Raw genomic sequence first — 45,451 nt, 5'->3', positions numbered from 1 at the left:
CACCTCGGTGGTCCCGCCGCCGATGCTCATCGCGCGGGACGCGAGCAGGTAGCGGGTCCAGCGGGCGCGCAGCTCGTCCTTCCAGCCGCCGGTCAGGGCGCCCTCCTCGCCGAGGAGCGTGAACCCGAACTCGGTGACCTGCTGCCCGTGCTCCATCGCCACAAGCTTCCGGACGTTCGCCGTCGCGCCCGGGTCGGTGCCCGACAGCTGCTTCAGCGTGGCCCGCAGCCCGAGGAGGTTGAACGAATGCTCGTCGCAGGCGAGCCGGCCGAGGCCGTCGCGGACCACCGGGTCGTCGGCCAGGCCGAGCCCGGCGGCGAGTTCGAGCAGCTTGGGCAGGTCCCCGCCGAGCTGGAAGCTGCTGGTCAGGCCGACGCGCTCGTTCGCCAGGGTGGTGCGGGCGACGCGCCAGCCGGCGTTGACGGGCCCGACGACGAGGTCGTCGGGGACGAACACGCCGTCCAGGAACACCTCGTTGAAGACGGCGTCGCCCGTGCACTCGCGCAGCGGCCGGATCTCGATGCCCGGCGACGCCATGTCCACCAGGAAGTACGTGATCCCGTCGTGCTTGGGCCGGTCGGGGTCGGTGCGGGCGATGCAGATGCCCCACTGCGAGTCGCGGGCCAGCGACGTCCAGATCTTCTGGCCGCTGATGCTCCAGCCGCCCTCGACGCGCTCGGCGCGGGTGCGCAGCCCGGCCAGGTCGGAGCCCGCGCCCGGCTCGGAGAACAGCTGGCACCAGATGATCTCGCCGCGCAGCGTCGGCGGCAGGAACCGCTCCTGCTGCTCCCGCGTCCCGTACTGGACCAGCGACGGGACGACCCAGCCCGCGATCATCAGCGGCACCGGGCGCACCTTGGCGGCCTTCAGCTCCTGCTGGATGACGATCTGCTCCAGCGGCGAGGCGTCCCGGCCCCACGGCTTCGGCAGGTGCGGGGTCACCCAGCCGCCCTCCGCCATGGCCGCGCGCTGCGCGAACGGGTCCATCGCGGCCAGCTCGGCGACGCGGGCGCGGATCTCCTCGCGCACCGGCTCCGCGTCCGCCGGCAGGTCGACGCTCATCGGCCGGCGCACGCCCGCGACGGCCAGCGCCGCCACGTCCGCGCGGTGCCCGCTCGCCCGGCCGAGGAGCGCGCGCAGGGTCAGCGCCCGCCGGTAGAGCAGGTGGGCGTCGTGCTCGTAGGTGTAGCCGATGCCGCCGTGCACCTGGATGTCGCCTTCCGCGCAGGTGACGGCCGCGTCCGCGGCCAGCGCCGCGGCGACGCCGACGGCGTAGGCGCGCTGCTCCTGGGGCTCGTCCAGCGCGCGCGCCGCGTCCCACACGGCCGCCCTCGCCCGCTCCAGCGCGATGAGCATGCGGGCGCACTTGTGCTTGATGCCCTGGAACTGCCCGATGGGACGGCCGAACTGCTCGCGGATCTTGGCGTAGGCCACCGCGTCGTCAAGGGCACGTCCGGCCACGCCGCACGCTTCGGCCCCCAGCAGGACGACGGCGAGCGCCCGCACGTCGGCGCCGTCCAGGAAACGCTCGTCCGGGACGGTCACCCCGTCGACCGTGACGGATCCGACAGGGCGGGTGACGTCCAGGGACTCCAGCGAACCGACGACGACCTCGTCCCGCTCAAGGACGACCCAACGGTCCCCGGCCGGAAGCAGGAACAGGTCGGCGAGCGGCGCGCCCAGCACGGGCTGGACCGTCCCGGAAACGCTGGAGCCGTCCACGTCAAGGCTTCCGGACAGGCCCACCGCGGCCTTGCGGGACCCGTCCGCCAAACCCGGCAGCAGCTTCGCGTCCCCGCAGGCGTGCAGCACCGCGGACGCGAGCACGGTCGGCGCGTACGGCCCCGGGGCGAGGACGCGGCCCAGCTCCTCCAAGGCGACGGCCTGCTCAAGGAGCCCGAAGCCCTGCCCGCCCGCGTCCTCCGGCAGGTGCAGGCCCGGCAGCCCCTGCGCGGCGAGCGCCGGCCAGAAACCGGCGGCGTCCCCCGCGCGGACGGCCTCCGCCGTGATGTTCCGCTCGGCGAACCCGCGCACGGACGCCGCCAGCGCCTCGTGCTCCTCCGTCAACCCGATCGCCATGGTCCCACCTCTCCTAGAAGTGGGCACAGCCTATTAGAACGGCATTCGGTTTGTCAGGGCGCGAGCTTCAGGCGGGTGAAGAACGTGTTGACGTCCGGCCACATCTGCTTGTGCGTGTTCGGCACCGACGCGAACACCACGGCGGGCGTCTTGCGGCCGGTGTCGATCACGGCGGTGGCGACGACCTCACCGGTCGCCCGCACCCCCTCGCGCTGGTAGGTCAGGTAGGAGGCGATCAGCCAGCCCTGCCGCCCGCCCACGTTCAGGGCCTGCGACGCCAGCGGCTTCGTCTCGTGCGGGAACGCGTAGTACTGCGCCTCGTACCCCTGCGCGACCACCGCGGTGGCGTTCTTCACGCTCTCCGGCCCCTGGTAGGCGGCCGCCATGCTCGGGTGCAGCGTGCCGGTGAGCAGCTGGCCGTACCAGAGCTGCCCGCCCCGGTTCTCCGTCACCAGGACCTGCTGCCCGGACCAGCCGGCCGTGCCCAGCCCGTTCTGCTTGGTGGGCACCTTCCACGGGGCGGCCATCCGCGGGTACGACAACCCCGAATGGGCGTCGGCGACCTGCCCGCTCACCCGGCTCGGCCGGCCGCTGAACGCCGCGAGCCGCTTGTCGGGCGGCAGCTCCGCCTGCGGCGCCTCGGACTGCTCCGCCGTCCGGCCCGCGTTACCGCCCGAGTCCGCCGGCTCGTCGCCGCCGCCCTTCAGGAAGTACACGGCCCCGGCCGCGACGAGCGCGATGACCAGCAGCCCGATCCCGCCGAACAGCACCAGCCGGGAGCGGCCGCCGCCACCGTCCAGGACGTCGCGCGGCGGACGGGGCGAGCCGCCGAGCTTGGCGTCGGCGGACGCCTCGTCCGCCATCCACTCCGGCATCTGCCAGTTGCCGCTGCTCGGCTTGCCCGGCTTGGCGGGCTGGCCGGCCCCGGTGGGGACCGCGGGGGCGTACCGCTCGTCGCCCCGCTCGTCGTCGGCGCCCTCGTCGAACAGGTCGCCCTCCCACTGCGGCGACTCGGCCTCCGGCGCGGGCGCCACCCGGACGTCCTCGGCCTCCGGCTCACCGGACGACCGGTCCGGCTCCTCGATCTTGCCCCAGACGTCGTGCGACCGCCCGCCCTCACCGGAACCGGCTGCGGGCTCGGACGCCGGCATGAACCCGCCGGGCACCTTGGGCTCGGGGAAGGCCGCCTGCGGGCCGGTGTCGTCGCCGGCCTGCGGGTCCTCGCGGGATTCGTCCCGCGGCTCGCTCTCGCTCATATCGGTCCAGCGCACGCCGCGCTCCCCCTGATCGGACATGCGGCACACGTTACGCGAAGATCAGCGCTTGAATCCCGACCTGTAATCACGCTCTGGACACATCTTCCTATCGCCTCAGTGATACGCAGCAGGTCCGCCGTCACCCGGTGTGACCAGCCTCTCTTCGCCCTCCGGGCCGCCCGCCAACCGCTCCCTGACCATCAGCGTGGCACCCGCCACCGCACCCGGCATCGCGAGCACCGCGCCCAGCGGAATGAGAAACACCACAACGGTCGCGGCACCGAACCCGACCACCAGCGCACGGTTCGCCCTCATCCGCACGAACCGCTCCTTGCGCAGGATTCCGCGCCGCTCCAGCGCCACCGACGACAGTTCGCCCGCCAGGAAGTACCCCGACACCAGCCCCGCGACCACGGGCACGACCGTCTGCCCGATCACGGGCAGGAACCCGCACGCGAAGAACACCACGGCGAACCCGAGCGCGACGGCCCCGAGGATGAGCGTGTCCTTGACCGCCCGCCCGATCGAGACCATCAGCGGCACCCCGGGGTCCGGCGGCGCACCGCCCTGCGACTCCTCGACCCGCACCGCGATCGCCTCGTAGAACGGGTCCCCGACGAGCAGCGTCACCGCGGTGAACGTGATCAGCGCGACGAACAGCGCCGACCCGAAGATCGCGATCCCGGCGACCACCCGAGCCGACGTCCGCGCCGCGTCCGACCAGCCGTCCGCGAACCCGGTCACCCACCCGGCCAGCCCGTCGACCTGGAACGCCAGGAAGACCAGCGCCGCGCCGTACACGGCCAGCACGATCAGCGCGGGGATCAGCCCGAACACCCACTGCGCCGGACGCCGCGCCACCCACCCGAGCCCGCGCAGCAGATACCCGATACCGCCGAACAGGTCCTTGACCCCGGACCTCTCCGCACCGACCTCCGGCAGCGGCCCCGGCGCCCCATACGCTCCACTCACGCCGCCAAACCCTATAGGCCCCACCCCAACCCCACCCGCAACTCCCAAAACCACCAGTGCCCGCCCTGGCGGGAGCGAGGGTGTGGCGGGAAAGTGGAACAGGTTCTAGTATTCGGGGATGCGGTTCACCTACGCCGAGGCGATGACCGACCCGTCCTATTACCTGCCCCTGGCCAAGGCCGCTGAGGCGGCGGGGTACACGAGCATGGCGGTGGCCGACTCGCTCGCGTATCCGGAGGAGTCCGACTCGGTGTACCCCTACACCGAGGACGGCAGCCGCGAGTTCCTCGAGGACAAGTCGTTCATCGAGACGTTCACGCTGATCGCGGCCATGGGCGCGGTGACGAGCACGATCCGGTTCACCCCGTTCGTGCTCAAGCTGCCGGTTCGCCCGCCCGTGCTGGTGGCCAAGCAGGCGACGTCGGTCGCGTGCCTGACCGGCGGGCGGCTCGGGCTCGGCGTGGGCGTCAGCCCGTGGCCCGAGGACTTCGAGGTCATGGGCGTCCCCTGGGAGCGGCGCGGCAAGCGGATGGACGAGGCCATCGACGTCGTGCGGGGCCTCAGCCGGGGCGGGTTCTTCGAGTTCCACGGCGAGTTCTACGACATCCCCGCGATCAAGATCACGCCGGCGGAGCCGTTCCCGATCCTGGTCGGGGGGCACAGCGACGCGGCGCTTCGCCGCGCCGTGGTCCGCGGCGACGGGTGGATGCACGCCGGCGGGGACGACCTGGACGACATCCTGGCCAGGCTGAACCGCATCCGCGAGGCCGAGGGCAAGGCGGGCGACCCCTTCGAGGTCCACGTGATCTCGCTCGACGCCTACACGCCCGACGGGGTCAGGCGGCTGGAGGACAAGGGCGTCACCGACGTGATCGTCGGATTCCGGATGCCGTACGTCAAGGGCCCCGACACCGAGCCGCTGGCCAAGAAGATCGAGCACCTCGAACGCTTCGCCGAAACGGTCATCGCCAAGGTCGACCGCTGAACGAGAACGCGTTACAGTCCGAGCCATGGACGCCATCATCTGGGACGCACCGGACGCCGACCACCCGGCCCGCCGGGCCGCCCGCGCCTCCATGACGGCCGTGATCGGCGGCCGCAAGGACGAATGGCTGCGGCTGTTCGCCCCGGACGCCCTCGTCGAGGACCCCGTCGGCCCGTCCTTCCTCGACCCGTCCGGCAACGGGCACCGGGGGCACGACGCCATCGGCGCATTCTGGGACACCTTCGTCTCCACCATCGCCGGCTTCCGGTTCACCATCGCCGACTCCTTCGCCAACGGCGGCTGCTGCGCCAACGTCGCGACCATCACCACCACCATGGCCGACGGCTCCACGATGACCATCGACTGCGTCCTCATCTACACGGTCGACGAGGCCGGGCTGATCACGTCGCTGCGCGCCCACTGGGAGCCCGACCGCGCCATGGCGACGATCACCAAGCCCTGATCAGGCCCACCCGTCGTCCCCGAGGAGCAACTGGGCGATGGTCTGCTCCAGCCGCCGCACCGCCATCGACTCCCCCACGAACCCCCGGACGGCCTGCAGGAACTGCTGGAGGCCGCCCGGGTAGTCCAGGCACGTCTGCACGATGGCGAACAGATCGGCCCGCGCCTCCGCCGACCGCGCGGCGGCCCCGGCGATCTCCTTGGGCAGCGCGCCGACGAGCTGGTCCCGGCCGCGTTCGACGCGGAGCCGGGGGATGTCGAGCAGGTCGTCCACCACGCGGAACAGCTGCACCACGGGGACGTCCGCCGCCATCCGCGGCACCGCGCCGGGCACGCGCGCCGCACCCGCCTCCTCCGGCACCGCCGGGACCGGGGCCGAAGCCGGCCGGTCGAGACGCCCGCCGGGCACCATGATCCATGCCTGGTCGGAGGTCTCCTTCACCTGGACCTCGACCCGGTGGTAGTCACCCGGGTCCACGAGCCCCCGGCCGTGCGACACCACGTCGTCGTACACCCGCTTGGAGACGATCACCGCGATCGCCGTCTCGGCCCGGGCGACCGCCTCCTTCAGCGGCGCCGCGTCCAGCAGCCGGAACGCGTGCGTCAACGCCGTCCCGACGATGCCGCGCCCGTCCCACTCGGCCTCCCCGACGTTGAAGGCCACCCGCAGCCGCATCCGCGCCGCGTCGCTCGCCGCCTCGTTGTGGTGCCGCACCTCCGCGCGGAGCCGGTCGACCACCGCCGTCAGCAGCGACTCCATGCCGACGTGCGGCGGAAGGACGACCATCACCCCGTCGCCGCGGTCCTCGTCATACCAGTCGTCCGGCCGCAGTCCCGTGCTGGCGAGGCTGCGCTCAAGCCCGTCGTACATCGCCTTGCGCACCCGCACCCGCACCGGGTCGGCACGGGAGGCATCGCTGAACCCGGCGATGTCGCACACGAGGAAGGAACACATCCCCCTCGGCCGCCACCGCCCCGAAGCCGGCCGCACGGTCTCCGTCACGGGCACCTCACCGACGCTCTCCGCCAACCCCACTCTCCAAGCATCCGCCGCCCCACGCAACAGAACTGCGTCACCCGCCACGGTCGGCGCCGACCGCTCCCGCTGAAGAACCAGGGCTTGGCCCCACCAAAGCGCCACCGGGGACGGGCACCACGAAAATTGTCGTGGCTCACCCACCGAGATCACCACGTATACGGGTGTCAGCCTCTAAGATTCGTTACGTCGCGGTTAGGCTGGTGCCCCTGAGCCCACAGAGGAAACCCGACACCTTTTCCGAAAGCGGGACAAGAGGGGGAGTCGGCCGTGCCGGTTACTCATGGCAGCACATCGGAGTCCAGCGAGCACGCGGTGTCCTTCACCTGGACCCCTCCCACCCTCCGTGAACTGGACGCGGCGGAACCGCCCGAGGGATCGGTGCTGAGTGCCGCCCTCCGGCGCGCGAGCGCCGAACTCCGCGACCCGCGGCCCGTCCGAGCGGCCTTCGACAACAACCTGATTCCACCCTCCACCCGCATTTGATGCCTGTGGCCGATTCCGGCGAATGGCCGTCCCACGGTCTCGACATTCCCGCGCTGCTGGCCGGCGGATGGCGGCCCGTGCCCTTCTCGGAAGTCGTGCTCAAGATCCATGGCCGCTGCAATCTGGCCTGCGACTACTGCTACGTCTTCGAGGGCGCGGACCAAACGTGGCGGGCACGGCCCACCGCGATGCCGCCCGAGGTCGTCGCCGCCACGGCCGCCCGGCTGGCCGAGCACGCCCGCGACCACGAACTCGACAAGGTGACGGTCGTCCTGCACGGGGGTGAGCCGCTGCTGGCGGGGAAGGCCGCCCTCGCGGGCGCGGTCGCGCGGTTCCGCGCGGCCATGCCGCCCTCCTGCGGCGTTGAGGCGTGCCTCCAGACGAACGGCGTGCTCCTGACGGACGACATGCTGGCGATGCTGGACGAGCACGACGTGGGCGTATCGGTCAGCCTCGACGGCGACCGCGCCGCCCACGACCGGCACCGGGTCCGCGCCAACGGGCGCGGAAGCCACGCCGAGGTCATGCGGGGGCTGACCCGGCTCGTGGCCTCGCACCGCAGGCTCTACCGGGGACTGCTCTGCGCGGTGGACCTCGACAACGATCCGATCCGGACGTACGAGGCCCTCCTGGAGACCGGGCCGCCGCGAGTCGACTTCCTGCTTCCGCACGGCACCTGGACGGTCCCGCCGCCCCGCCGGCCCACCGAGGGCGGCGGCACGCCCTATGCCGAGTGGCTCATCGCGGTGTTCGACCGCTGGTACCACGCGCCACGCAGGGAGACCGGTGTCCGGCTGTTCGAGGAGATCATCAACCTCCTGCTCGGCGGGCAGAGCCAGAGCGAGAACATCGGGCTGTCCCCGGTGGCGATGCTCGTGATCGACACCGATGGGACGCTGCAGCAGGTCGACACGCTGAAGATCGCCTACCCCGGTGCGCCCGAGACCGGCCTCACCGTCTTCGACCACCGTTTCGACGACGCCATGTGGCACCCCGGCGTGGTCGCGCGGCAGATCGGCCCCGCGGCGCTGTCATCCGCGTGCGGGATGTGCGCGGTGCGCGACATCTGCGGCGGCGGCGCGTACGCGCATCGCTACCGGGAAGGCCACGGCTACCTCAATCCCTCGGTGTACTGCCCGGACCTGATGAAGCTGATCGGCCACATCGGCCGGACCGTCCAGCGCGATCTCGCTCTCGCCCGGCCCGCACGAATCCGCTGACCTCGCCTGACCGCCGGGCACCCCCGGGGTTCACAAAGCGGTCGGCTCGATGTCGCATTCGAGCAACTCGCCGCGTTCGGCGGCCAGGACTTCCGGATGGCTCCGGCCCAGCGCCTGTGCGAGCTGGACCAGGATCGGTTCGATGCCGTGCTCATCGCCGCCCATCGCGGCGCGGGCGCGCACGAGGTTGTGCCTGACGGCCAGCGAGTAGGGATGCCGTTCGCCCAGCGCACCGATCATCTTCTGCAGCGTTTCGGAGAGAAGCCGGACCGCGGATTCCATCTCGCCGAGAAGGTAGTAGTCGTTGGCCAGCCCCACAGAGGCGCACAATGCATAGTGGTGATTCGGCCCCAGAATGCCGGCGGTGAGGTTCGATAGCGCGATCTGGTCGGTTTCCTGCGCGGCGTAGACCTCCGCCAGACGACGCAGGATCACCGCCCGGTCGGTGGCGCAGACGTGCACGAAGGGGTGGGCCTCTCCCATCACGCGGCGATAGCAGTCCAGCGCCTCATCGATGAGCGGCAATGCCTCCCGGGGCCGTCCGGCCGCACTGGCGGTGAGGGCCAGGCAGACCTTGCTCGCCAGCGTGTTCGGATGCTCCTCACCGAATCGCCGGACGTAGGCGGCGAACGTCTCGGCGGCCACACGGTGCGCCTCCTCGTACCGCCCGAGCTTCCGCAGCGTTCCCGCGTAGCTCATCCTCGCCTGCAGCACCATCGCGTGCCCGCCGCCGAGGACCGGGCGCAGCGTGTCCAGGCTTTCGGCCTGCCTCTTGCAAGCCTGGTCGTACCGACCCAGTGCGTGCAGGTCGCGCGCGAGGTTGTGGGTCGTACGGAAGCGCAGCCGGTAGGTCTGGCCGCTCTCGGCTCCCCTCTTCCAGACCTCCTGGTCGATCTCGTACGCCTTCTGGAATTCCCCCAGGATGCGCAGGTCGAGCGCGAGATTGCTCGCGGCGAGATGTGTTCCGGGAGCATCCGGGCCCAGCAGCTGGCGCATGCGCCGCCAGGCGCGGAGGTCGATCTCGTAGGCCCTGCGGAACTCGCCGCGGAAGCGCAGGTCGGCCCCGAACCCGGTGGCGGCGAAAATGGTGTCCGGGTGGTCGACACCGAACTTCCGTTGGGTCCGGTTCAGGTTGTCCTCGCTGAGCTCCGCCGCCGCCCGGTTGTCTCCGAGACCGCGCAGGGCGTTCACCAGCACCCGCGAGATGCCCAGGACCTCTGCGTCGTCGGGGCCGTACCGGGGCAGCCACCGGTCCAGCGCGATCTCCGCGAGCCGGCGGCTGCCCTCGTACTCCCCCGACTGGTACAGGAAGTTGGCCTGGTCGATGCCGACGCGGCGGATGCCGATGTCGTCCGCCTCGAACACGCCCGACGGGACGACGTGCGGAGTGATCTCGGAGCGGCGTTCCCAGGTCGATTCGACGGCCGGTTCCTCCTCGGGGGTGGCCGCGGCCAGGATCGCGTGGACGTACCCACTCGCCTGCCGCCGGACATCCTCGGCGAGCCGGTCGTCGATGATCGCGCGGACGAGCCGGTGGACCTGGAGGGTCCCCGACTCCTCGTCGAACTTGGCAAGGGAGAACCGCGAGATGTCGCGCATGGCGTCGCGGAGCCGCGTCTCGTCCGCCAGCAGCTCCTTCAGCCCGGGCGGCAGCGCGGCGGCGCGGCCGGCGGCCAGCAGGCGGCAGGACACCGGCTCGGGATCGAACACGGCCCACAGTTCGAGCAGCTGCCCGGCCACCGGGTTCTCCTCCCGGAGCCGGTCGAGGTTCAGCCGCACGCCCGCCGCAAGCGGGCGCGGCAGGTCGTCCCCGGGCGGCTCGCCGGCGGCGTCCTCGATCAACCGCTGGTCGAACAGCCGCAGGTAGTCCTCGACGGTGCCGCCGGTGACGATCTGCCACGCCGCCGCCTGGTGCACCGCGAGCGGAAGGTCACCCACGCGCTCGGAGAGCATGTCGGCCTCGACCTCCGACAGCCCCGGCACCAGGCGCCGGAGGAGCGTGATGCTCTCGGCCCGTTCGAAGACGTCGATCTCGACCACGGAGGCGTGCCGTTCCCACCTGCGGTCGCGCGAGGTCACCAGGACGTGGCGTCCAGGCCCGAGGCCGGGCTCGACTCCGTCGACCCCCAGCGGGGTCAGCGGAAAGATCTGCTCCGGGTCCTGCGCGTTGTCGTAGATGAGCAGCCAGCGGACGTAGGGCCTGTCCGCGCACAGCGCCCGCAGAACGCCGTCCACCGTGGTCTTGATGTCGTCGCTCATCGGCATGCCGAGTTGGCGCGCCAGCAGCGCGAGCGCCGCCCGCGACGAGGTCGTCTGTTCGGCGGGGATCCACCAGACCAGGTCGTAGTCGTCGGCATGGCGGTAGGCGTACTCCAGCGCGAGGTTGGACTTGCCCTCACCGCCCGTGGCGAGCTCCGAATGCGGCAGGAGCACGGCCATCCCGTCGCGTAGTGCGTCCCGGACCCCCGCGAGGAGCCGGTCGCGTCCGACGAAGTCGGGATTGCGGCCCGGTAGTCCACTGCGCGGCAAGGGGACGGGATCGGCGGCCGCGGCCCCGTCCGCCGCGGCGGGGGGCGATACCGCGTCCCTCGCGTCCGCCGCCTCCCCGAACGAAGGCGTATCCGGTGCGTTCTCGCTCGTCAGCCGCTTCGCCATCTCGCGGTAGGGACCGCCGAGTCCGGCCAGCGCCTGGGCCGCGACCTGCGCGAACGGCAGGTCCGGCGGAAGCTGCGCCTCTCCCCGCTGCACCGCCGCGAGGAGCGCGGGAAAGTCCATGGACGAGCCGATCCGCTCCCGCACGACGCTCCACACGGCACGCAGGACCTGGTACACCTCGCGCCTGCGCAGCCCCTGCAGCAGGATCTCCCTGACCCCGTCGTGGAACTCGTAGACGATCTCCTCCTCGCCGCCGTCGGACGGGCGGCCCACCATCCGCAGCATCCCGCTGAGGAAGACCTCCGCCAGATCGGCGGACGTCGAGGCCGGGAGCATCGCCCGCTGCACCAGGCGCATCACGGGCAACCGCAACGGAGCCGCCGCGAGGTAGGTGGCGAGCTTGAACGCCGTCGGCGACGAGGAGGCCCGGAACTGCTTGACCCGCATCTCCGGCGACACGGCGGCGTCGCCGGTGTCGGCGGGTGGCGGGTGCATGACCGGACGGCCCGTGAACAGCGCGGCGCCCATGATGTCGCGGCCCCCGCGGGCGACCATGCCCGCCCAGGACCGCAGCCAGCGTTCGCTGAGCTCGACCACCGGAATCGGGATGCCCAGCGGACGGTCGTCGGGCAGTTGCGGCGGCGTCCGCGTCACGGTCAGCTGCTCGTTGACCACCGCCGGCCCGGACGCGCCGAAGCGCACCGGCTCGATGGCCGCGGCGGTCCGCCACCACAGGCGCTGGGGCAGCGGCTGAGCGATCGCGACGGTCCCGGCGCGGCCCCACCGGTCGAGCAGCGCCGCGGCCCGGCCGTCCTGCCACGCCGCGCCGATGCAGTCGCTGACGACCAGGATGAGGCGCCGGTGCGTCGGGTCGGCCAGCTCGTCGGGGTCGCGGTCCGCACCGATCCCGAAGGCGGAGCCGGTGCGCAGGGACAGCCGCCGCGCACCGGAGTCCAGGTACCAGGTCCGCACGTCCCGGAACGCGCCGAGGTGCTGCAGCAGCAGTCGCAGTTCCTCCACCGTCTGCCGCCACACCACCATCGACGGGCCGACGTCCGCGATCAGCGCCAGGTCGTACCGGCGTTCCTGCGCCGGCACCATGACGGGTTCGCACACTCCCGTCTCGGCGATGCGCTGCGCGGTCGCCGCCTCGTCCAGGTGCTCACGCGTCAGCGACGGGACGGTCGCGCGCAGCGGACGCAGCGCGCGGGAGAGGTGCAACGTCCGGGAGATGGCGGGGACCGCGGGCATGCGGACCGGGAAGGCCGTGGCCGGCACGTTCTGCCCGGCCAGGTAGAGCCCCGCCTCCACCGTCCGCGGCGGCGGAGGCTCGCGGTCCCGCGCAGCGGGCGCTCCGGGCGGCGGGTCGGGCGGCGCGGGCGAACCGGGCGGCCCGGCGGCGCTCGGTTCCCCGAAGCCGTCCGCCGCCTGATGGGCCGGGCCCTCGTGTTTCTGGAGCCAGTCGGCGAGCCACAGCGCGTCCGCCAGCTCCCCGGCCGTCGGTTGCGGGTCGAGCGCCCTCAGGGCCTCGACGAGCTGCCCGATCATCCCGCGCCGGGCTGCTCGATCGGGCGCAGCACGGTGTCGAGGATCTCCGCCAGCTTGGCCTCGGGCGGCCTGCTGCCGGAGGTCGCGAGGTAGACGGCGTTGAGGAGCTGGTCGGTGGCGAGCGCTCCGTCGGCGCGGCGGGCCAGGAACTCCTCGATGAGGTGGTCACTGGCGGCCCTGGCGTCCACGCCGAGATGCGCCTCGATGATCTCGGCGAGCCGCTCCGGGCCGGGCGGCTCGATCACCAGCCGGACGCAGCGGCGGAGGAACGCGGGCGGGAACTCGCGCTCCCCGTTGCTGGTGATGATGACGATGGGGAAGTTCCCGCACCGCACCTCGCCGTGGTCGATCGGCACCCGCTGCCCGCCGTCCGCCGTCATCACGTGGATCCGTGACTGCTCCTCGGGCAGCCGCTGCAGTTCGAGGATGGGGAACCTGCCCTCCTCGAACACGTTCAGCAGGTCGTTGGGCAGGTCGATGTTGCTCTTGTCCAGCTCGTCGATCAGCAGCACGCGGGGCTGGTCCCCCGGCAGGAGCGCGGTGCCGAGCGGACCGAGACGGATGTAGCGGCCGATGTCCGGCGGATCAAGCGTGTCCGCCCGGTCCCCCGCACCGCGCAGGCTCGTCTCGTGCAGGCGGCCGATCGCGTCGTAGTGGTAGAGCCCGGTCTGGAGCGTGGTGTTGCTGGTGATCGGCCAGTACAGGACCGAGCCGAGACCGAGCTCGTAGGCGACGTTGTGGGCGAGGGTGGACTTGCCGGACCCGGGCTTGCCGGTGACGAGGAGCGGGCGCCGCAGCAGGATCGCCGCGTTGACCCGGTCGATCACCGACTCGTCGGGCCGGTAGGAGATCGCCTGCTGCAGATCCCGCCATCGGCGGCCCTCCGCCGCGTCGTCCGTGCTGAAGCGGCGCCATGGCGGGGGCGGGGGGAGCCGCCGCACCCGGTCGTGCGGCCGGCTGTCGCCCCGGTATATGCGCCAGTCACCGGCCAGGCCGCTGATCTCTGGTTCTGTCGTCATGGACGCCTTCCGGAAATGCGGTGGACTATGCGGGCGATCGGAGCCGCACGTACGGCTCGGGGATGCGTTCGGCATCGTCGAACACGAGCGTCAGATGCAGGCCGAGGTGAGCGGTTCCGGCGCCTTCGCCGCCTCCGGACAGCGCCTGGCGGCGCAGCTCCATCGTCCGGCGCGGCAGCTTCATCACGTCTTCCGCCAGGAGCCCCTTGGCCTCCCTGGCGAACCGGGCGGGGTCACGGCCGTCCCGGCACCAGGCGACGACGGGGATGCCGGCGAGCAGGCCGACCCAGTGCTCGTCCGTCTCGCCGTTCGCGCCGCCCCACGGAGGGAACGCCAGCGCGAGGACGGTCTTGGACGTTTCCGACAGGTGGGAGAACAGCTCCTCCTTGTCGTACTCGCCGCGCCGGGTCACCAGGCAGACGGGGGCGTCCACCGAGTTGCCCGACAGCCATTCCCACTTGTGCCGCCAGTCGGGATGGACCGCGGCGAGGCGCATCCGGTCGAGGCTGCGCACGACCACCGGATACCGGATTCCGATGCGGTGCTCGAACCCGGCGATGCTGATCTTCTCCTGTTCGAACGGATGGTCCAGCAACGCGCGCGGAAGGATGAACTCGATCGTGAGGTCCGGGCTGCGCCGGCCGACGACGGACCTCTCGGAGGTGAGCAGCCGCTCCAGCAGCTCGGGGATCCGGCTGAGCGGCAGCGCCTCGTCGCCGCACTGCAGGGTGCTGCCCGGTTCGCGGCCGACCTGGAGCCACGCGGTCACCAGGTAGCGAGCCTCCTCCAGCGCGTCGGGCGCGCATTCGATGACGAGATAGTTCTCGGACGCTTCGGGCTCGGCCCGCGGCTCGAGCGAGGGACGGTGCCGCTGGAGGAACATGCCGTCCAGCCCGTGGGCCACCGCCTGCCGGCGCACCCAGTCACGGAGGGCCGGCGCCGTCGGGTGGCCCGCGTCCTCGGCCAGGTCGCTGACGAACACCAGCAGGGGCGGCGTGCCCTCGGCGCCCGCCGGCATCTCCTCGAGGAGCGCGACGACGTCGTGCATGCTGCGGATCTCACGGTCGAGCGTCGGCCAGGCCGGCCCGACGGCCCGCCGGTACAGCATCGGGAACCTGCCGAGATGCGTCAGACCGGGGTCGGCCCGCTCCAGCCACGTGATCAGCTCGTGCAGTTCGCGCCGGTCGGCCTGGTCCAGCCACGGTTCGGGGAGCAGCTCGGTGACGAGTTCGTCCAGTGCCCGCACCGACAGGCTGTTCGGATAGAAGGTCTGCAGGATCCGCACGAGAGCCTGTGCCGCGCCCGGATAGTTGAGGAGGGCGTCGACCAGCGCCCAGACATCGAGCTTCTCCTTGTCGTGCTGGACGTATTCGAGCCGGTGCCCGAGGTCGCGCTCCAGCGCCGACAGATGGACGGCGCGCTCGCGACGGACGCTCATCGCGTCGATGCGCAAGATCGCCTCGACGAGCCGATGCTGGTCGTCGACGTTCAGCGACGTGATCACTACCCCGTGCCTCCGCCCCCGCCCACGCACGCGGCGGATCACCGCCTGCCCGCCGACCAATGCATGGGCGCCGTGAACCAACCGACACACTATGACGCACAAGGGTCGCCGGTAACAGTGTCAGAAGACGCATTTCAGGCAGGATGTGTCAGCCGGGGCTAGACGTGCCCGCCCACCGTCCTCAACCGGTCAGCCGTTCCCCGCGGGCGCCGGCCATTCCACCGCAGGCTCCGCCCACGGGCTCGGCGACCAGTTCGACACCGTGGTCAGGGGCGGCCGGGGGTCCGGGTACAGCCGGGCCCATTTCCCGCATTCTCGCGAATGCGTCGAGCAGACGGTCCCGCACGAAGGCGAAATGGAGGACGACCATCAGTATCCCCGCTATGGCGGTGAAGGCCACACCGACGAGAATTCCGGTTCCCTCGGTGCCGAGGAGATGAATGATCCAGCCACCGCTGAGCGCTCCGAGCGCCACGGCCCCCACGCTCAGAAAACGAGTGATACCCGTGACGCTGCCCAGCAGCTCACTCGGAAATGTATTCGCCTGGTGAGCTCTGAGCGCCACATTAATATAGGCGCCGATGACGCTGCACAATCCCCACATGGCCAATCCGACCACGGGATTGTCCCCGGTGCCGATGATCCAGGCCAGCGGTATCCAGGCCAGCACGCAGAAGACGACTGACATGGAAGGCGGCTTGCGCAGGAAGAAAGGAGACCCGACGGCGCCGAGGAAGCCGCCCAGGCCCGAGCAGGCGAGCAGGAGGCCGACCAGGTAGCTGGGGAGCCCCCGCTGCTCGGCCAGCAGGATCTGCAGGAGGACGATCACCTGGAAAAAGAAGTTCGCCAGCACGCAGACCGTCAGAACGGCGCGCGAGAAGGCGTCGCGCATGAGCCGTTCCAGGACATCGCGAAGCGCCAGATCGCCGCCCTTGCCACCGGGCTTCCTCCGCGTGCGGTCGAGGCCCGTCCAGACCTCCCCGCCCGCCTTGGCATTCGGGCCACCGGTCCGGCCTTTCCCTGATGCGCTTCGATGTTTCGGGCGCCTTATCGCCAACAGCGCGAAGACCGAAAAGAGGGACGTTAAGGCGGTCACGAGCCAGGGCATCATCGGGGCGACCGCGAGCAGCGCACCCCCTAACGGGCGGCCGAAAAGCATTGACGCATTGAGTTTCGCCTCGTTGCTGCCGATCGCCAGGTTCAGCGACTTCTTCGAAACGATGTCCGGAACCGCGGCGATCTCCGCCACCTCGTAGAAGACGGAGCAGGCGCCGTCGATCAGCGCGGCAACGACCAGAACGACGACCGAATTACACGAGAAGGCCAGGCACGCGAACGCGAGCGTCGCCGTGGCCATCCGCACCAGCTGGCTCGCCCACATCACCTTGCGACGGCTGACGCGGTCGACCATGAATCCGGCCGGCACATGGAGGACGAGCCCGGGAAGCACACTGGCGGCGGTGACACATCCCGCGGCGATCGGGGATCCGGTGATGGCGAGCGCGAGCAGTGGGCCCGCGGCCGCCACGCTCATCGAGCCGAGCTGCGAGACCGCGGACGCGCCCGACAAAATAGCAAAGTCGCGGCGCCGCTCGGTCATTCTCACATAGGAGCGGCCCGCCGTTTTACGTGGTCCGGTGCCATGACCCGCCAGGGCAGGGGACGGCGATGTGCGCCCCCTTGGCATTCGCATTAATTCGCACCCATACAGACCTCAAACAGACACCGAACCTCATCTAGCGGAAAACACCCCAAACCAGACATACGCCTGCCTTGATATCCTTATGGGAAGGATATCCGCGCATGGTTTATGTCCCCGCCGGGGAACGCTATGTTTTCGTCAAACACAAAGCTGTGAAGCCGATTTAGGTAACTATCGTGTTGCGGCCGCACCAGCCCACGACCCCACGGGTCGGCCCCGTCCTTTTACAGAACAGCTACCTACACGAAGTTACGCATCTGCAAGGGGTAACGTTCACCAGGCAGCAGCATGGTTCTCTTGGCGTCGAGTGCTTCCCGGTTATTGTGGTCGCGCCCGAGAACGTCCTCGAGGACGGCGCGGGCGGCGCGCGTCCGTCCTGACTGCCAGAGCGCCCGTCCGAGCGCGGTCTGGATCGACAACTCGCGCGGTAGCCGGCTTGCCGCCGCCCTAAGCTGGCGCACCGATTCTCCAGAGTCGGTCGACAGGAGAATGCGGCCGATTCCGGCCAGACGCCAGCCCACCGCGGCGTTGTCGGGCACGGCCTCGAAGATCGCAGCGGCCTCGTGGTAGTGGCCGACGGCGGTCTTCGCATCTCCCCGCTCGTAGGCGATGTCGCCAAGGAAGGTCTTCGCGTCGGCGAGAAGGCGGAGATCACCCTCGCCACAGGCTCGGACAACCGCCTCGGCGTGTCTCCGCGCGAGTTCGCGGTCTCCCGCCGACAAGGCTCGATGAGCTTCGAGGAGGCGCACGGAAGGGCTCGGCCGGTGGATGGGGACCGGAACCGTTACCCCACCGACCTTTCGGACCGGCGCGGCCAGCCTGGGATGCTGCAACTCGTAGTACCGGTCTTCGTTCCGGAGCCGAGCCCGGATGAGGTGGCGGTCCTGCGCGGCGTCGATGACCGCCCTGGGCATGCTCTGGCATAGCTGCTGCTCAGGGATTCCTGCGAGCCCGTGCGGACCGCCGAACGCCGTGCGAAACCAGGAGAAGACGGTCGGGGCCGGAAGACTCTGGTCGGCGGCGATCGTGGCGAGGCTATGAGCGCAGAACTCCGTCAGGACCCGGTCGACCTCGGCACCGAGTTGCGATGCGGAAATCTCGCTGACGTCCGCTAGCTGCCGGTAGAGGCTTTTGCATACGAGTTGGAGCAGGGCGGGTTCGATCCGGGAGGTCGTCTGCAAACCGGTCGTTCGTCGTACCGTCCGGAGTTCCGGGACCAGAAGCCGGGCCACGGCCTCACCAGGACCTCCAGAGAGGCGGAGCGGCTCCGCAACCGCTTCGTGGGCGGCCTCCGGTGTCAGAGGCGCTAACTGGTAGCTGGCCGGTGGCGCTTGGCCGAGCCGGTCAGCGACCTCCAGGGCCAGATCGAACGCGTCGTCTCGCACGGCCAGGAGCAGGTGCAAGTGAGATGCCTGCTCCATCGCCATCGCCAGGTCATCGAGGAGGCTTTCACGGTGCTGACGTTGTTCACGCCCAGAAGGCGTATGCAGAAGCCTCTCAGCGCCGTCGATGGCCGCGAGTGTGGGGACCTGATCGGCTCCCCGGTCCGGCTGCCCGTACCTGCGCAGCAACTTCGTGACCGGCGTTTCGGAGACCTGCGTCAGTGATACGCGCGGATACCAGGAGGCCAGAACGGCAAGCCGGAAGGGGTTGTGCTCGGGCAAGGCGGCCAGCGGGAACGACGGGCGGTGGACGGGCTGTGCGACGGGCAGGACGTGCGCCCCACCTTCTCGCAGCAATGGGACGACACCGGCGTGCAGCAGCGAACTCTTGCCGACACCGGCACCGCCACTGAGCAAGGTGAGCCGGTTGGCCTTCCACAGGCCGGCTACCTCGTGCTTCTCCGTCGCCCTCCCGTGGAAGATCCGCTCATCCTGCTCACGGAACATGCGTTCGCCCACGAATGGGGCCGAGTCGTCCGGAGAGGCTTGCGCGGTCATCATTCCGTCCCCAGGAGCGGGTTCCGCGGAGATCTTCAGCGGCATCGGATTCACGATGCCCAGTCCCATGAGGCTAACGCATCGTCACTGCCCTACGGCGACGTTTCCAAACAGCCCGCCCACCGGATCCGCCGCCAAGAGCGGCGCCGGCCGCTCCTGACGATCACTCGCAGGAACCCGCGCCCGTGATCGTCACACTGTGCGGCGGCCTACTTGACCTGTTATCGAATTCAGCAGCGATGGAACCCGGCCTGGCCAGCTCCATTAGCACCCGCGCAAGCCCTGGACCAGTACGAGGGCCAGGAATGATGGGAGGAGTGTGGCTCGCAAAGCTGAAGGGGAGCTGGCCGGAGGTGCGTTGCTGCATCTGTCTCTCCTCTGCACCGACGATTCGGAGCGTCCACGTGTCCGTACTGGCCGCTACGGCAGACTGACCGGAACCATGCTCTCAAGAATTCGCCCTCTGCACCATAGGCCCTACCACGCCATTCACTTTCTGGGACGGCAGAAAACAAAGATACAGACGACCGAAACCCGACCTACGAACAACGTGTCATGCGACACAGTCTGGAACGATCGGGCTCATTACACTATCTTCGTTGAAAGAAATTACTTGACCACGTCGTGATGCACTGTGCCTGTCGGTACCGGCATGACACAGGGGGATCGAGTGAGCCATATACAGCCGAACACATCGCCCAAGATTCCCCAGGTATGGGGCAAGATCCCTCCCCGGAACAAGAACTTCACCGGCCGCACGGATCTACTCGAACGGCTCCATCAGGGGCTGGGCGGTCGGGTCACCGCGGTGCTCCCGCACGCGTTGCACGGCCTCGGCGGCGTGGGCAAGACCCAGATGGCGGTGGAGTATGCCCACCGCTATCAGTCTGACTACGACCTGATTTGGTGGATTCCCGCGGACCAGCCTGTCCTGGTGCGGTCTTCGCTCGCGAGCCTGGCAGCGCCTTTGGGCCTACCGTCAGCGTCGGTAAGCGGTGTCGAGGAGGCGGCCAATGCGGTGCTTGAGGCGCTGCGCCGAGGTGAGCCCTTCACGAACTGGCTGCTCATCTTCGACAACGCCGACGAGCCTGAGGAACTGTCCGACATCCTTCCGCAGGGGCCCGGGCATGTACTGATCACGTCGCGCAACCACCGTTGGGCGGGCGTCGTCGACGCTGTTCCGATCGACGTCTTCACCCGCAACGAGAGCGTGGATTTCCTCACCCGACGGGTCCCGAGGGGGATGACTCCGGAGGACGCGAACCGGCTGGCCGAGGAACTCGGGGACCTGCCGCTCGCTTTGGAGCAAGCGGGCGCGCTGCACACCGAAACCGGTATCGCGGTGTCGGAATACCTCCAACTCCTGGCGGAACGCACCAGCCAGTTGCTCTCCCAAGGACGACCCAGCGAGTATCCCGCGTCGATGACGGCCGCCTGGGCCCTTTCGGTCGCCAGCCTGGAGGAGAAGCTCCCTGAGGCGCTGGATCTCCTGCGCTACTGTGCGTTCTTCGGTCCCGAGCCGATTCCGCGAGACGTGTTCATCAGGGTCGTGCCCGGTCTGAGCCCACAGATCTCGGAACTCATCGCCGACCCGATCCGGCTGGGCCGAGCCATCGCCGAACTCGGGCGGTTCGCCCTTGCCAGATTGGACATCCCCGCCAGGACGATCCAGGTCCACCGACTGATCCAGGCCCTCGTCCGCGAGGAATTGCCGGTGGCTGAACAGGAGCGGCTCCGCCACGAGGTACACCTGCTGCTGGCCAACTACGTTCCGTCAGAGCCGAGCAACGCGCAGAAATGGGACGACTATCTCATTGCCCTCGGGCATCTCGGACCGTCCGGAGTGGCCCGGTGCCAGGCCTCGGTGGTTCGCGAACTCGCGCTCAACATGATCATTTTCCTGTACGCATCGGCGGACTATGGCTCTGCCCGAAGTTTCGCGCAGTCGTTCATCAGGGAGTGGTCATCGACCTCTGGCACTGACGACGAGAGCGTTCTTGGGATGAGAGTGCAGATGGGCAACCTTCTGCGCGAACTAGGCCAGTATGAAGAGGCGGCCACCAACAACCTGGAGACCCTCCAGGCTGCCGAGAAGGTCCTAGGCCCTGAACACGAGACGACGCTGCGCGCCCTGCGCGGTCGAGCGGCGGACCTCCGAGCCAGTGGCGACTTCTGGCAAGCCCACGAAATCGACGAGGAGGCTCTACCTCGTTTCAGGTCGACTTTCGGAGAACAGGAATGGAATACCTGGCGAGCCGTTAACAGTGTTGCGCTCGACCATGGCCTGAAAAGTGACTATCAGAGAGCACGGACACTTCTTGAACAGGTGATCCGCGACATTCGATCGGTCAGCGATTCGACCGAAACCTCTTCCTACATCAACATCTTGACTGGTCTGGCGAGAACCGTGCGGCTCGGCGGGGACTACTCCGAGGCGTGCGATTTGGGCGAGGACGCTTACGCCTATGCCATCGATCAACTGGGTCCCGAACACGCCTGGACGCTGCGCACCGGGAAGGACCTTTCCATTGCCTGGCGCAGAGCGGGCGACTACGACCGCGCCATGGAGCTGGCCGAAGAAATTCACCAGCGTTATGTAAGGACTCTCGGCCTCGACCATCCCGACACGCTGGCGGCCGCCATCTGTCTGTCGAACATCCAGCGCACGGTCGGTTTGTTCCAGGAGGCCGTGGTGCTCGCGGACGACACCGTCCGCCGCTATCCGCGCGTCTATATCACCGAGCACCCGTACAACCACGCCTGCGCGGGGAACCTGGCCATCCTGCGCCGGATCACCGGCGCCCCGGAGATCGCCCGGAAGATCAATGAGGATGCTCTGGCGGGGTTGGAACCGAAGCTGGGCCGCGACCACCACTACTCCCTCACCGTTGCCGTCAACCTGTCCAGTGACCTGGCGGCGCTCGGCGAGAAGGAGTCGGCATACCGGCTCTGTGCCGGCAGTCTGCGACGGCTCACAGCGCTGCTGGGCGAGGACCACCCCACGACCCTCCTGGCCGCGGCGAACACCGTGGCGAATCTCCGGGACCTCGGGAGAGACGACGAGGCCGCGGAGTTGTCCGCCGCCACCGAGGAGCGCTACCGCCGCACCCTCACGCTCGACCACCCCGACGCACGCGTGTTCTTCGAAGGGCGCCGTCTGGACGCCGACTTCGACCCGCCACCGATCTAAGCGGCTCAGCCGACCGGGGCCGGGGACTCGACCGCCACGAGGCCCAGGTCCCGGCCGAGCACGTCCCGGATGTGGCTGATCAGTTTGTAAAGGTCGTGGCAGAACACCGACGGGTTGCGGAAGCCCGTACCCGATCGGTACCGGTGCGGGTACAGGCCGCCGCCGCAGACCTCGTGTGCCGCGCAGGCCAAGCACTGCTCCGACAGCGCCCGCCGACCGATCTGCCGAGCAGCGACGGACGGCAAGGACAACACGGTGTCAAACGGGTCGCGCGAAACGTGCAGCCGCGTACCCGCGGCCCCTTCGTAGGCAGACTTCAATGAGTCGACCTGCTCGATTTCCCCGTTCGTCTCCACCACGGCCACGGCGACCGGAGACAGCCCAACGGCTTCGCTGGCCGACATCCGGCCGAACAACAGCCTGATGATTTCGCTGAACAGCCGGATGCGCACCACATCCGCCTCACCGGAATACCAGCGGTCGAAGATGGCGATGAGCCAGTCTCCATAGGGCGTCGACTCGTCCGCTGGACGCCCTGGCGGCGGCGCGTCCCAGTTCCCGTGCGGCAGCAGAAAATCCATTTCCGGGGGGCTGAACTCCAGCAGCGACTCATACGTCACGACCGGGTCGTTGCGCAGCTCAATGGTGCTGAGGAGTCCACCGAACAGATGCCGGTAGCGCGGACCCATGAGGCGTTCTAACCCGCCCACCACATCGCGGTAACTGCCGCGGCCGTCGGGACGCCGCCGGTGCAGGTCGTGCCCCTCCTCGTCGCCGTCCACGCTCACGCCGACGGAAACGCCGTACTCCGCGAACAGGTCCAGGTATAACTCGTCGAGCAGGACGCCGTTCGTCTGGACGCTGAAGCCGACGCCCACGTCCGACCCGCCGGCGTCCAGAATCGTCTCGATCGCGTACCGCAGATGTTCGACGCCCGCCAGCAGCGGTTCACCACCGTGCAGGACGACCTGGATATCCGAGAGCCGATTCGCCCGGGCGTGCTCCCCGATGCGCTGCGCCGTCCATTCGAGGACCTGCCGCGACATCCGCCGGGGCTGCCTTCGCCAGCCCTGGTCGGCCATCTCGTACATGTAGCAGTAGTCGCACGCGAGGTTGCACCTGCTGTGCACCTTGAGGATGAAGTCGCGGATCGGCGTGGGGCGCCAGCCGCCTTCCAGGAGGCTCCGGACGTCCAGGGCGCCCGGCCACTCCGTCGCCTTGCCGGGCTCGTCTCCGTGGACGCCCACCTACTGACCCCCCACCGAGATCAAGACACGGCACTGCGGCTCTATTCGTACTGATATGTCTGGTTTGCAAGATCAATAAACGCCCTCATCCACGCTTGCTGAGGGCCCAGCGCTCATGGTCCCGCCACACCCCGTCGATCTTGATGAAGTCGGGCGAGAACCCCTCCCTGCGGAAACCGAGGCGCTCGACGAGCCCGATGGACGCCGCGTTCCCCGGCTGGATATCCGCCTCGACCCGATGCAGCTCCAACTGCTCGAACGCGTACCTGACCGCCAGCCCGACCCCTTCCGTCAGGTAACCGCGCCCGACATGAGGGAGAAAGGCCGCATACCCCAGCACCCCGCGCTGATACGGGCCACGCACGATCCCGTTGATGTTGACGATCCCGGCGATGTCTCCCCCTTCACGCAGGCACACCACCATTCCGACCGCGGCCACCTGGTCGAACCGCGCCAGATAGGCGTCGAACTCCTTGGCGGACACCGGCAGGTTCACCCAAGGCCGGTGGAACCCGTAGCTCATTTCCGCCAGCTCGACGAACCGCTCCCGATCCTCCGCCTCCACCCGCCGAACGGCAACCCGCGTCCCCACCCGCAACGTCACGCTCACCCAGGAAATCTACGCTGGGGAGAGTTACGAAGAGAAGCCGCCCTGAAGCTGTTCACCCGGCCGCCGACGGCAAACCCACGCCCGGACGGCAGAAGGTCAGGTCGCGGAGAGCAGAGCGTCGGCCAGGTTCTCGCCGGGCCTCATACCGGGCGGAATGGCGAAGACGGCGCTGCCGGTGTGCTCGATGAAGGCGTTGAGCCGATCGGACTCGGCCAGCTTGCGCTGGGTGCGGACGAACTCTCCGGGGTCGCTCATGTATGCGCAGAACAAGAGGCCGCTGTCGTAGGCGTCGTGGCCTCCGCCGGAATGCACGGGCATGTCATCGCCGTGGTCGTGGTCCGCGTCCTTGCCGTGATGGTGGTCGGCGACCGGTTCCCTGTTGCCCTGGAAGCCGTAGTCGTAGTTGTACGAGCGGCGCAGCATCGGGACGTCGCGTACCAGCGCCACGTGGGAGTCGGCGAGGATGAGAGGCTCGCCGTCCGGTCCCTTCTTGCCGAAGTCGGGTTCGCTGAACTCGTGCCCGCCGCTGAGCGGGGCCCCGTCGCTCCGGCGCCGCCCGATCGTCCGGTCCTGCGTGAGCGCGGTCGAGGTGTCCCACTTCGGCAGGTTCATGCGGATCTTGCGGAATACCAGGTAGGTGCCGCCGGAGAACCAGGCCGGCTCATCGGCGTCCGACCAGACGGCACGGTCGAACTCGGCGGTGCCGACGCGGGGGTTGGTGGTGCCGTCCGGGTGGCCGAACAGGTTGCGCGGTGTGGCGTCGCCGAACGCTCCCAGAAAGCCCTGCTGGCTCCACTGCAGCCGGGCCAGGCCCGGAGCGCGGCTGCGCAGGGTGCGGAAGGCCCGGCTGACCGTCTGGAGGTCGTCGCCGCAGACCTGGACGAAGAGTTCCCCGCCGCTCCAAGCCTTCTCCAGCCGGTCGCCGCGGAAGCCGGGAATCGGCGTCAGCCGCCGGGGCCGCGCCCCTTCTCGTCCGATCCGCTCGAAGAGGTCCGGCCCCAGGCCGAAGGTGACGGTCAGCCGGGAAGGTTCCAGATCATCGGCGACACCGGAGTCCGCCGGCACCTCCGGCCGGGCGAACGGCATGGGACCGGGCGGGAGTCCTCGCGTGAGCCGTTCGGCGGCCACCGTCCACCCTTCGGTGAGCCGCCGGAACGCGGCCACGGTCTGCTCGGTGGACAGGCGCTCGCCTTTCACCGGGTGGGTGGTCTCCAGGTTGAACGCCGCGAAGAGCGCGTACCGCTGCTGCGCGGTGGTGATGCCTGCTTGGTGAGCGCCGTGGAACGGCTCAAGGCGCGCCCCGGCCCGTGCTGGACGCGGCGCCGGCGCGGCCTCGCGACCGCCGGCGACCAGCGCACCCCCCGTCGCCGCCGCACCCGCGGTCGCCGCGAACGCGGCGATCGCACCGCGCCGCGAGAAGTGTTGGCCTGATTCCTCGGACACGAGTACCCCCGAAACAGATCGAGAACCTTCAGGTAATCTGAAGCCTATAGCCAGTTTCAGGCGCCCTGAAGGTGGGGCCGCACGAAGGGAGAAAGTGCTGGTCTCGCGCCAGATCAGGAGGTGGTCCGGCCCTCGAAGGCGGCGCGCACCGCCTCGCCGAGCCCACGATGGACGGGGTCCGCGTCCGCGCCGAACATGCGATCGTCGACGGCGGCCACCGCCCGCTCCGCCTCGGCCAGCAGGCGGGCACCGCTAGGCGTGATCTCGATCGTCGAAGCCGATCCGGCACGGGCGTTATGGTCGCGGACGAGTCCCGCGGCGGCGAGCGCCTTGACCGCGCCGTGCACGCTCTGCACGGTGATCCCCGACATCCGCGCCAGGTCGCTGAACGACGTCCCCGGCATGGTGGCGATGTGGCCGAGCAGCCCGAGCCTGGCGACCGTGAGCCCCAGCGGCCCGAGGACGTTGGTCAGTTCGGCCTCGATCCGGCGCGCCAGTGACAGCACGAAGATCGACGTGCTGGTGACCGGCGGACCGGAACGGCCATTGTCAGTGGTCACCCCACCAGTGTTCCCCATACCACCACCCCACGGTTCGCCCAGGCCCAACTCCCTAGAGGCCCCGCGGAGGTGCGCCACAACACAGGGAAAGGGTGCGCGCGGGACGAGCCCCGCAGAGCAGCACATGACACCGGCGCGCCTATCTCACCCTGGAGGCAAGGGGCGCAGCCCCGCGCACGGACAGCACGCGACGCCTCTGCGAAAGATGCGCGCATGCCTCGGCCCGCGAGGAGCGAGGGTGGGGAGCCCCGCGCACAGAAAGCACGCGACGCCTCAACGGAAGATGCGCGCGTGGCTTAGCCGACAAGGGGCGTGGGGGCGGAGCCCCCACACCGGGGGTCTGGGGGTCGCCCCCCAGAAAGGCAGAACGGAACGACGCGGCGAAGCCGCGCGCAAGCGCGGCGAGCACACGTCGTCCAGAGTGGAGGTGGCGGGAATCGAACCCGCGTCCTTCGGTGAAGAGTCAGGGCTTCTCCGGGTGCAGCCTGCTTGGCGTTTTCTCAGCCCCGGCGCTCACGCAGGCGTGTCGCCGACGGGCTCAGTCGCTGTTTGCTGTCCCTACATGCCCCGCGACCGGGCTTGCAGGTTGAGTCTCCTTACGATGCCAGACCCCGGTTCGGAGACGCTACCGGGCTGACAGAGTTCGCTCCTCGCTCAGGCGGCGAGGGCGAACTCGGACTGCTTCTTGTTGGCAGTTATTGGTTTGCTGTCACAGGATTTACGAGGTCACGACAGCAACCCTCGACCCGCTTCCCCTGGCTCGAACGACCGAAGTCGAAGCCGGTCACCCCCATGTTCAGTTGTCAAAGCGGCAGTCCATGGGACGTCCGCACGACGACGCTACAAGCATAACGTGCGGAACGGCAACGTCATTCCCCCGGGCAGCCGTGAACCCCGGTGAGTGCGAGTGTTCTCGCGCCCACCGGGGTCGACCGGCAGGGTCGGGCCGGTCCGGACGGCAGAGCCTCCCCCGAGACGAGGCTCCGGTCTCATCACGGCGACTGAGTCCGCAACCCCCCAAGCGGGATCTCAGTCACCCGTAAAGACGCACGGGGGCCACGGTTCGGTTGCCTCCCCGACGTAAAGAGATCACAAAGCCGTAACGGGGCCTCAGCCGCGGAGGAAGTCGGCGGCGATCTTCGGGGTGTTGACGCGGCCCTCGACGGCGATGGCGAAGGCGCGGTCGCCGACGCTGCCGACGAACCAGGAGACCGACTTGTTGTGGCTGCCGTCCCGGTACGCGGCGAGGGCGGCGACGCCGACGAGGTCGCCGGAGACGCGGGCGCCGCGGGCGCTGCCGTGGGACGCGGTGCGGGCGAGGACCTTCTTGAGGCTCGCGATGGCCTCGGGCTGGAGGTTCTGCGGCGGGGGCGCCTGGATGGTCTTGGGGATGTCCTTGAGGACGTACGGAGGCTTCCAGGTGCCGTTCTGGGCGGCGGCGGCGACGAGGGCCATGGTGAGCGGGCTCACCTGGACGTCGCCCTCACCGACCATCATGGCGGCCTTCTCGCCGTCGTTCGCGGGCGTCGGCACCGAGCCGGTGAAGGCGGGGACGCTCAGGCCCCATTCCTGGCCGATGCCGAGCTCCGCGGCCTCGTTGGCGAGGGTCTGGGCGTCCAGCTTGCTGCTGAGCTGCGCGAGGGTCGTCTTGCAGGACGCGGCGAAGTGGTTGGCGAAGCTGCTGTCGCCGCGGGCCTGGTTGGTGAACGTCTTGTCGCCGACGGTGACGCTGTCCGGGCAGGTCGTCTCGGTCGACTGGTTCATGCCGGCCTCGGAGAACAGGGCCTCGGCGGACACGATCCCGAACGTCAGCCCGGGCGGGTACTCCCCCTCGAACGCGCGGTTGGTGCCGCCCGTCCCGTGGTTGGACACGGCGAGCACCTCACCGGTGCTGGGCCGCACCACCACCATGGACGCCGGGTAGGGCAGGCCCGCGAGCGCCTTGTCCGCCTTGCGCTGGTAGGAGGGGTCGAGGGTGGTCTGCACATCCTGTGGCGCCTGGCCCTCCCAGGAGCGCAGTTCCTTGGTGTTCTCCCCCGACTCGTCCTGCGCGACGACGCGGACGGTGGGCGTGCCGGCGAGCCGGCGCTGCTGCAGGAGCTGGATGCCGCTGACGCCGATGGTGTCGCCCGGCTGGTAGGGGGCGCCCACCTGCTGGAGGCGGTCGGCGGTCGCGGGGCCGAGGGTGCCGACGAGCTCGGGCGCGTAGGCGGGGGCGATCGGCGCCTGGACGCCGTTGAACTTCAGCCCCGGCACGCTGGTCAGCCGCTGGACGAGCGCGTTGTGCGCGGGGACCTGCAGGGTCAGCAGCGGCAGGAAGTCCTGCGGCGGGGCGGAGCGGACCCGGCCGAGGAGGCGTTCGGCGTCCAGCCGCCGTCCGCCGTCGAACTTGGCCTGCTCGGCGAGCATGTCGAGGGTCTTCTTCGGGTCGGCGAGCTGCCCGGGGAACACCCCGACGTCGTAGGCGCCGATCTTGCGGACGAGGGAGCGGCCGTGCGTGTCGGTGATGGCCGCGCGCTTGGGCTCGTCGGTCACGACGGCGAGCCGCTGCCCCGGCTGCAGGCTCGTGTGGATGATCGACGGGCTCCAGACGACCTTCCACTTGCCGCCGACGCGCTTCAGGCGCATCAGTCCGGGATACTCCCACGGCTGGCCGTTCTCACCGAGGTCGATCTTGACGGTGAAGCGCGCGTCGGCCTCGTTGCCGTTCTGGACGATCTGGTCGACGTCGCTGTCGGTGACGCCGGTGCCGAGGGACAGCCGCAGCGACGCGGCGTCGAGCTGGCGGCCGACGCGGCTCAGCGCGTCCGCGACCTCCTGCCGGTCCACGCCGACGGTGTTGCCGGCCGCCGCCTCGAAGTTGCCGACCTGCCAGGCGATCAGGAAGTCGCGGACGGCCGGCATCGCCGACCGCTCGGCCCAGCAGCCGGTCGTCATGCCCGCGACCAGCGCGCCGGTCGTCGTCAGGGCGACCGCGCGGCGCCGTGTCCTCCGAATTCCGCCGGGGAACCGCCTCCGGCCTCGGTTCGTCATCGACACCCTTCACCGTCTCCTGAACCGGGCCGCCGCCGCCTTCTGCATCTCCCGCTCGGCTTCCCGCTTGGCGATGGCCTGGCGTTTGTCGTAGCTCTTCTTACCACGGGCCAGGCCGATCTCGACCTTGGCCTTCCCGTCCTTGAAGTACAGCGACAGCGGGATCAGCGTCCAGCCCGGCTCGGACGACTTCGCGATGATCTTCTGGATCTCGCGCCTGTGCAGCAGCAGCTTGCGGCGCCGTCGGGGGGCGTGGTTGGTCCAGGTCCCCTGGGTGTACTCGGGGATGTGGACGTTCTCCAGCCACACCTCCCCGTCCATGACGTGCGCGTAGCCGTCGGCGAGGGAGGCGCGTCCCGCGCGCAGGGCCTTGACCTCCGTGCCCGTCAGCACCATGCCCGCCTCCCACGTCTCGTCGATGTGGTAGTCGTAGCGGGCGCGTTTGTTCTGGGCGATGAGCCTGCGCCCGGTGTCCTTCTTGCGCCCGGTGTCCCGTGCCACGTCATCATCCTTGTCCGGCGTCTCGGTCTTGTCCGGCGTTTCGGTCTGCCCGGCGTCTCGGTCGGTCGTCGTCGGGGCGGTCGTCGTCCGGCCGGGTCAGTCGTCCGGCAGGGCCGCGCGCAGGCCGCGCAGCACCGTCCGGGCGCGCCGCTCGGCCTCCGGGGGCGGACGGTCCGCGGAGACCGCGATGTCGGGTTCGATCCCCACCCCGTCGAGGTTACGGCCGCCCGGGGTCCGGTAGCGACCGACGGTCAGCTCGAGCACCGACCCGTCGGCGAGCGTGACGGCCTCCTGCACCGACGCCTTCCCGTACGTACGCGATCCTATGATCACCGCGCGGTCGCGGTCACGGAGCGAGCCGGCGACGACCTCGGCGGCGCTGGCGGTGCCGGCGTCGACGAGCACGACGAGCGGGGTCTTCGCGTCGCCGGGCGCGGTGACGCCGAGGTCGCGGGCCTGCCGCCCGCGCGGCCGGTACGTCACGACGGGGCCGCTCCCCAGGAACGCCGAGGCCGTCTCGACCGCCTCCTCCAGCAGCCCGCCCGGGTTGCCGCGCAGGTCGAGCACGACGCCGCCCTCCGGAGGGCCGTGCGGCGGCGCCCCGGTCACGGCCGCGCGGACCTGCCGTCCCGTGCCGCGCGTGAAAGCGCCGACCCGGACGAGCCGGGCGTCCTCTGGGAGATCGGTCACGGTGACGTCCCCTTCGGAGACCTGCGTGCGGACGAGATGGAACCGCTTGGTTCGACGGCCGCGCTCCACGGTTAGTTCGACGGGGGCCTCGGGACGTCCCCGCAGCGCCTCCGCGACGCGCTCGACCCCCCATCCGGCCACGGACGAGGCCCCGACGGCGGTGATCACGTCGCCGGCCCGCACGCCCGCGCGCGCGGCGGCGGTGCCCGGCTGCACGCTCGCCACCAGCACCCGTCCGCCGGCACCGTCCGCGTCGTCCCGGGTGCCGAGCCACAGCCCGACGCCGCCGTAGTCGCCGTTGAGGCGCCCCTCGACGTCGTCGTACTCGCTGGCGGAGTAGTAGCGCGCCCACCTGTCGTCCAGGGCCTTGAGCATGCCCTCGATGGCGGCGCGGTCGAGGTCGCCGCGCGCGACGGGTTCCGCCGCGTGCCGGCCGATCTGCGCGGCCGCCTCGTTGAGGACCGAGCCGTCCGCCGCCGCGGTGGGCTGCCGGGGGCCCGAGCCGGTCACGGCTCCCGCGCTGTACGCGGCGACGATCGCGGCCGCGACGGCGGTGCCGCGCAGCAGGCGGCCCGCTCCTCGCTGGTCGGGGGGCCGGGGCCGCTTCCCCGGGAGCGGCACGATCCGGAGCATGCGGCAAGTGTAGAGCGGCGCGCGACGCCGGATCCGGCGGTTGTGCCGGATCCGGTCACCGCGTCAGATCTTCAGGTATCTCCGCAGCGTGAGGAACGACGCCACCGCGCACAGCAGCACACCGAAGCAGATCGAGACGATGATGACGGCTATCACCGTGCTCCAGCCGAGCTGGCTGACGAGCTGGACGTCCCCGGCCAATCTGTCGATCAGCAGCTTCTTGCTGAACACCAGCAGGATGGACGAGAAGATTCCGCCGATCAGGCCGGCGATGGCGCCTTCGAGGATGAACGGCAGCTGGATATAGGTGTTGGACGCGCCGACCAGCCGCATGATGCCCGTCTCCCGGCGCCGGTTGAACGCCGACAGCCGGACGGTGTTGCCGACCAGCATCACCGCGGCGACCACCTGGATGAGCGCGATGGTCAGCGCCGCCACCTGCAGGCCGTTCAGGATCCGGAAGAACCGCTTCAGGATCTCCTGCTCGTTGATGACGGTGTCGACGCCCGGCTGGCCGAGCATCGCCTGCGCGACCGCCTTGTACTCCTCGGGGTTGCTCAGCTTGACCCGGAACGAGTCGGGGATGTCGCCCTCGCGGGTGCTCTCCACGAAGCCGGGCGAGCCCGCGAAGCGGTCCTTGAACCGGTCGTAGGCCTGCTGCTTGTTCTCGTACTGGACCTCGGAGACCTGCGGCATCTGGTCCAGCTGCCCCTTGAGCGCCTGGCGCTGCTGGTCGGTGACGTCCTGCTTCTGACAGCTCGGGTTCGAGCTCGTCTTGGCGCACAGGAAGATCGAGACCTCGATCTTGTCGTACCAGTAGCTCTTGGACGAGTCGACCTGCTGCCGCAGGAGGAGCCCGGTGCCGAAGAGCGCCATGGCGATGGCGACGGTGATGACGAGGGAGATCGTCATCGTCATGTTCCGGCGGAGACCGATCCAGATCTCCTGGAGAACGAACTGTACGCGCATGCCTCGCTGTCCTTGATCTGTGTCCCGCCGGATGCCTGGGCCGTCCCGACGTGGCCCGATGCGGGCGGTTCCTACCGCGTGGCCCTCGGGGTGTCGTACGAGCCGGCAGGAATCGATGGTTCAGATGGAAGTGCCGTGGAGGGTACCGGGCCCCGGCCCGGACGGCGGGCGGACGTGATCCCGCACTCCCCGGCGAACACGGGTCAGTAGGCCTGTCCGTACACGCCGCGCGACTGGTCGCGGACGACCCGCCCGTCCTCCAGCTCGACGACGCGCTTGCGGAAGGCATCGACGATCGCGGCGTCGTGGGTGGCCATGACGACGGTGGTGCCGGTCCGGTTGATCCGGTCCAGCACCTTCATGATGCCGATCGAGGTGGCGGGGTCGATGTTGCCGGTGGGCTCGTCCGCCAGCAGGATCATCGGCCGGTTGACGAACGCCCGCGCGATGGCGACGCGCTGCTGCTCGCCGCCGGACAGCTCGTCCGGCATCCGGTGGGCCTTGCCCTCCAGGCCGACGAGGTCGATGACCTCGGGGACGACCTTTCCGATGAAGCGCCGCGGCTTGCCGATCACCTCGAGGGCGAACGCGACGTTCTCGAAGACGTTCTTGTTGGGGAGCAGGCGGAAGTCCTGGAAGACGCAGCCGATCCTGCGGCGCAGGTGCGGCACCTTCCAGTTGCTCAGCCTGTTCAGGTCCTTGCCCGCCACGTGCACGTGACCCTGGGAAGGACGCTCCTCCTTCAGGACGAGGCGCAGGAAGGTCGACTTCCCGGAGCCGGAGGGGCCGACCAGGAACAGGAACTCGCCCTTTTCGATGGCGACGTTCACGTGCTGCAAGGCGGGCCGGTTCTGGCTCGGGTAGACCTTGGTGACGTTGTCGAAGTGAATCACGGCTGCATCACGGCGGTTCGGTCTCTAGGGGTTGGGGAGCGGCCCGGCCCGCGGGCCGCGGAATCGTCCGCTGCCTCCGGTCTGCGCCGCCCGGCTTCGCGGCCAGGTGGGACGCGGAGCCTTCGAGCAGTGTAGAGGGGACGGTCGACTGTCTCGTCCCACTCGACGTGGTAGGGGGGCCGGGAACCGGCGCATGCCCCGATCAGCGCGTGCCGTCCGATCAGTGCCATGTGAACCGTCTCCCGACGTCCGGCCGTTTCATACCGTCAAGCCCCCGGACTTGCCGGAACGACCATACAGTCCGGCTACGCTGGATGATGGCGAAAGATACCTAATAGGTCGACAGACACCAGACCGGTCGACGCTTCCCCGCACGGACCCGCGTGCCCGTTCCTTGAGATTGGGGCCCACGACATGAGCTGCGAACATCTCATCTGCGCTCGGTGCTCGAACCCCGTGGTGGAGGGGCGCTGCCCCATCTGCCGGGAGGCCCGCTCGGAACTGCACCGCCACGGGCCGTTCACGTCGCCCGCCGTGGTCCTCGCGGGTCTGGTCGCCCTGCTGTTCGTCGCCCTCGTCCTGCAGCGCGCCTACGGCTGACCGCGGGTTCCTTCGCCGCGGCAGTTCTCAGGGCTGCTTCTTCAGCGGCGGCGTGGCGGCCTTGGAAATCGCTCCCTCGTCGGCGATGACGTGCGCCTTCGGCTGGGACCCGTCCTTGTTGCCGTCGTCCTTGGTGTCCTTCTTCTCGCCGTCCTGCTTCTTGCGCGGCGGGTCGTACGCCGCGAAGTGCAGGGTCGCGCTGGTGTCGACCTGGTTCCCCTCGACGGTTCCGTCGAGCAGGTGCTCCGCCTCCTCCGGGATCTCCGGCTTGGGCGTGTCGGGGTCCTCGGCGATGAGCGAGGTGTTGCGGAACAGCGAGTAGACGATCAGGCCGCCGCCGCTCTCCGTGCGGAGCCCGAAGTAGGGGAACGGCGTGGCCGTGTAGACGACCTGGAGCGTGAGGTCGTCCTCCTTGGCCTTCTTCTTGGCGCGCTTGGCGTCCTTGTAGAAGCCGGTCGTTACGGCGCTCGACTTCATCACTTCGGCCGCGACGCTGCCGCCGCCCTCTGCGGCGACCGTCGCGTGGATGCCGATGACGTCGCGGGGACGGATAAGGAGGGACGTGTCCTCCGTGCTGAGCGCCTCCGCGTAGCCGTCGTCGTCCACGGCGATCTCCGGCACCTTCGCCTTGCGGTGCATCTCGGTCGCGAACGTGAGCTTCCAGTCCTCGGACGGCTTGCGGAGGATGAACGCCATCAGCACCGTGCGCTCGCTCTTGCTCTCCCCGAGGACCGAGCGGTCCACCGACGCCACGAACCACTGCGGGTAGGCGTCGTCCTTGAGCTTCGGCACGTACAGCTCCGGGTCGCCGTACACGAAGCGCCGCACGGGGTCGCCGTCGTAGGCGGCCTCGCGGAACTCGGCCGCGGTGAGCTGGGACTGCCCGTCGGACGTCCACGTCAGCGCCAGCCGCTCGTCGCCGGCGGCCCTGGCCACGTCCTCGTCGGTGACATAGGTGCGGAACGCCCGCTCCGCGACGTCCAGGGTCAGCGGGACGGGCTCGGGCGGCGAGGTGGCGGGCACGCTCACGGCGGGCCGCGCCTCCGTCCCGCTCCCGGCGCAGCCCGCGAGGGCGAGCGCCAGGACGAGCGGCACCACGGCCGCGATCACCCGCGTGAACCTGTGCACAGACCGTCCCCCGGACCGAGATCCCCTCCGGCCGCCCTCCGGCCGGCGTCCTCGGCCCGTGATTCTGCCATCCACATGATATTGGCCGGGTGATCCCCTCCGCGGCGAAAGCGGCGCACGGCGGACGGGAAGCGGTCGACCGGGCGGCGGTGAGCAGTGCCTGAACGGCGCTAAGCTCGGGGGCGTGGCAGGCATCGAACCCGAAGAGCAGCTCAAGGAGCTCGGCTCGACCCTGTCCAGCATCGAGCAGGTGCTGGACCTCGACGGCATGCGGCGGGACATCGCCGAGCTGCGGGAGCAGTCGGCCGACCCTGACCTGTGGAACGACCAGGAGCGCGCCCAGTCGGTGACGCGCCGCCTGTCGTACCTGGAAAGCGAGCTGGGCCGGGTCGAGAGCCTGCGGCAGCGGCTCGACGACGCCGCCACCCTGTACGAGCTCGCCGCCGAGATGGACGACGCCGACACCCGCACGGAGGCCGACGAGGAGCTGGCGGCGCTGCACAAGGCGATCGAGCAGCTCGAGATCCGCACCCTCATGTCCGGCGAGTACGACTCCCGGGAAGCGCTGGTCACCATCAACGCGCAGGCCGGCGGGGTGGACGCGGCCGACTGGGCCGAGCAGCTCCAGCGCATGTACCTGCGGTGGGCCGAGCGGCACGGCTACCCGACGGAGGTCTACGAGACGTCCTACGCCGAAGAGGCCGGGATCAAGTCCACGACGTTCACGGTCAAGGCCCCCTACGCCTACGGGACGCTGCGCGGCGAGCACGGCACGCACCGGCTCGTGCGGATCTCCCCGTTCGACAACCAGGGCCGCAGGCAGACCTCGTTCGCGGGGCTCGACGTCGTGCCGGTCGTGGAGCAGAGCGACCACGTCGACATCGACGAGAACGACCTGCGGGTGGACGTCTACCGGTCGTCCGGGCCGGGCGGGCAGGGCGTCAACACCACCGACTCGGCGGTGCGGATCACCCACATCCCGACCGGCATCGTCGTGTCCTGCCAGAACGAGCGCAGCCAGATCCAGAACCGCGCCACGGCGATGAACGTCCTGCAGGCCAAGCTCCTGGAGCGCAAGCGCCAGGAGGAGGCAGAGAAGATGTCCGAGCTGCGGGGCGAGGGCACCAGCAGCTGGGGCACGCAGATCCGCAACTACGTGCTGCACCCGTACCAGATCGTGAAGGACCTGCGCACCGGCGTCGAGGTCGGCAACCCCTCCGCGGTCCTGGACGGCGACATCGACGAGTTCATCGAGGCCGAGATCCGCTGGATGCGCCAGCGGGAGACCGAATCGGCCTGACGCAAGATCTTGCGACGAGGTTTCGTGTTCACAGCGTGACTCCATGGTCACTCTGCGAGGATGACGGACGGTCCGGAATCGCCGTCGCCACTCGGGGGGCACTATGCCCGCACGTACCACCGCCGCAGCCGCACTCGCCGCGTCCAGCCTGCTCGCCGCGGCGCTGAGCGCGGGCTGCTCGGGCGCCGCCTCGTCCGCCGACCCGGCGAAGCCCGCGGGGGCGCCCCCGCTGACCAAGGCGCAGGCCGAACGGGTGCTGGCGTCCTTCACCCAGGCGGCCGACCGCGCCGGCCGGGGGCTCGACCGCAGGTCGCTGCACGCCATCGAGACCGACCCGCAGCTCACCATGGACGTCGCGGCGCTCCGGCTCCGCCGCGCCGTCAAGCAGCCGGCGGCGAAGCTGCAGTTCAGCGAGACGACGTTCTACATCCCCCGGCTGACCGGCTACCCGCAGTGGTTCGCCGCCGGAGCCGTCACCGGCCGGGACAAGCAGGCGCTGCGGCACGCGATGCTGTTCACCCGGGCCAAGGCCGGCGCGCCGTGGCTGCTCGCCGCCGACCCCCACCCCGGTGAGGCGTCGCTGAGCAAGGTGGCACTCGACCCGGACGGCTACGCGACGCCGGTCACCCCGGACGCGAAAGGCCTCGCGGTCGCACCCGGGAAGCTGCCCGCCGCACACGCCGCCCTCCTCACCGAAGGCCCGCGGGCCGCGGGCACCTCCGTCCTCGCGGAGGGGCCGCAGACCACCGAGACCTACAAGGCGCTCAAGCGGGGCGAGAAGACCCTGGCGGGACGCGGCGTGACCCTTTCCTCCAGGTTCTCCGCCGCCCCCTACACGGTCTACGCGCTGCGCACCAAGGACCGCGGAGCACTCGTCTGGTACGTCCTGAAGCAGAACGAGGCGTACTCCTCAACCCGCCCGGGCCGGCTCACCGTGAGCGGCGACCTCGTCGGCCTGGCCCCGACCCGAGCCGCCAGGACGCGCCTCGACACGACCGTCCTCGTGCAGTACCTGGCCACCGTCCCGCCGAAGGGCCAGGCCACGGTCACCGGCATGTACCGCAAGGCCGTGAACGTCAGATGACTCCCCCGCCGACGCAACTCCCCTGATCTCCGTCGGGTGCCGGGCGTCCCGCTCCTCTGACCGCTGCAGCAGGACACCCGGCACTCGATGGTGCTGTGCTTATTTGCATTGCCCTTGGCGGTCGGGCCCTGGGGGCCCTCCCTTCGGCGGGCACTGCGTGCGATCGCTGCATCGCTCCGGCTCGCCTAGCGGCTCGCTGCGCGATCAGGTTTCTCGCAGGCTCGAAACCTGCCTTCGGACGCGATCGCGACTGTTGAGGTTGTCGCGGGGTTGCTGTGGTGGCTGGTGTGGTCGTGTTCGGCTCGCTCCCACTGAGGGCTGCTTTTTTGGGTCGGGGGGGTGGGGGCGTGGCGATTTACACTTGCCGGACTGGGCGGTCGGTTGGTTGGTGGGGATTGTTGTGGGTTTTGCGGCTCGGGTTGTCTCCGGGGTGCTTTTGACCGCGCTTGTGGCGGGGTGTTCGGGGAGTGGTGGCGGGGCTCGGGAGACGGGGGTCGTGGCAGGTCCTGCGGTTGCCGCGGAGGAGTCGCTCACGGTCTTGCGGGAGTGGGCGGAGCGGCATAATCGGGCGGTCACCTCGGAGGACGTGGAACCTTGGCAGGACGCGGTGACGGGGGCCCTGGAAGCGCCCGTTACCGCGCGTGCTCGCAGGTTTGGGAAGTTGCCGAAATCGGCGCGGATCTCGCTGGCCAATCCGGTTTTCTATGTGCCCCGCCAGAGTGAATACCCAAGGTGGTTCGGGGTGGCCGCCTTGGAGCGGTCGGGTGGGGGTGACCGGCAGGTGCTCGGAGTTTTCGTCAAGGAGGACGCCGCGGGCGGGTGGCGGGCTGCGCATTGGCTGACGTTCAAGGGGCGGCCGCCGCAGCTCGCGCGGGACAAGGAGGGGTACGTGCCGGCCGTTTCCGAGTCCGGGCTGCCAAAGGCGCATGCCCGTTATCTCGGCGGCGATGATGATGCGCTGATCCCCGACAGCTACACGTCCAATGCCAGGGATCAGGAGATGGGTGACTGGACGGTCGAGCGCGGGGCGGTCACGCCTGGTCCGGGTGAGTCTTACGCGTTGCGGACCGAGGACGGCGGGGCGCTGGTCTGGTACGCGGTGAAGGAGGAGAAGACGCTGGCGGGAGGTGAGGCGTCCACCCTTCCGGAAGAAGTTCGCGTCCACCTGGAGAAGAACGGCGAAGAGCCGGGTGAGACGGTGCAGACGACCTGGCAGTGGCTGGTCATCGGTTACGCACCTGAGTCCGGGAAGGGGCGCGTCCTGGGCGAGTCGGTCTCGCTCGTGGCCGCCCGGTGACCTGCGGCGTGCCGGGTGGCACGCCGCAGGGCCGGACCGCTCAGGACTCCGTGGACGGGAGGGAACTCGCGGTCGCCAGGGTGCGGATGGCGCCGAGGGCCACCGACAGGGTCGCCAGGTCGAAGCTGTCGCTCTCCCAGATCTCGCTGAGCGTCTGCTGAGCGCGCTGGAGCGCGGGCTTGTTCTTCTCCGCCCAGTGGAGCATGCGCTCGTCCGGGTTCAGGCCGGCCGCACTGGTGACCAGGACGTCCTTGGTGAGCGCGGCGTGCGCCGTGTACAGGTCGTCGCGGAGCGCGGAGCGGGCCATCGAGCGCCACTTGTCGTCGCGCGGCAGCGCGATGATCCGTTCCCGCAACCGGGACAGCTGCAGCCGGTCCGCGAGGTCGAAGTAGACCTCGGCGACCTCCTCGACGGGACGGCCCGTCTCATGGGCGATGCCGACCAGGTCGAAGGTGGAGAAGGCCGGGACGAACGAGGCGCACTGCTCGGCCAGCTCGTCCGGGACGCCCCGCTCCGCGAAGCCGTCGCGGCGCTGCTCGAACGCGGCGAGGTCCAGGCCGACCAGCAGCTTCGACACGTGGGCGTGCAGCGCGGCCGCGCCGCCGCCGAAGAAGTCGATCGTCTCGTGGATGTCGAACGGGGGCCGCCGGTTGTGCAGCAGCCAGCGGGCGCCGCGCTCGGTGAGCTTGCGCGCCTCCAGCAGCATCGCGATCTGCGTGGCCTCGGAGACCTCGTGCGACAGGCCCTCCACGGACTGCCGGAACCGCGGCATGTCGAACACGTCGCGGGCGACGAGGTAGGCGCGGGCGATGTCGGACGACGACGCGCCGGTCTCCTCGTTCATCCGGAACACGAACGTGGAGCCGCTGGCGTTGACCAGGTCGTTCACCACGGCGGTCGTGATGATCTCGCGGCGCAGCGGGTGCCGGTCCATGTAGGCCCTGAACGGTTTGCGCAGCGGTGTCGGGAAGTAGTCGACCAGCCAGGACTCCAGGTACGGGTCGTCGGCCAGGTCGGACGCGGCGAGGTCGTGGTCGAGGGCGAGCTTGGCGTAGGCGAGCAGCACGGCGAACTCGGGGCCGGTGAGCCCGAGGCCGGACTGGCGCCGCTCGGCGAGCGCCTTGTCGTCCGGGAGGAACTCCAGGCGCCGCTGGAGCCGGCCGTCCCGTTCGAGCTTGCGCAGGTACCGGGCGTGGATGTGCAGCATCGCCGGGGCCTGCGCGCGGGACGCGGCGAGCACCACGTTCTGCGCGTAGTTGTCGCGCAGGACGAGCCTCCCGACCTCGTCGGTCATCTCGTACAGCAGGTTGTCGCGCTGCTTGCCGGTCAGCTCGCCGTCCCGCACCACCTGGTCGAGCAGGATCTTGATGTTGACCTCGTGGTCGGAGGTGTCGACGCCGGCGGAGTTGTCGATGAAGTCGGTGTTGATGCGGCCGCCGCCGAGGGCGTACTCGATGCGGCCGAGCTGCGTCACGCCGAGGTTGCCGCCCTCGCCGACCACGCGGCAGCGCAGGTCGGCGCCGTTGACCCGGACGGGGTCGTTGCCCTTGTCGCCGACGTCGGCGTTGCTCTCCATGGACGACTTGATGTAGGTGCCGATGCCGCCGTTCCACAGCAGGTCGACCGGCGCCTTGAGGACGGCCTTGATGAGCTCGTACGGGCTGAGGGCCTTCACCCCGTCGTCGAGGCCGAGCGCCTCGGTCATCTCCGGGGTCACCGCGATGGACTTGGCGGTGCGGGGGAACACGCCGCCGCCCTTGGAGATCAGCGAGGTGTCGTAGTCGCCCCAGCTGCTGCGTGGCAGATCGAACAGGCGGCGGCGTTCGGCGAACGACGTCGCCGGGTCCGGGTCGGGGTCGACGAAGACGTGCCGGTGGTCGAACGCCGCGACGAGCCTGATGTGCTCGGAGAGGAGCATGCCGTTGCCGAAGACGTCCCCGGACATGTCGCCGATGCCGACGACGGTGAAGTCCTCCCGCTGGACGTCGGTGCCGAGGGAGCGGAAGTGGTACTTGACCGACTCCCAGGCGCCGCGGGCGGTGATGCCCATCCCCTTGTGGTCGTAGCCGACGGAGCCGCCGGAGGCGAACGCGTCGCCGAGCCAGAAGCCGTACTCCGCGGCGACCTCGTTGGCGAGGTCGGAGAACGTCGCGGTCCCCTTGTCGGCGGCGACGACCATGTAGGTGTCGTCGCCGTCGTGGCGCACGACGTTCGGGGGCGGGACGACCTTGCCGTCAACGAGGTTGTCGGTCAGGTCGAGCAGGCCGGAGATGAAGTCCTTGTAGCAGGCGATGCCGGCCTGCTGCCAAGCTTCCCGGTCGACGGAGGGGTCGGGGAGCTGCTTGCCGACGAAGCCGCCCTTCGCGCCCGCCGGGACGATCACGGTGTTCTTCACGGCCTGCGCCTTGACCAGGCCGAGGATCTCGGTGCGGAAGTCCTCGCGCCGGTCGGACCAGCGCAGCCCGCCGCGCGCCACCGACCCGAACCGCAGGTGCACGCCCTCGACCTTCGGCGAGTACACGAAGATCTCGTAGGTGGGCCGGGGCTCCGGCAGGTCCGGGATGGCCTGCGGGTCGAACTTCATCGCCAGGTACGGCTTGCCCTGGTAGTAGTTGGTGCGCAGGGTGGCCTGGACGAGCGCCAGGTAGGCGCGGAGGATCCGGTCCTCGTCGAGGCTGGCGACCTCGTCCAGCTTGCCGCGGATCTCCTCGGTGATCCCGGCGCTGCGCTCCTCCTCGCCGCCCGCGATCGACGGGTCGAGGCGGCTCTCCCACAGCCGCATGATCAGCCGGGTGAGGGACGCGTTGCGCAGCAGCACCTGCTCGACGTAGCGCTTGGAGAACGTCGTGCCGGTCTGCCGCAGGTACAGGGCGTAGGCGCGCAGGATCATGGCCTGCCACCAGTGCAGCCCGACGTGCAGCACGAGGGCGTTGAAGCCGTCGTTCTCGATCTCGCCGCACCACAGCCGGGTGAACGCCTCCTGGAAGAGGCCCTTCACGGCGTCCTCGGGGACGTCGGCGGGCGGCGCGTAACGCAGGCCGAGGTCGTAGATCCAGAACCGCCGCCCGTCGGCGGTGACGATCTCGTACGGCCGCTCGTCGATCAGCTCCACGCCCATGTTGTGCAGCAGCGGCAGCATCCGCGACAGCGAGATCGGCTCGCCCAGCCGGTAGATCTTCATCCGGCGCTCGCCCGGCCCGGCGCTGTACGGCTCGTACAGGTTGATCGAGGTGTCCTCGTCGGCGCCGAGGTCTTCGAGGCGGCGCAGGTCGGCCACGGCGGTGCGGGCCGGGAAGTCCGCCTTGTACGCCTCGGGGAAGGCGTCGCCGTACCGGCGGCCGAGGGTTCCGGAACGTTCCTCGCCGCACTGCTCGAGGATCGCGTCGGCGAGGTCGTCCGCCCAGGAGCGGGTGGCGGCGGCCAGGCGCGCCTCAAGGTCGGCGACGTCCACGTCGGGCAGCGGACGGCCGCGCTCGCCGCGGACGACGACGTGCAGCCGCGCCAGCATCGACTCGGTGACGTTCGCGCTGTAGTCGACGCTGACGCCCTCGAACGCCTCCTTCAGCAGCTCCTGGATGCGCAGCCGCACCTTGGTGGTGTAGCGGTCGCGCGGCAGGTACACCATGCAGGACATGTAGCGGCCGTACAGGTCCTTGCGCAGGAACAGCCGCAGCTGGCGGCGCTCGCGGAGGCGGAGCACGCCGAGCGCGATGTGCAGCAGGTCGTCGACGGAGATCTGGAACAGCTCGTCGCGCGGGTAGCTCTCCAGGATCTCGATGAGGTCCTGGCCGTCGTAGCTGTCGGGGGTGAACCCGGCGCGCTCCAGCACCTCGTCCAGCTTGCGCTTCAGGACGGGGACGTGCGCGATCGACGCGCTGTAGGCGACGTGGGTGAACAGGCCGAGGAACCGCCGCTCGCCGGTGACCTCGCCGGACGCGTCGAACTTCTTCACCCCGATGTAGTCGAGGTACAGCGGGCGGTGGACGGTGGACCGCGAGTTCGCCTTGGTGAGCACCAGCAGGTGCTTCTCGGTCGCCTTCTCCCGCACCTCGGGCGGCAGCGCGGCGAAGCTGCCGGACTCGCGCGTGTCGCTGCGCAGGATGCCGAGCCCGGTGCCGGGCTCGGGCCGCAGCGCGCTTCCGTCGTCGGTGAGGGTGTAGTCGCGGTAGCCGAGGAAGGTGAAGTGCCCGTCCGCGAGCCAGTCGAGCAGCTCGACGCCCTCGGCGAGCTCCTTGGCGGGCAGGGGCGGCGGGTCCTTCTCGATGGCGGCGGCGATCTCCCCGGCCCTGGCGCGCATCTTCGGCTCGTCCTCGACGGCGACCCGGACGTCATGCAGGACGCGCAGCAGGTCCCGCTCCAGCTCGTCCAGGACGGCCCGGTCGCTGGTGCGGTCGATCTCGATGTGGATCCACGACTCGTCGACGTCGGTGTCGCTGTCGAGCTTGCCGCGGAACGCCTTCAGGTGGCCGGCGACGTCGCGGTCCACGCCGAGGAGCGGGTGGACGATCAGGTGGGTGGTGAGGTGGTGCCGGGCGATCTCCATCGTCACCGAGTCGACGAGGAACGGCATGTCGTCGGTGACGACCTGGACGACCGTGTGCCCCGGGTCCCAGCCGTACTCCTCCAGCGTCGGGGTGAAGACGCGGACCTTCGCGCGCCCCTGGGGGCGCTCCTCGCCGAGCGTCCGGTGCGCCAGCGCGGGGCCGCAGATGTCGGCCGGATCCCTGGTGGCCAGATCCTCGTGGGCGACGTGCCGGTAGTAGAGCCGGAGGTAGGCGAAGGTCTCCTCCACGTCTCCGCCGCGCGGCCCCGGGCGCTGCGCGCACGTCTCCGCGGCCCGCCGGAGCAGGTCGTCCTTCACCGAATCGAGCATGCCGCTCATCAACAACTCCCCTAGAGACCCTTCGCCACCCCGTTGTGGCGACGCTCACGCGCCAGCGTAACCAGGAATCGCCGCAAAGCCGACCTGCCCGGCCGCGAGGTCATCGTGGCCTGTCCCACCCTGCCAGGCGGGACGCCGTCACCCGGCGGAGACGGCCGAAAATGGACCTCGGCGGCGACGCCGGGGCGTCAGCCGGCGTCCTGGCCGCCGGTGCCGGGGTCGCCTCCGGAGCCGCCGCCCGGCGGCTCTTCGGGGTCGGTCGGCGGGTCCTCCGGGTCGGTCGGCGGCGTCCCGGTGCTCGGCGGCGGCGACGAACCGGTCGGCGTCGTCGTGGGCGCCGAGTTGCTCGGGGCGGGGCTGCCGGACGGCGACGGGCTCTCGGACGGGCTCTCGCTGGGCGACGGGGTGTAGGAGGGGGCGACCGGCTGCTGCCGGACGGGCTCCTCGCTGATCGTCGGCTCCGACGTGCTGGGCACGACGTCGGTCGGCGCGGGCGGGGCGCTCGGGTCGCTGACCTTCTGCCCCGCCTTGCCGTTGTCGCCGGAGCTGAGCGCGAGGACGGACGAGATCACCACGATCGCCACGAACAGCGCGGCGGCTCCGGCGAGCACGGCCGAGCGGCTCGAACCGGCGAGCTTCTCGCGGAGTCCGCGCCCGCCTCCGCCGCCCTTGCCGCCGGCGAGTGCGGGCGGCAGCGTGTCGTCGGCCGACCATTCGGCGGGCGTCGGCAGGAGCCTGGGCTCCAGGCCCTTCGCGTCGGTCGCGGCGGGGCGGTCGCCGTCCGCTCCGGCGCCGTGGAAGGCGGCCGCCGCGGCCGGGGCCTCCGGGTCGCGGAAGACGGGCTCGTCTTCGTAGGCCGGATCGTCGTCGAAAACGGGGTCGTCGCCGAACACCGGGTCGGGCTCGAAGACGTCGTCGTCGCCGATCTCGGCGGCGCGGACGGAGCCGGCGGCGAGCATCGCGGTCTCGTCGGTGCCGCCGGAGGCCCGCGCGGGCCGCGCGGCGGCGGCCGCAGGCGAGCTCTCCTCATGGCCGAGCAGCCGCATCAGCACCTGCCGCGCGCCAGGCCGGTCCGCGGGGTCCTTCTCCAGGCAGTCGAGCACCAGCTCGCGCAGCGGCCCGTGCAGGTCGCCGAGCTCGGGTTCCTCGTGCAGGATCCGGTTGATGACGGCGGGGATGGTGTCCTGGCCGAAGGGGGGCTCCCCCGTCGCCGCGAACACCAGGGTGGCCGCCCAGCAGAACACGTCGGACGGCGTGCCGACCTCGTCGCCGGCGATCTGCTCGGGCGACATGTAGGACGGGGTGCCGATCACGCGGCTGGTGAGCGTGGTGCCGCCGCTGATGGCCCGCGCGACCCCGAAGTCGATGACCCGCGGGCCGTCCGGGCCGAGCAGCACGTTGTGCGGCTTGAAGTCGCGGTGGACGATGTTCGCCTGGTGGATCGCCGACAGCGCCGTCGCGGTGCCGACGGCGAGCCGGTCCAGCCCGGCGCCGCCGAGCGGGCCCGCCTCCAGCACCTGCTGATTCAGCGACGGGCCGCGGACGTACTCGCTGACGATGTAGGGCCGGTCGCCGTCCGCGTCCGCGTCGATGACCTGGGCGGTGCAGAAGGGCGCGACCTGCTTGGCGACCTCCAGCTCCCGGAGGAACCGGGCGCGCGCCTTGTCGTCGGACGTCAGCTCCGCGTGCAGCAGCTTGATCGCGACCTGCCGGCCGTTCTCGTCCGTGCCCAGGTAGACCGTCCCCTGGCCGCCCTCGCCGACCCGGCCGATCAGGGCGTACGGACCGAGCCGATCCGGGTCTCCGGACCGCAGCGCCCCAACCTCCATGCGTGGAACCGTCCCTCTCTCGATCGACGGGCCCCCGTGGACCCGGATCACCCTCCGACTGTGTGACGCGCGAGGCCCATGGGAAGTTCACCCGGTCCTGCGTTAATACGGAGCGATCTGACCCACCGCTTCCGTTGGAACACGATTGGCCGGGGGACCAACCATAAACCCCTCCCATGCCCCGGGGATACAGCCGAGTAACGTGTCACACAGGCCAAACTTGAAACCATGACGATGCTCGACGGCCGCCGCGTCTACACCCGGGCGGAGATCATGGACGCGCACGGGCTCGGGCGCAGCACCCTGGAGAAGTGGTTCCGCGAGCGGGCGGCCAACGGACACCCGGAGGCGGCCGGCACGGTCGGCTCCCAGCTCGTCTGGGACGCCGAAGCCTGGGACCGCTGGCACGCCGCGCACCGGTCCGGAGGCGTCCCGCCCGGCCTGGTCACCCGCGACCAGCTGGCCGCCCGCCACAACGTGAGCCGCCACCGCCTGAAGCGGCTCTGGGCGGACCGCGCGTCGAACGGCCACCCGGACGTCGCGCACCGCGCGGGCAAGGCCATGTACTGGGACGAGGCCGCCTGGACGTCCTGGTACACCGCCCTCGGGGAGCGCCCGCCCGAGGAGGACCCGGACGGCCTCGTCACCCTCGCCGACGCCGCCCGCATCCTCGGACTGGCCCAGACGAGCGTCACCGT

The 45,451-nt window shown here is 70.2% G+C and carries 30 protein-coding genes and 1 other RNA gene; 9 read left to right on the top strand and 22 right to left on the bottom strand.

The window, feature by feature from the left end; genetic code table 11:
- The 3 genes from IEZ03_RS23980 to IEZ03_RS23970 form a co-directional block, all read right to left on the bottom strand.
- Positions 1-2,079, bottom strand: a 2,079-nt coding sequence (locus tag IEZ03_RS23980) for an acyl-CoA dehydrogenase family protein (protein ID WP_189241232.1), incomplete at its 3' end; no start/stop codon positions are given.
- Between the two features lie 53 nt (positions 2,080-2,132).
- Positions 2,133-3,374 (bottom strand): flagellar basal body-associated FliL family protein, encoded by a 1,242-nt coding sequence (locus IEZ03_RS23975; protein ID WP_184880958.1) that lies wholly within the window; start codon positions 3,372-3,374, stop codon positions 2,133-2,135.
- A gap of 75 nt (positions 3,375-3,449) precedes the next feature.
- Entirely contained in the window at positions 3,450-4,307 is an 858-nt protein-coding gene (locus tag IEZ03_RS23970) for an EI24 domain-containing protein (protein ID WP_229808525.1), read from the bottom strand.
- 118 nt (positions 4,308-4,425) lie between these two features.
- Here IEZ03_RS23970 and IEZ03_RS23965 point away from each other — a divergent pair, with 118 nt between their 5' ends.
- Positions 4,426-5,292 (top strand): TIGR03619 family F420-dependent LLM class oxidoreductase, encoded by an 867-nt coding sequence (locus IEZ03_RS23965; RefSeq protein WP_184880956.1) that lies wholly within the window; start codon positions 4,426-4,428, stop codon positions 5,290-5,292.
- 25 nt (positions 5,293-5,317) lie between these two features.
- Entirely contained in the window at positions 5,318-5,755 is a 438-nt protein-coding gene (locus IEZ03_RS23960; protein WP_184880953.1) for a nuclear transport factor 2 family protein, read from the top strand.
- Here IEZ03_RS23960 and IEZ03_RS23955 read toward each other — a convergent pair whose 3' ends face one another.
- On the bottom strand, positions 5,756-6,709 hold the full coding sequence (locus IEZ03_RS23955) for an effector-associated domain 2-containing protein (RefSeq protein ID WP_184880951.1): 954 nt from the start codon (positions 6,707-6,709) through the stop codon (positions 5,756-5,758).
- A gap of 566 nt (positions 6,710-7,275) precedes the next feature.
- On the opposite strand from IEZ03_RS23955, the gene IEZ03_RS23945 reads away from it, so the two are divergent.
- Positions 7,276-8,496 carry an FxsB family cyclophane-forming radical SAM/SPASM peptide maturase gene (locus IEZ03_RS23945; protein WP_184880947.1) on the top strand — a complete coding sequence of 407 codons (1,221 nt, stop codon included), beginning with the start codon at positions 7,276-7,278 and terminating at the stop codon, positions 8,494-8,496.
- 30 nt (positions 8,497-8,526) lie between these two features.
- On the opposite strand, the gene fxsT (IEZ03_RS23940) is transcribed toward IEZ03_RS23945, so the two are convergent.
- The 5 genes from fxsT (IEZ03_RS23940) to IEZ03_RS23920 form a co-directional block, all read right to left on the bottom strand.
- Positions 8,527-12,699, bottom strand: a complete 4,173-nt coding sequence (gene fxsT, locus IEZ03_RS23940) for an FxSxx-COOH system tetratricopeptide repeat protein (RefSeq protein ID WP_184880945.1) — start codon at positions 12,697-12,699, stop codon at positions 8,527-8,529.
- Entirely contained in the window at positions 12,696-13,718 is a 1,023-nt protein-coding gene (locus tag IEZ03_RS23935; protein ID WP_184880943.1) for an AAA family ATPase, read from the bottom strand. Before IEZ03_RS23935 ends, fxsT (IEZ03_RS23940) begins: the two co-directional genes overlap by 4 nt.
- 25 nt (positions 13,719-13,743) lie before the next feature.
- Entirely contained in the window at positions 13,744-15,222 is a 1,479-nt protein-coding gene (locus IEZ03_RS23930; protein WP_184880941.1) for a VMAP-C domain-containing protein, read from the bottom strand.
- A gap of 181 nt (positions 15,223-15,403) precedes the next feature.
- The gene (locus tag IEZ03_RS23925; RefSeq protein WP_184880939.1) at positions 15,404-16,822 is read right to left on the bottom strand and encodes an MFS transporter; all 1,419 of its coding nucleotides are present in this window, start codon (positions 16,820-16,822) and stop codon (positions 15,404-15,406) included.
- Positions 16,823-17,163: 341 nt separating this feature from the next.
- On the bottom strand, positions 17,164-18,933 hold the full coding sequence (locus tag IEZ03_RS23920; RefSeq protein WP_184880937.1) for a tetratricopeptide repeat protein: 1,770 nt from the start codon (positions 18,931-18,933) through the stop codon (positions 17,164-17,166).
- Between the two features lie 601 nt (positions 18,934-19,534).
- Here IEZ03_RS23920 and fxsT (IEZ03_RS23915) point away from each other — a divergent pair.
- Complete coding sequence (gene fxsT, locus IEZ03_RS23915; RefSeq protein WP_229808524.1) at positions 19,535-22,054, top strand: FxSxx-COOH system tetratricopeptide repeat protein; 2,520 nt, start codon at positions 19,535-19,537, stop codon at positions 22,052-22,054.
- A 5-nt stretch (positions 22,055-22,059) separates the two neighbouring features.
- Here the strand turns inward: fxsT (IEZ03_RS23915) and IEZ03_RS23910 are convergent, their stop codons facing one another.
- From IEZ03_RS23910 to ftsE, 10 genes are all read right to left on the bottom strand, one after another.
- A complete protein-coding gene (locus tag IEZ03_RS23910; RefSeq protein WP_229808523.1) occupies positions 22,060-23,301 on the bottom strand; it encodes an FxsB family cyclophane-forming radical SAM/SPASM peptide maturase in 1,242 nt (413 codons plus the stop codon).
- Positions 23,302-23,386: 85 nt separating this feature from the next.
- On the bottom strand, positions 23,387-23,911 hold the full coding sequence (locus IEZ03_RS23905) for a GNAT family N-acetyltransferase (protein ID WP_184880932.1): 525 nt from the start codon (positions 23,909-23,911) through the stop codon (positions 23,387-23,389).
- A gap of 96 nt (positions 23,912-24,007) precedes the next feature.
- Positions 24,008-25,354, bottom strand: coding sequence for a Dyp-type peroxidase (locus IEZ03_RS23900; protein WP_184880930.1), 1,347 nt, complete (start codon positions 25,352-25,354; stop codon positions 24,008-24,010).
- A gap of 113 nt (positions 25,355-25,467) precedes the next feature.
- Positions 25,468-25,914: a MarR family winged helix-turn-helix transcriptional regulator gene (locus IEZ03_RS23895; RefSeq protein WP_184880928.1), complete on the bottom strand. Its 447-nt coding sequence runs from the start codon at positions 25,912-25,914 to the stop codon at positions 25,468-25,470.
- A 419-nt stretch (positions 25,915-26,333) separates the two neighbouring features.
- Positions 26,334-26,706, bottom strand: a transfer-messenger RNA (tmRNA) gene (gene ssrA / locus IEZ03_RS23890).
- 318 nt (positions 26,707-27,024) lie between these two features.
- A complete protein-coding gene (locus tag IEZ03_RS23885) occupies positions 27,025-28,947 on the bottom strand; it encodes a penicillin-binding transpeptidase domain-containing protein (protein WP_184880926.1) in 1,923 nt (640 codons plus the stop codon).
- Between the two features lie 9 nt (positions 28,948-28,956).
- Entirely contained in the window at positions 28,957-29,448 is a 492-nt protein-coding gene (gene smpB / locus IEZ03_RS23880; RefSeq protein WP_132047365.1) for an SsrA-binding protein SmpB, read from the bottom strand.
- A gap of 96 nt (positions 29,449-29,544) precedes the next feature.
- The gene (locus tag IEZ03_RS23875) at positions 29,545-30,771 is read right to left on the bottom strand and encodes a S41 family peptidase (RefSeq protein WP_184880924.1); all 1,227 of its coding nucleotides are present in this window, start codon (positions 30,769-30,771) and stop codon (positions 29,545-29,547) included.
- Positions 30,772-30,834: 63 nt separating this feature from the next.
- Positions 30,835-31,740 carry a permease-like cell division protein FtsX gene (gene ftsX, locus IEZ03_RS23870; protein WP_132047361.1) on the bottom strand — a complete coding sequence of 302 codons (906 nt, stop codon included), beginning with the start codon at positions 31,738-31,740 and terminating at the stop codon, positions 30,835-30,837.
- Positions 31,741-31,943: 203 nt separating this feature from the next.
- The gene (gene ftsE / locus IEZ03_RS23865; RefSeq protein ID WP_184880922.1) at positions 31,944-32,633 is read right to left on the bottom strand and encodes a cell division ATP-binding protein FtsE; all 690 of its coding nucleotides are present in this window, start codon (positions 32,631-32,633) and stop codon (positions 31,944-31,946) included.
- Positions 32,634-33,047: 414 nt separating this feature from the next.
- Between ftsE and IEZ03_RS23860 the strand changes: the two genes are divergently transcribed.
- Positions 33,048-33,233, top strand: coding sequence for an RING finger family 4 domain-containing protein (locus IEZ03_RS23860; RefSeq protein ID WP_132047359.1), 186 nt, complete (start codon positions 33,048-33,050; stop codon positions 33,231-33,233).
- A gap of 27 nt (positions 33,234-33,260) precedes the next feature.
- Here IEZ03_RS23860 and IEZ03_RS23855 read toward each other — a convergent pair whose 3' ends face one another.
- Positions 33,261-34,361: a DUF8094 domain-containing protein gene (locus tag IEZ03_RS23855; RefSeq protein ID WP_184880920.1), complete on the bottom strand. Its 1,101-nt coding sequence runs from the start codon at positions 34,359-34,361 to the stop codon at positions 33,261-33,263.
- Between the two features lie 184 nt (positions 34,362-34,545).
- Between IEZ03_RS23855 and prfB the strand changes: the two genes are divergently transcribed.
- The 3 genes from prfB (at position 34,546) to IEZ03_RS23840 (ending at position 38,042) form a co-directional block, all read left to right on the top strand.
- A complete protein-coding gene (prfB, locus tag IEZ03_RS23850; RefSeq protein ID WP_184880917.1) occupies positions 34,546-35,661 on the top strand; it encodes a peptide chain release factor 2 in 1,116 nt (371 codons plus the stop codon).
- 103 nt (positions 35,662-35,764) lie between these two features.
- Entirely contained in the window at positions 35,765-36,745 is a 981-nt protein-coding gene (locus tag IEZ03_RS23845) for a DUF8094 domain-containing protein (protein ID WP_184880915.1), read from the top strand.
- 157 nt (positions 36,746-36,902) lie between these two features.
- A complete protein-coding gene (locus IEZ03_RS23840; RefSeq protein WP_465251095.1) occupies positions 36,903-38,042 on the top strand; it encodes a DUF8094 domain-containing protein in 1,140 nt (379 codons plus the stop codon).
- A 40-nt stretch (positions 38,043-38,082) separates the two neighbouring features.
- Here the strand turns inward: IEZ03_RS23840 and IEZ03_RS23835 are convergent, their stop codons facing one another.
- Positions 38,083-42,924, bottom strand: coding sequence for an NAD-glutamate dehydrogenase (locus IEZ03_RS23835; protein ID WP_184880911.1), 4,842 nt, complete (start codon positions 42,922-42,924; stop codon positions 38,083-38,085).
- 188 nt (positions 42,925-43,112) lie between these two features.
- Positions 43,113-44,753: a serine/threonine-protein kinase gene (locus IEZ03_RS23830; protein ID WP_184880909.1), complete on the bottom strand. Its 1,641-nt coding sequence runs from the start codon at positions 44,751-44,753 to the stop codon at positions 43,113-43,115.
- 228 nt (positions 44,754-44,981) lie between these two features.
- Between IEZ03_RS23830 and IEZ03_RS23825 the strand changes: the two genes are divergently transcribed.
- Positions 44,982-45,451 (top strand): hypothetical protein (locus IEZ03_RS23825; protein WP_189241231.1); only part of this gene is annotated, 470 nt, incomplete at its 3' end.

Origin of the sequence: Actinomadura livida (assembly GCF_014648675.1) — a bacterium.
Lineage (GTDB): Bacteria > Actinomycetota > Actinomycetes > Streptosporangiales > Streptosporangiaceae > Spirillospora > Spirillospora livida.
This window is presented reverse-complemented; position numbering and strand designations above follow the sequence as displayed.

Excerpts from the sequence above, each read along its gene's own strand:
- IEZ03_RS23945 (WP_184880947.1), top strand. The coding sequence starts at position 7,276 with ATGCCTGTGGCCGATTCCGGCGAATGGCCGTCCCACGGTCTCGACATT.
- IEZ03_RS23975 (WP_184880958.1), bottom strand. The coding sequence starts at position 3,374 with ATGTCCGATCAGGGGGAGCGCGGCGTGCGCTGGACCGATATGAGCGAG.
- IEZ03_RS23830 (WP_184880909.1), bottom strand. The coding sequence starts at position 44,753 with ATGGAGGTTGGGGCGCTGCGGTCCGGAGACCCGGATCGGCTCGGTCCG.
- IEZ03_RS23925 (WP_184880939.1), bottom strand. The coding sequence starts at position 16,822 with ATGACCGAGCGGCGCCGCGACTTTGCTATTTTGTCGGGCGCGTCCGCG.
- IEZ03_RS23875 (WP_184880924.1), bottom strand. The coding sequence starts at position 30,771 with ATGCTCCGGATCGTGCCGCTCCCGGGGAAGCGGCCCCGGCCCCCCGAC.
- IEZ03_RS23955 (WP_184880951.1), bottom strand. The coding sequence starts at position 6,709 with ATGTGTTCCTTCCTCGTGTGCGACATCGCCGGGTTCAGCGATGCCTCC.
- IEZ03_RS23960 (WP_184880953.1), top strand. The coding sequence starts at position 5,318 with ATGGACGCCATCATCTGGGACGCACCGGACGCCGACCACCCGGCCCGC.
- IEZ03_RS23885 (WP_184880926.1), bottom strand. The coding sequence starts at position 28,947 with ATGACGAACCGAGGCCGGAGGCGGTTCCCCGGCGGAATTCGGAGGACA.
- IEZ03_RS23860 (WP_132047359.1), top strand. The coding sequence starts at position 33,048 with ATGAGCTGCGAACATCTCATCTGCGCTCGGTGCTCGAACCCCGTGGTG.
- IEZ03_RS23920 (WP_184880937.1), bottom strand. The coding sequence starts at position 18,933 with ATGGGACTGGGCATCGTGAATCCGATGCCGCTGAAGATCTCCGCGGAA.
- ftsX (WP_132047361.1), bottom strand. The coding sequence starts at position 31,740 with ATGCGCGTACAGTTCGTTCTCCAGGAGATCTGGATCGGTCTCCGCCGG.
- IEZ03_RS23835 (WP_184880911.1), bottom strand. The coding sequence starts at position 42,924 with ATGAGCGGCATGCTCGATTCGGTGAAGGACGACCTGCTCCGGCGGGCC.
- IEZ03_RS23965 (WP_184880956.1), top strand. The coding sequence starts at position 4,426 with ATGCGGTTCACCTACGCCGAGGCGATGACCGACCCGTCCTATTACCTG.
- IEZ03_RS23845 (WP_184880915.1), top strand. The coding sequence starts at position 35,765 with ATGCCCGCACGTACCACCGCCGCAGCCGCACTCGCCGCGTCCAGCCTG.
- IEZ03_RS23935 (WP_184880943.1), bottom strand. The coding sequence starts at position 13,718 with ATGACGACAGAACCAGAGATCAGCGGCCTGGCCGGTGACTGGCGCATA.
- fxsT (WP_184880945.1), bottom strand. The coding sequence starts at position 12,699 with ATGATCGGGCAGCTCGTCGAGGCCCTGAGGGCGCTCGACCCGCAACCG.